General features: G+C 70.3%; 52 protein-coding genes and 2 riboswitches (1 of these 54 only partly in view). Of the genes, 29 read left to right on the forward strand and 23 right to left on the reverse strand.

What is annotated here, in order from left to right:
* A partial coding sequence (locus tag HNV26_RS15800; RefSeq protein ID WP_301340299.1) for an FIST N-terminal domain-containing protein occupies window positions 1–474 on the reverse strand: 474 nt, incomplete at its 3' end.
* A 168-nt stretch (window positions 475–642) separates the two neighbouring features.
* Between HNV26_RS15800 and HNV26_RS15805 the strand changes: the two genes are divergently transcribed.
* From HNV26_RS15805 to HNV26_RS15875, 15 genes are all read left to right on the forward strand, one after another.
* Entirely contained in the window at window positions 643–1,953 is a 1,311-nt protein-coding gene (locus HNV26_RS15805; RefSeq protein WP_171442448.1) for a Vgb family protein, read from the forward strand.
* A gap of 116 nt (window positions 1,954–2,069) precedes the next feature.
* On the forward strand, window positions 2,070–2,726 hold the full coding sequence (locus tag HNV26_RS15810; RefSeq protein WP_216612359.1) for a hypothetical protein: 657 nt from the start codon (window positions 2,070–2,072) through the stop codon (window positions 2,724–2,726).
* 14 nt (window positions 2,727–2,740) lie between these two features.
* Window positions 2,741–3,022 (forward strand): hypothetical protein, encoded by a 282-nt coding sequence (locus HNV26_RS15815; protein WP_171442450.1) that lies wholly within the window; start codon window positions 2,741–2,743, stop codon window positions 3,020–3,022.
* A 273-nt stretch (window positions 3,023–3,295) separates the two neighbouring features.
* A complete protein-coding gene (locus tag HNV26_RS38415; protein ID WP_228565316.1) occupies window positions 3,296–3,652 on the forward strand; it encodes an FHA domain-containing protein in 357 nt (118 codons plus the stop codon).
* A 6-nt stretch (window positions 3,653–3,658) separates the two neighbouring features.
* Window positions 3,659–3,905: riboswitch (cobalamin riboswitch) on the forward strand.
* A gap of 59 nt (window positions 3,906–3,964) precedes the next feature.
* A complete protein-coding gene (locus tag HNV26_RS15825; RefSeq protein ID WP_171442452.1) occupies window positions 3,965–5,980 on the forward strand; it encodes a TonB-dependent receptor plug domain-containing protein in 2,016 nt (671 codons plus the stop codon).
* The gene (locus HNV26_RS15830; RefSeq protein ID WP_171442453.1) at window positions 5,952–7,568 is read left to right on the forward strand and encodes an MXAN_6577-like cysteine-rich protein; all 1,617 of its coding nucleotides are present in this window, start codon (window positions 5,952–5,954) and stop codon (window positions 7,566–7,568) included. The genes HNV26_RS15825 and HNV26_RS15830 overlap by 29 nt, the downstream gene beginning before the upstream one ends.
* 19 nt (window positions 7,569–7,587) lie before the next feature.
* The gene (locus HNV26_RS15835; protein ID WP_253816634.1) at window positions 7,588–8,481 is read left to right on the forward strand and encodes an ABC transporter substrate-binding protein; all 894 of its coding nucleotides are present in this window, start codon (window positions 7,588–7,590) and stop codon (window positions 8,479–8,481) included.
* Window positions 8,478–9,563 carry a FecCD family ABC transporter permease gene (locus HNV26_RS15840; protein WP_171442455.1) on the forward strand — a complete coding sequence of 362 codons (1,086 nt, stop codon included), beginning with the start codon at window positions 8,478–8,480 and terminating at the stop codon, window positions 9,561–9,563. Before HNV26_RS15835 ends, HNV26_RS15840 begins: the two co-directional genes overlap by 4 nt.
* Window positions 9,564–9,583: 20 nt before the next feature.
* A riboswitch (cobalamin riboswitch) is annotated at window positions 9,584–9,795 on the forward strand.
* Window positions 9,796–9,938: 143 nt separating this feature from the next.
* On the forward strand, window positions 9,939–11,300 hold the full coding sequence (locus HNV26_RS15845; protein ID WP_171442456.1) for an ICP22 family protein: 1,362 nt from the start codon (window positions 9,939–9,941) through the stop codon (window positions 11,298–11,300).
* Window positions 11,297–12,061 (forward strand): cell surface protein, encoded by a 765-nt coding sequence (locus HNV26_RS15850; protein ID WP_171442457.1) that lies wholly within the window; start codon window positions 11,297–11,299, stop codon window positions 12,059–12,061. The genes HNV26_RS15845 and HNV26_RS15850 overlap by 4 nt, the downstream gene beginning before the upstream one ends.
* Before the next feature lie 32 nt (window positions 12,062–12,093).
* Window positions 12,094–12,597, forward strand: a complete 504-nt coding sequence (locus tag HNV26_RS15855; protein ID WP_090488236.1) for a QcrA and Rieske domain-containing protein — start codon at window positions 12,094–12,096, stop codon at window positions 12,595–12,597.
* Window positions 12,598–12,739: 142 nt separating this feature from the next.
* The gene (locus HNV26_RS15860) at window positions 12,740–14,425 is read left to right on the forward strand and encodes an adenylate/guanylate cyclase domain-containing protein (RefSeq protein ID WP_171442458.1); all 1,686 of its coding nucleotides are present in this window, start codon (window positions 12,740–12,742) and stop codon (window positions 14,423–14,425) included.
* 85 nt (window positions 14,426–14,510) lie between these two features.
* Entirely contained in the window at window positions 14,511–18,173 is a 3,663-nt protein-coding gene (locus HNV26_RS15865; protein WP_171442459.1) for a serine/threonine-protein kinase, read from the forward strand.
* 4 nt (window positions 18,174–18,177) lie between these two features.
* Window positions 18,178–18,960: an ABC transporter ATP-binding protein gene (locus HNV26_RS15870; protein WP_171442460.1), complete on the forward strand. Its 783-nt coding sequence runs from the start codon at window positions 18,178–18,180 to the stop codon at window positions 18,958–18,960.
* A 69-nt stretch (window positions 18,961–19,029) separates the two neighbouring features.
* The gene (locus tag HNV26_RS15875; RefSeq protein ID WP_171442461.1) at window positions 19,030–21,267 is read left to right on the forward strand and encodes a fused MFS/spermidine synthase; all 2,238 of its coding nucleotides are present in this window, start codon (window positions 19,030–19,032) and stop codon (window positions 21,265–21,267) included.
* Window position 21,268: 1 nt separating this feature from the next.
* Here HNV26_RS15875 and HNV26_RS15880 read toward each other — a convergent pair whose 3' ends face one another.
* Complete coding sequence (locus HNV26_RS15880) at window positions 21,269–22,039, reverse strand: YoaK family protein (RefSeq protein WP_216612361.1); 771 nt, start codon at window positions 22,037–22,039, stop codon at window positions 21,269–21,271.
* 46 nt (window positions 22,040–22,085) lie between these two features.
* The gene (locus tag HNV26_RS15885) at window positions 22,086–22,436 is read right to left on the reverse strand and encodes a histidine triad nucleotide-binding protein (protein WP_171442463.1); all 351 of its coding nucleotides are present in this window, start codon (window positions 22,434–22,436) and stop codon (window positions 22,086–22,088) included.
* A gap of 192 nt (window positions 22,437–22,628) precedes the next feature.
* Here HNV26_RS15885 and hprK point away from each other — a divergent pair, with 192 nt between their 5' ends.
* Genes hprK through HNV26_RS15900 form a run of 3 tightly spaced genes read left to right on the forward strand, consistent with a single transcriptional unit; the run spans window position 22,629 to window position 25,178 of the window.
* On the forward strand, window positions 22,629–23,594 hold the full coding sequence (gene hprK, locus HNV26_RS15890) for an HPr(Ser) kinase/phosphatase (RefSeq protein ID WP_171442464.1): 966 nt from the start codon (window positions 22,629–22,631) through the stop codon (window positions 23,592–23,594).
* Window positions 23,591–24,454 (forward strand): RNase adapter RapZ, encoded by an 864-nt coding sequence (gene rapZ / locus HNV26_RS15895; protein WP_171442465.1) that lies wholly within the window; start codon window positions 23,591–23,593, stop codon window positions 24,452–24,454. The genes hprK and rapZ overlap by 4 nt, the downstream gene beginning before the upstream one ends.
* Window positions 24,455–24,500: 46 nt before the next feature.
* The gene (locus tag HNV26_RS15900; protein WP_171442466.1) at window positions 24,501–25,178 is read left to right on the forward strand and encodes a hypothetical protein; all 678 of its coding nucleotides are present in this window, start codon (window positions 24,501–24,503) and stop codon (window positions 25,176–25,178) included.
* Window positions 25,179–25,199: 21 nt separating this feature from the next.
* On the opposite strand, the gene HNV26_RS15905 is transcribed toward HNV26_RS15900, so the two are convergent.
* Window positions 25,200–26,201, reverse strand: coding sequence for a hypothetical protein (locus HNV26_RS15905; protein WP_171442467.1), 1,002 nt, complete (start codon window positions 26,199–26,201; stop codon window positions 25,200–25,202).
* Between the two features lie 116 nt (window positions 26,202–26,317).
* Here HNV26_RS15905 and HNV26_RS15910 point away from each other — a divergent pair, with 116 nt between their 5' ends.
* Complete coding sequence (locus HNV26_RS15910) at window positions 26,318–29,092, forward strand: serine/threonine-protein kinase (protein ID WP_253816638.1); 2,775 nt, start codon at window positions 26,318–26,320, stop codon at window positions 29,090–29,092.
* A gap of 19 nt (window positions 29,093–29,111) precedes the next feature.
* Here HNV26_RS15910 and HNV26_RS15915 read toward each other — a convergent pair whose 3' ends face one another.
* The 8 genes from HNV26_RS15915 to HNV26_RS15945 form a co-directional block, all read right to left on the reverse strand.
* On the reverse strand, window positions 29,112–30,542 hold the full coding sequence (locus HNV26_RS15915; protein ID WP_171442468.1) for a fibronectin type III domain-containing protein: 1,431 nt from the start codon (window positions 30,540–30,542) through the stop codon (window positions 29,112–29,114).
* A 790-nt stretch (window positions 30,543–31,332) separates the two neighbouring features.
* On the reverse strand, window positions 31,333–32,355 hold the full coding sequence (locus HNV26_RS15920; protein WP_366816882.1) for an ROK family protein: 1,023 nt from the start codon (window positions 32,353–32,355) through the stop codon (window positions 31,333–31,335).
* The gene (locus tag HNV26_RS38420) at window positions 32,309–32,563 is read right to left on the reverse strand and encodes a winged helix-turn-helix domain-containing protein (RefSeq protein WP_253816640.1); all 255 of its coding nucleotides are present in this window, start codon (window positions 32,561–32,563) and stop codon (window positions 32,309–32,311) included. Before HNV26_RS38420 ends, HNV26_RS15920 begins: the two co-directional genes overlap by 47 nt.
* A gap of 204 nt (window positions 32,564–32,767) precedes the next feature.
* Complete coding sequence (locus HNV26_RS15925; protein WP_171442469.1) at window positions 32,768–34,777, reverse strand: TonB-dependent receptor plug domain-containing protein; 2,010 nt, start codon at window positions 34,775–34,777, stop codon at window positions 32,768–32,770.
* Between the two features lie 53 nt (window positions 34,778–34,830).
* Window positions 34,831–35,895 (reverse strand): PEGA domain-containing protein, encoded by a 1,065-nt coding sequence (locus tag HNV26_RS15930; protein WP_171442470.1) that lies wholly within the window; start codon window positions 35,893–35,895, stop codon window positions 34,831–34,833.
* Window positions 35,896–35,937: 42 nt separating this feature from the next.
* Entirely contained in the window at window positions 35,938–37,116 is a 1,179-nt protein-coding gene (locus tag HNV26_RS15935) for a serine/threonine-protein kinase (protein ID WP_171442471.1), read from the reverse strand.
* A 115-nt stretch (window positions 37,117–37,231) separates the two neighbouring features.
* The gene (locus tag HNV26_RS15940; RefSeq protein WP_171442472.1) at window positions 37,232–37,954 is read right to left on the reverse strand and encodes an imm11 family protein; all 723 of its coding nucleotides are present in this window, start codon (window positions 37,952–37,954) and stop codon (window positions 37,232–37,234) included.
* A gap of 184 nt (window positions 37,955–38,138) precedes the next feature.
* Window positions 38,139–38,846, reverse strand: a complete 708-nt coding sequence (locus HNV26_RS15945; protein WP_140795467.1) for a metallophosphoesterase family protein — start codon at window positions 38,844–38,846, stop codon at window positions 38,139–38,141.
* Window positions 38,847–39,190: 344 nt separating this feature from the next.
* Here HNV26_RS15945 and HNV26_RS15950 point away from each other — a divergent pair, with 344 nt between their 5' ends.
* Complete coding sequence (locus HNV26_RS15950; RefSeq protein ID WP_171442473.1) at window positions 39,191–40,156, forward strand: SPFH domain-containing protein; 966 nt, start codon at window positions 39,191–39,193, stop codon at window positions 40,154–40,156.
* Between the two features lie 16 nt (window positions 40,157–40,172).
* On the forward strand, window positions 40,173–41,093 hold the full coding sequence (locus HNV26_RS15955) for a diacylglycerol kinase catalytic domain-containing protein (RefSeq protein WP_171442474.1): 921 nt from the start codon (window positions 40,173–40,175) through the stop codon (window positions 41,091–41,093).
* Window positions 41,094–41,147: 54 nt separating this feature from the next.
* On the opposite strand, the gene HNV26_RS15960 is transcribed toward HNV26_RS15955, so the two are convergent.
* Window positions 41,148–41,588 carry a protease gene (locus HNV26_RS15960; RefSeq protein WP_253816642.1) on the reverse strand — a complete coding sequence of 147 codons (441 nt, stop codon included), beginning with the start codon at window positions 41,586–41,588 and terminating at the stop codon, window positions 41,148–41,150.
* A 610-nt stretch (window positions 41,589–42,198) separates the two neighbouring features.
* Between HNV26_RS15960 and HNV26_RS15965 the strand changes: the two genes are divergently transcribed.
* A complete protein-coding gene (locus HNV26_RS15965; RefSeq protein ID WP_253816644.1) occupies window positions 42,199–42,600 on the forward strand; it encodes a TPR end-of-group domain-containing protein in 402 nt (133 codons plus the stop codon).
* A gap of 58 nt (window positions 42,601–42,658) precedes the next feature.
* On the opposite strand, the gene HNV26_RS15970 is transcribed toward HNV26_RS15965, so the two are convergent.
* Window positions 42,659–43,162 (reverse strand): peroxiredoxin, encoded by a 504-nt coding sequence (locus HNV26_RS15970; protein WP_171442475.1) that lies wholly within the window; start codon window positions 43,160–43,162, stop codon window positions 42,659–42,661.
* A 428-nt stretch (window positions 43,163–43,590) separates the two neighbouring features.
* On the opposite strand from HNV26_RS15970, the gene HNV26_RS15975 reads away from it, so the two are divergent.
* The 7 genes from HNV26_RS15975 (at window position 43,591) to HNV26_RS16005 (ending at window position 48,790) form a co-directional block, all read left to right on the forward strand.
* Window positions 43,591–44,010: a PTS sugar transporter subunit IIA gene (locus HNV26_RS15975; RefSeq protein WP_011556465.1), complete on the forward strand. Its 420-nt coding sequence runs from the start codon at window positions 43,591–43,593 to the stop codon at window positions 44,008–44,010.
* A 33-nt stretch (window positions 44,011–44,043) separates the two neighbouring features.
* Window positions 44,044–44,529, forward strand: a complete 486-nt coding sequence (locus HNV26_RS15980; protein ID WP_171442476.1) for a PTS sugar transporter subunit IIB — start codon at window positions 44,044–44,046, stop codon at window positions 44,527–44,529.
* Between the two features lie 4 nt (window positions 44,530–44,533).
* A complete protein-coding gene (locus tag HNV26_RS15985; RefSeq protein ID WP_171442477.1) occupies window positions 44,534–45,250 on the forward strand; it encodes a PTS sugar transporter subunit IIC in 717 nt (238 codons plus the stop codon).
* Window positions 45,247–46,014: a PTS system mannose/fructose/sorbose family transporter subunit IID gene (locus HNV26_RS15990; protein WP_090488299.1), complete on the forward strand. Its 768-nt coding sequence runs from the start codon at window positions 45,247–45,249 to the stop codon at window positions 46,012–46,014. The genes HNV26_RS15985 and HNV26_RS15990 overlap by 4 nt, the downstream gene beginning before the upstream one ends.
* Before the next feature lie 17 nt (window positions 46,015–46,031).
* Window positions 46,032–46,310 carry an HPr family phosphocarrier protein gene (locus HNV26_RS15995; RefSeq protein WP_002633201.1) on the forward strand — a complete coding sequence of 93 codons (279 nt, stop codon included), beginning with the start codon at window positions 46,032–46,034 and terminating at the stop codon, window positions 46,308–46,310.
* Between the two features lie 46 nt (window positions 46,311–46,356).
* A complete protein-coding gene (gene ptsP, locus HNV26_RS16000) occupies window positions 46,357–48,210 on the forward strand; it encodes a phosphoenolpyruvate--protein phosphotransferase (protein WP_171442478.1) in 1,854 nt (617 codons plus the stop codon).
* A 133-nt stretch (window positions 48,211–48,343) separates the two neighbouring features.
* Window positions 48,344–48,790, forward strand: a complete 447-nt coding sequence (locus HNV26_RS16005; RefSeq protein ID WP_171452826.1) for a hypothetical protein — start codon at window positions 48,344–48,346, stop codon at window positions 48,788–48,790.
* 21 nt (window positions 48,791–48,811) lie between these two features.
* Here the strand turns inward: HNV26_RS16005 and rpsN are convergent, their stop codons facing one another.
* The 9 genes from rpsN to HNV26_RS16050 form a co-directional block, all read right to left on the reverse strand.
* Window positions 48,812–49,117, reverse strand: a complete 306-nt coding sequence (gene rpsN, locus HNV26_RS16010) for a 30S ribosomal protein S14 (protein WP_140867934.1) — start codon at window positions 49,115–49,117, stop codon at window positions 48,812–48,814.
* Window positions 49,118–49,310: 193 nt separating this feature from the next.
* Window positions 49,311–49,547 (reverse strand): 50S ribosomal protein L28, encoded by a 237-nt coding sequence (rpmB, locus tag HNV26_RS16015; protein WP_171445367.1) that lies wholly within the window; start codon window positions 49,545–49,547, stop codon window positions 49,311–49,313.
* 11 nt (window positions 49,548–49,558) lie between these two features.
* A complete protein-coding gene (locus HNV26_RS16020) occupies window positions 49,559–49,939 on the reverse strand; it encodes a DUF1826 domain-containing protein (protein WP_171445366.1) in 381 nt (126 codons plus the stop codon).
* Window positions 49,939–51,186 carry a zinc metallochaperone GTPase ZigA gene (gene zigA, locus HNV26_RS16025; protein ID WP_171445365.1) on the reverse strand — a complete coding sequence of 416 codons (1,248 nt, stop codon included), beginning with the start codon at window positions 51,184–51,186 and terminating at the stop codon, window positions 49,939–49,941. The genes HNV26_RS16020 and zigA overlap by 1 nt, the downstream gene beginning before the upstream one ends.
* On the reverse strand, window positions 51,183–51,347 hold the full coding sequence (gene rpmG, locus HNV26_RS16030; protein ID WP_171445364.1) for a 50S ribosomal protein L33: 165 nt from the start codon (window positions 51,345–51,347) through the stop codon (window positions 51,183–51,185). Before rpmG ends, zigA begins: the two co-directional genes overlap by 4 nt.
* A gap of 162 nt (window positions 51,348–51,509) precedes the next feature.
* Entirely contained in the window at window positions 51,510–52,004 is a 495-nt protein-coding gene (locus HNV26_RS16035) for an MgtC/SapB family protein (protein WP_171445363.1), read from the reverse strand.
* 11 nt (window positions 52,005–52,015) lie between these two features.
* Window positions 52,016–52,612: an MXAN_6521/LA_1396 family lipoprotein gene (locus HNV26_RS16040; protein WP_011556452.1), complete on the reverse strand. Its 597-nt coding sequence runs from the start codon at window positions 52,610–52,612 to the stop codon at window positions 52,016–52,018.
* Window positions 52,613–52,681: 69 nt separating this feature from the next.
* A complete protein-coding gene (locus HNV26_RS16045) occupies window positions 52,682–55,366 on the reverse strand; it encodes an efflux RND transporter permease subunit (protein WP_171445362.1) in 2,685 nt (894 codons plus the stop codon).
* Between the two features lie 112 nt (window positions 55,367–55,478).
* On the reverse strand, window positions 55,479–56,442 hold part of the coding region annotated (locus tag HNV26_RS16050) for a site-specific recombinase (protein WP_253816646.1) (this coding region is incomplete at its 5' end). Its footprint extends 1,162 nt past the window's final position; 964 of 2,126 annotated nt are visible.

Consider the following 56,442-nt stretch of genomic DNA (forward strand, 5'->3'; position numbering starts at 1 on the left):
CGCCCACACGACACCCGCCCCCGCCTCCTGCTGCGCCCCGCGCACGACTTCCGTCGGATTCCCGCTCAGCGCGTCCGGGAAGACGAGCAGCGCACGGCGGCGTCCCGGCGGCATGGGAGGCAGGCTCTGGATGGCCCGCGCCACCGCGTCACGTCCGGCCGCTCGGGGGTCCTTGCTCACGGGTCCCCCCATCCCCGTCCCGACATGCAAGTCCATCCCGCGGAACAGCGCGACCACCAGCCCCTGGTGCAGCAGCTCGGCTCCCGCGAAAACACCCGCCGCGCAGCATCCGGCCCAGGGAAGGCCCCGGAGCTCCCGCCGGAGCGCCGACGCCAGGTCATCCGCGTCATATTGGTCCGTGCAGAGGACCAGGGCGAAGGTGGGCGCGTCCGCGCCTCGCAGCGCCTCCGCGCCTGCCTCCCGGGCGGCGACTTCGCAGTCGGGCGAGCAGCTCTTTCCAATCTGCATCCGCATCCCACTGGAATCGATATTCACGCGCGTACTGGCGTGCAGGTGGAGCTGGCTTCGTTTGGCCGAAGCAGGCGGCTTTCGGGCTTGCCTCGGTTGACACCTCCCTCGTGCGCTCGGTTGTATCTCCGTGCTCATCGAGTGAGCGCAGCGTGCGCTCGAAAGGGGGACCTTGTGAGACGCGGAACCATTCTCTTCGTCCTGGCCGTCGTGACTTCCGTCGGGTGTGGTGATGCAGCGGACCCGGACCCGGGCGGGTGTCCCGAGACAGGCACGGGGACGTTGGAGTTGGCCATCGAGGGATTGCCTGCCTCCGCCAACCCTCACGTCATCATCCGCCGGGGCAGTGAGTCCCGGGAGGTGCGCGCGGGCGGCCGGCTGGCGGGGCTCGCGGCGGGCATGTGGACGCTCTCCCCCGAGCCGGTGGCGGGGAGCGGCGGCCGGGTTCGCGCCGCCTATGATGCGCCGGCTCGTCAGGTCTGTGTCTTGGATGGCGAAGCGGCTGCGGCGGCCATCCAATACTCGCTCATCCCCAGCAGCCAGCGGCTGTGGCTGTCCACCAGCAACGGGGCGGCCGAGGTGGAGGCCTTCGCCGCCGAGGAGCTGGAGGTCACGGGCGCGCCGCCGGCCACCGTCCGGCTCGGTTCGAGCCCGGGCATTCCCCGGGCTTCAGGGCTCGCGTTCGACAGGCGTGGCAACCTCTGGGTGGCGCTGGGGTCGGGGGAGCTGCGGCGCTACCCCGCAGGCGACCTGGGCGCCTCTGGCGTCAAGAGCCCCGACGTCATCATGAGCGGCGGCGTGTTGAGCGCCGGGAGCCCGGGGCCCATCGCCATCGCGTTCGATGCCGCTGGCGACCTGTGGACCTCCATCGGGTTCAGCAACACCGTCATCCGGTTTGGCGCGGCCCAGCTTGTCTCCGGCACTGCTCCGGCGCCGCGGGTCGTGCTGAGCGGGCTGGGGGACCCCTCCACGCTCGCGTTCGACGCCCTGGGCAACCTCTGGGTGGGAGACGCGACGGCTGGGGCCTCTCGCGTCCACAAGGTGGCTGCATCGAGCCTCCAGGCATCCGGCGCGGTGACGCCCGTCACGAGCATCGAGGTGCTGGAAGCCGCTTCGGGCAGGCGCTTCGCGGGCCCCGCGGGGCTCGCCTTCGATGGGGAGCGAAACCTGTGGGTTTCGTATGGCGCGAGCGGCGCTGTCGTGCGGCTCACGCCCGAAGACCAGGGCGGCTCGGGCGCGGTGAGCGTCGTCCCGGGTATCCAGATTGATGCGGGCGGTCCCAAGGAACTCGCCTTCGACGAAGGCGGGGGGCTCTGGATGGCCTACAACTCCGGGAGCATCTCCCGGCTGAGCCCGAGCCAGCTCAGCGTCTCTGGCGCGCCCACGCCCGACGTCGTCATCTCCAGTCCCGACCTCGGGGCCACGCACGGCGTCGCGGTGTATCCCGCCCCCGCGAACCTGCCGCTGTTCCACCGGCTGCCGTGACACGGGTCGGTTGGAGCGGGGCGCTGGCCGTTCGACACTTCCAGCGCGCAACGAACCGTTGAGTGGCCGGGCGGGGGACTTCCGTCCCCCGTTGCCAGGACGGTAGCGTTGCTCGCATGGCATCGGGCACCGTCTTGCTGCGACTCGGCGTGTTGGGAGGGCTGCTCGCGGGTTCCGCCTCGCTGGCGGCGGACACGGCGGATGCGCCCCGGGCGGAAGCCGCTCCGGTGGTCCCGGAGTCCTCGTCCGTGCAGTGGCAGCTCCTGGCGGGCGGCCTCGCCTCGCTCGATGGCTACGCCTCAACGGGTTACCAGGGATGGTTGCTCGGGGCCGGCTGGGAGTTCCCCCGGCTGCGCTTCCGCTTCCAGTTCCTGGCGGGCCTCCCGTCGAGCATGGTGGAGACCCGCACCGAGGTGAAGCTGGAGCAGTACGTCTTCGGCTTCTGGCTGGACACGCCCGTGCTCCGCTCGGGCGCGTGGCGTTGGAGCGTGGGCGCGGGGGCGGGCTTCCTCCTCTTCGGCCGGACCGCTTTTGCCCGCGTGGGCGGACTGGACACCGCGGGCCCCCGCTTCGTCCCCGCGCTCCTCACGGGGCCGGATACCTCCCTGCGCTGGCGTTTCTCGAAGTACTTCGCCGTGGAGGGCTCGCTGGCGATGGACGTCGTCTTCGGCCGCCCCCTCATCGGCTTCCAGGGCGCGCAGGGGTTCGAACCGCTCTATGAGGGCTGGGCCGTCCGGCCGCGCCTGAGCGTCGCGATGATGGTCTTCCCTTGAAAGGTGGCCGCCCGATGAACCGCACTGTCTTCACATCGCACGCGCCTCGCGGGATGTTCCGGAACCTGCTCGTCCTGGCACTGCTGGCCTGGAGCGGAGGCTGCGCCGTGGAGGACCCCGTCGCGCGGCTGCGTGTCGCGGACGGTGGGACGGGCACCTTCTCCACCGATGACGACGAGGCCCTGCTCCTCGGTGAGGAGGGCCTCGAGCTGGCGCTTCCGGATTGCGCGGAGGTCGAGCCGGATGCCGGTTCGCGCATGGCTTGCGAGGACGCGGGGACTCAGGACGTTCCGTAGTCGCCTGGTGGCGGGTGTGGGTGGACATCCCGCGCGGTGGGACTCGGCGGCGAATCGCACGTCCTGAGGCTCCAGGAACTGGCGCCGCCGGAGTCTCGTGTCCATGTTGCGCGCGTCCATCCGGTGAACAGGAAGGTGCGCGTGTTCCAGCCAGCTCCTCGCGATGCGCGAGCCCATGATGGGAGCTGGCCCGTGTTGCTGTGGGAGCCTGCTGCCACACGGCCGAGCGGTGGAGCGCCCCGGTCATCGGAGAGGGCATCGACGCCCTGCGCCATGGCGCCCGTGGTGCTGGAGGTGCGCCCGCGGTTCCGCACGGCGGACGCCGAGGTGACAGTGGGCAGCGGCGCCGAGTGCGACATCGTCCTCGCCGAGCCCACGGTGTCCCGCCTGCATGCGCGCCTTCGTCGTGAGCCGCACACCGGGCTGTGGTGCGTGACGGACCTGGAGAGCGAGCGGGGGACGTACCAGGATGGGGTGCTCATCCTGCCGGGCCGGCCCGCGCCGCTGCTGTGCCGCTCCCGGCTCACGCTGGGGAACGTGGAGCTCCTGTTCCTCCAGACGTATGCCTTCGAGCAGTCCGTGCGCGTGTCCTCGCTGACGCCCCCGGTGAGCTTGACCCGCCGGAGGTGACCTCCTACAAAGGGCGCGCCCTTGGGTGCCCATGTCGGGCTTTCAAGAGGGAAGCCGGTGAGAGTCCGGCGCGGTCCCGCCACTGTGAACGGGCAGCCCTGAGGTCAGGGCCGGGGGCTTCGGTTTGTCGCCACTCCATCCGCGGCCGAGCGCCGCTCAGGGGGAAGGCGGAAGTCCTCTTCTGGCATGACGCAGCGTGCGCCAGTCGCCAGAGCCCGTCAGCCAGGAGACCTGCCCAGGGGTTCGGCCGAGCCTTTCGCGGGCCCGGGCGGTTGGCCTTCTCTCTTCGTCGGAGGGAGCGGAAGGCGGAGCATGCGGTGGACCTTCCTCGCTGGGCCTGTCGTGTGCCTGGTGTTCAGCCTTCCATGTCCCAGCAGGGCGCAGCCTTCCGAGGCCGAGCCCGCCCCCGCCCCCGCGCGCACCACGGTGGTTCGCGGCAGGACACCCCCGCCGCCTGAGTCTCCGGAGCGGAGGGACCCGACCGGCGCCATCACCGTCATTGATGCGCGAGAGCGAGCGGGCGAGGCGCGCGACACGGCGGAGCTGCTCGTGGGCTCGGTGGGGCTCGCGGTGCAGGACTCCGGCGGCTACGGACAGAGCAAGAGCCTGGTGGTGCGGGGCGCGTCGTCCAACGGCGTGCTCGTGTTCCTGGATGGCATTCCGCTCAACGGCGCGGGCGGCCTGTCGGACCTGTCGCTCATTCCCTCCGCGCTGGTCGAGCGCTTCGAGGTGCTGCGAGGTGGCGCGGGCGCGCGCTATGGCTCCGGCGGTCTGGGCGGCGCCATCAACATCATCACCCGCGCGCCGGGGCCGAACCTGCGCACGAGCGGTGAGGTGACCTACGGGAGCTGGAACACGGCGCTGGGCCACGTCGCCGCCACGGGGCCGCTGCTGGGGGGGCAGGCGCTGCTGCTGGTGCACGCGGGCCGCTCGGACGGTGACTTCGCCTTCGACGTGGACGAACTCCCGGCCGTGGACGGCAATCCCCAGGTCTCCGAACGGCGTGCCCGCAACAACGCGCAGGGCGGTGGCGCGCTCCTGCGCTACCGGCGGCGGCTCGGAGGGGGCTCGCGGCTGGATGCGCTCGCGGAGCTGTCCCTGGAGGACCGCGCCATTCCGGGCACCGTGCAGAATCCCCAGTCCGCTGGAGACCAGGAGCTGGGCCGGCTGGCGCTGGGCCTTCGCTGGTCGGGCGTGCTCGACGGGCTGGGGCAGGGGAGCGCGCGAGGCTTCTTCCGGCGTGATGGCCTGGAGGTGACGGGGCGCATTCCCGGCGCGGGCGGCGCGCAGCGGCACTCGGTGGGCGGCGTGGAGTTGGAGGGCCGCAGGCCGCTGGGAGCGCACCAGTCGCTGACTGTCACGGTGGCGACCTCGGGTGAGACGGTGACGCAGGAGGAGGGCGCACAGGCCTCCTCGTGGTGGCGCGCCAGCGTCATGGCCATGGACGAAGTGAGGCTCTTCGGAGGCACGCTGGACGTGGTGCCTTCGATGCGGCTGGAGCGGGTGGGGCCGTACTGGTTGCTGTCGCCGAAGTTGGGGGCATCCGTTGAACTGGGGCGCGGCTTCGGGCTGCGCGCGAACGCCGGGCAGTCCCACCGCGCGCCGTCCTTCCTGGAGCTGTACATCCGACAGGGGACGCTGTTGCCCAACCCCGGACTCAAGCCCGAGCGAGCCCTGTACGCGGACGCGGCGGTGATGTGGCGCTCCGGTCCGGAAGACTTCCAGGACGCGGCGCCGCGCTGGGGCCTCACGCTGGGCGGCTTCGCGGCGCTGTACGAGAACCTCATCGCCTATGAGCTGTACCCGCCGCTGATGGCGCGCCCGTACAACTTCGACACCGCGCGCGTGTGGGGCGTGGAGCTGGAGGGCGAGGCGCGGCCCTTCTCCTGGCTCCTGGCCAGCACGGGCTACACGTACCTGCGCACGGAGAACCGCTATGGGGACCCGCGCTTCTTCGGCAAGGACCTGCCGTACCGTCCCAGGCACAAGTGGGTGGGGCGGGTGCGCGCGGGGCCGGATTGGCTCAACGCCCGCGCGGAAGTGCTCTACCAGTCCGCGCAGCTCATCAACCGCACCGGCTCGCTCGATTTGCCCTCACGCACGTTGGTGAGCGCGGGCGCGTCCAGCACCTTCCTTCAGGGGCCGGACCTCACCCTGTCCGTCGAGCTGAAGAACCTCCTCGACGTCCGGACCTTCGACTTCACGGGCTTCCCGCTGCCGGGACGCGCCGTCTACGTGACGCTCGCGGTGGCGCTCGAGCCAGGCGCGTCACCGTCATCCTCATCCACTCGGGAGCCCCATGACTCGCCCGCGTCCCCTGTTCCCTGAGCCGTTCCTTCCGACCTTGTTGCTGACGGCCGTGGCGGCGCTGCTGCTCACCGGGTGCCCCGAGGAGGGCGCGGTGTGCACCTCCGGCCTGTCCGTCTGCGGTGACGCCTGCGTGGACCTGAGCGGCGACGTCGCGAACTGCGGCGCCTGTGGCAACGCGTGCGCCGCCGGGCAGGCGTGTCAGGCCGGCGTCTGTGACTGTCGCCCGGGGACGGAGTCCTGCGGTGGCGCGTGCGTGGCCACGGCGAGCGATGTCGCGAACTGCGGCGCCTGTGGCAATGCGTGCGCCGCCGGGCTCGTGTGTGAATCCGGCGTGTGCCGCGAAGGCTGCTCCGAAGGCAGCTTGCGGTGCGGAGACTCGTGCGTGGACGTTCGCGCGGACGTGCTCAACTGCGGCGCCTGCGGCAACGTGTGTCCGGACGTGCAGACGTGCCACGAGGGACGCTGCGGCTACGACGTGGTGGCGGCCTGCTACACCCACGGGCAGCTCGTGGGCATCCAGGCGGGGACGGACCAGCTCGGGCCGCGGCGTCAGTTCGGCTCGGGTGTGCAGACGCTCGCGTCCTGGGACGGTCATGTGCTGGCCGCGGACGCCACGGCTTCGAAGCTGCTCCAGGCGGCGGGCGGCGCGCTGGGGACGGTGGTGGAGGAGGACTCGCTCGGCGGGGTGGCGGGCTCGCCCAACGACATCCTGGTGGACCCGCCTTATGTCTACGTCGTGGACTCGGTGAACAACACCTTGCAGGTGCTCAAGCGGGAGGGCCCTTCCCAGGGGGCGGGGTTGGGCCTGCGCACCGTGACGCAGGTGAACCTGGGGGCCAACACCAGCCCGCAGGCGCTGGCGAAGTGGGGCACCACGCTGTACGTCCCCTTGTTCGGCACGGGCGGCTCCATGTTCCAGTTCGGCAATGCCGTCGCGCGCGTGGACATCTCCAACCCCGAGCAGCCGCGCAAGGTGGACACGATTTCGCTCACCGGGCTGGACCTGAAGCCCTTCGACGGTGGCACGGTGTTGCCGCTGCCCTACTCCGTCGCGGCGACGGAGTCGGGGGTGTACGTGAGCCTCACCAACCTGAATCCCTACAACGGCTACAAACCCAATGGCCCGGGCATGCTCGCGAAGATCGACCCCGCGACCGGCAACGTGAGCGCCATCGACCTGGGCGCGGCGGACTGCCTCAACGCGGGCTACGTGGAGGCCGTGGGTGACCAGCTCGTGGTGGCCTGCCTGGGCGAGGCCGAGTACGACGAGGCCAACGGGCACAGCGCCAGCGCCGTGCGCGCCTCCGGGTTGGTGCTGGTGAAGAACGACGCGCCCGTGGCGGCGTACGCGCTCAAGGCGGGGTGTGAGCCCGGAACGCCGGGCTGCAACCTCTCCGTGGCCAGCCGCTTCGCGGTGGCGGAGGGCGCGGTGTACCTGGCGGATACGAACGCGGGCCGCGTCTTCGTGGTGGCGGTGGAGGACGGGCGGTTGGTGGAGCGCCGCGGCTTCTCTTCACCCCAGGCGCTGGGGCCCGCGCTGGAGGCGTGTCCCACGGACCCGCGCCGGCCCGTGTCCAATGCCATTGACGTCACCGCCCTGCACTGAGGAAGCGCACGCCATGCTGATGAACACGACTTCCACTTCGCGTCTCTGCTCGGGCATGTCCGTCCTGCTCGCCACGGTGCTGTGCCTGCTCGCCGGTCCGGTGAGCGCGGCGGAGACGTCGAGCCTGAGGACGCTGGGACCGCCAGCGCCTTCCAAGGTGCGGCGCGTGGTGACGCTGGCGCCCTCGCTGTCGGAGATGGTGCTGTCCCTGGGCGCGGGGAGCACGCTGGTGGGGGTGTCCCGCTTCGACGAGGCGAAGGAGGTGGCGAAGCTGCCGCGCGTGGGCGGCTTCACTGACCCTTCCGTGGAGGCGGTGATTGCGCTCAAGCCGGACCTGCTCCTGGTGCAGCCCGGGCCGGGCAACCAGCGTCCGGTGGAGAAGATGGCGGAGCTGGGCGTGCCCGTGCTGCTGCTGCCGCTGCACTCCGTGGCGGACGTGCTCGCGGCCATGCGCGCGGTGGGGAAGGCGCTCGGACGGGAGAAGGAGGCGGAGGCGGTGGTGGTGGGCATCGAGGCCACGCGCACGCGCATCCGGGAGGCGGCGAAGAAGCTGCCCGCGCCGCGGGTGCTGTTCGTCTATGGCTTCGAACCGCTCGTGGTGGCGGGGCCGGGCTCCTTCGCGGACGAGCTGCTCCGGGACGCGGGTGGCGTCAACGTGGCGGCGGACGCGAGCTCCGCGTACCCGGTGTATTCGGTGGAGCGCGTGGTGCGTGCCCGGGCCACCGTGGTGGTGGATGCCGCGGACGTGGACGTGGGCAAGGACAAGTTGCGGGCACTGCCCGGCCTGTCCAGCGCGCGCTGGGTGGACCTGCCCTCCATGTCGCTGTTGCAGCCGGGACCTTCGCTGGGGCGGGGACTGGAAGAGCTCTTCCGTTTGCTGCATCCGAAGGGAACAGGTAAGGCCACGCCGTGAGCGAGCCGGCGACATCCCCGCGTGCACATGGCGGAGCGGGAGGCTTTCGCGCCTCGCGCGCGGTGATGTTGTTCGGGGGCTTCCTCGTGTTGGCGGTGGGCTGCCTGGCCGTGGCGGTGCGCTTCGGTGAGCAGTCCATCTCCCTCACCGCCGCGCTGACGGAGCCCACGTCCACGGACGCCGTCATCTTCTGGTCGCTGCGGCTGCCGCGCGCGCTGCTGGGGGCCATCGTGGGCGCGGGGCTGGCGGCCTCGGGCGCCACGCTCCAGGGGCTCTTGCGCAATCCGCTGGCGGACCCGTTCGTGCTCGGCGTGTCCGGCGGGGCGGCGATGGGGGCGACGCTGGCGCTCGCGGTGGGGCTCGCCACCGTGGGCGAAGTGACACCGGGCCTGGGCGGCGCCATGGCGCGTCTGTCCGCGCCCGCGCTCTTCTCCTTCCTGGGCGCGGGGGCCGCCATCCTCTTCGTCCTCTCCGCCAGCCGGGGCTCCGCGTCGCGCGCGCCCTACGCCGCGCTGCTCACCGGCGTGGTGTTCAACGCGTTCGCCTCCGCGGCCATCACCCTGGTGAAGACGCTGTCCGCCCCCGACCGGCTGGGGGAAATCCTCTACTGGCTCGCCGGAGCGCTGGGGTACGAGCGCGGCGGCACGCTGCTGCTCTCCGCGCTGCTTCAGGCCGGCGCGATTGGCGTCATGTGGGTGCTCTCCGCTCGGTTGAACCTGTTGTCGCTGGGGGACGATGACGCGGCGTCCTTGGGGGTTCCGGTGGCGGCGACGCGCCGCTGGTTGTTGCTGGCCGCCAGCGCGAGCGTCGCGGGCGCGGTGGCGCTCACGGGGTTGATTGGCTTCGTGGGCCTCATCGTGCCGCACCTGCTGCGGCTGGCCTTCGGGCCGGACCAGCGGCTGCTGGTGCCACTGTCGGCGCTGGGCGGCGCGGCCTTCCTGGTCCTGTCGGATTTGCTGGCGCGGCTGGCCTTCCCCTTGTTCGGGGCCGAGCCTCCCGTGGGTGTCGTCACCGCGCTGCTGGGAGGCCCGCTGTTCCTCGCGCTGCTGCGGCGGAGGGTGCGTCTGGGGACCAGTCATTGACAATGGCTTGCACCCGCCATATCCCCGCCCGCGTCCTCGGTGTCGCCGTGGAGCCACGGTGACTCAAGGGAACCCGGTGTGAATCCGGGACTGCCCCGCAGCGGTGAGCAGGAACGAACGCCGTCACGTGAAGCACTGGCCCGAAGCGGGCTGGGAAGCGACGGCAAGTAGGTGGGTGCTCCGTGCACCCGCGCCTGCGAGTCCGAAAACCTGCCGAAGACCCGTGCCCCTGGCACGGACATCACCGAGGCCTCCGAGGGGAGGCGGCGGGGGCGGTGCTGTCCGGCGCGAAAGGTCCGCCGGGGCTCTGCCTTCGGCCGTGTCCTCCTGGAAGCCCATTCGCCCGTGGGGGCGGAAGAGGGAGCGAGGACGCCGATGAAGTACGCCGATGTGAAGCGCGCAGGAGCCCGCACGAAGTCCCTGATGTTCGCCACGGCCAGTCTGGTGCTGGCGGTTGCCACCACGGGCTGTGGCTCCGAATGCGTGGATGTCTACGACTGCCGCAACGAGAACGGCCCTGCCCCCGCGGGCCAGGAGTGGACGTGCGCCTCGGAGAAGTGTGAGACGCGGCCCATTCAGCAGCTCCCCGGGGAAGACGCGGGCACGGAGCCGGACGCGGGCACGGAGCCGGACGCGGGCACGGAGCCGGACGCGGGCACGGAGCCGGACGCGGGCACGGAGCCCGACGCGGGGACGGAGCCGGATGCGGGCACGGAGCCGGACGCGGGCACGGAGTACACGTGTGAGACGGCGCCGTACGACCCGGTGCTCGGCACGCTTCAGCTCCAGGCGGGCTTCGAGACCGCGGGCTCCGCGCCCATGCCGGATGACGTGCTGGCGGTGGCCGTCACGCCGGGCCCCACGTACGCGGTCTATGCCGTGCAAGGGGGGACGAGCGCGGACGTCTATTCGCTGGGCGTCTGGCCGGACCTGACGCCTTCCGCGTCGCCGCTGTTCAACGTCCTGGCGCCCGAGGACCGTGGGGCCACGTCGGGCATCTTCCCCAACCACTTCCTCGTGCATGGCGCCGAGCGGCTGCTGGCCGGCTACACGAAGTCGGGTGGCGCGGGCACGGTCTCGCTCTACGACATCGTCACCCCTGACAACTCGAGCTACGTCAACTCGCCGGGCAACATGAGCGTCGCCGCGTTCACGTCGGGCACGACGTCCGCCTTCCTCATCAACAGCATGGGGCTGTCCGCCATCAACGGCTTCGGCATCTATGCGCTGGTGACCTCCGCGGAGCCCATGGCCTCCGTGAAGGTGGCTGACTTCCCGGAGACCGCCGGCGGAAATGGCTTCAGTGCCGTGGCGAACAACGGCGTCGCCGTGCTCGGTTTCGTCGTTCCGCCGGACTACGCCAACGTGGTCTACGCGGTGGCGCCCTCCGTCGTGAGCGCGGCGCTCTCCTCCAACACGCCGTTCGCATTGGATGCGCAGCCCCAGATTGACGTGGGCAGCGACTTCAACGCGGCCTCCGCCTTCGGTGACGGCGTCGTCGTCAAGCGGGGCGCCTACGATGGCACCTGGCAGTTCATCACCACCGACGTGTCCCGCTACGCCCTCTCCGCGGACGCGACCCCGGGTGAGGTCGTCATTGGCGAGCGCACGCCGGTGCTGACGCTCGTGGACCAGTGCACCTCCGTGACGCAGCTGACCCACCTGGGCTCGGACCTGCTGGTGGGTGTCGAGGACGTGAACGGCGAGCGGCTGGTCCGCATCCGGGCCGTGCCATGAGCCATCACCGCCTCCACCGCTTTGTCTGGGGCACGGCGCTCGCCGTGCTCCTGGGCACCGCCGCATGCGGTGACGATTCTTCCAGCGTCGGCGAAGACGCGGGAACGGACCCGGTGCGGGACGACGCAGGACAGCCGGATGGCTCCACACCGCTGGAGCCCGATGCCGGACTTCCGCCCGAGAATCCATACGCGGACGAGGTCGTCCTCTTCGAGCCCGGCGACTTCGCGGGCTTCGGGCAGGACCGCTTCCCGGATGTCGTGCTGGGGCCCCCGTCGGGGCTGGGGCCGGACAACGGCTCGCTGGACGTGCTCTCGCTGGGCCGGGGCGGCAGAATCGAGCTGCGTTTCACCGACATCGCCGTGGTGGATGGGCCGGGCGTGGACCTGCTCGTGTTCGAGAACGCCTTCCTCGTCGCGGGCGGAGCGGCCACGCACTCCGAGCGGGGCATCGTCTCCGTCAGCGACGACGGCGTCACCTGGCACGAATTCCCCTGTGCCACCACGGACGCCGCGGGCGGCTACCCGGGGTGCGCGGGCGTCGCCACCGTCCAGGCCAATCCGGCCAACGGCGTCAGCGCCACGGACCCCGCGGTTGCGGGCGGTGACGGGTTCGACCTGGCGACGGTGGGCCTGAGCCGCGCGCGGTATGTGCGCATCGTCGACGCAGGCAACAACCGCTACGGCGGCACCTCCGGGGGCTTCGACCTGGACGCCGTCGCGGTGGTGAACGGTGTGTCGCTTCGGAGCGGCACCCCGTGACGCGGCTCCCGCCACGGCCATGTCCCCTGTCCATGACGGGGGAGGTGGACCGCCGCGCCGCGCTCGGCACGCTGCTCAAGGGCACCTGTGCCCTGGCGGCGTTCGGGGCGGGGTGTGGTGACGGGTGGCGGGAAGCCGTGGTGCTCGACCCTCCCGATGCGGGAGGGCCGGGCCCGTCTTGTGCGCCGCCGGTGCCGTCGGGCCCGCCCGGCGAGGGCTGGGTGGAGGTCTCCCTGGTGGATTACCCCGCGCTGGAGGTCCCCGGCGGCGCCGCGGAGGTCCGCATTCCCCAGGCGCTGCTGGACGTGGTGGTGGTCCACACCTCACCTGGTTGCTACGCGGCGCTCTGGCGCATCTGCACGCACGGTGATTGCGCCGTGGACTGGGTGCCGGCCGACGGCGTCATGGAGTGCCCCTGTCATGGCTCCCGCTTCACCCAGGAGGGGCAGGTGCTCAATGGCCCGGCGACTCGACCGCTCGCGGCCTTCCCCGTGGTGAGACAGGGCGCGTCCCTGTTCATCCACCGGCCCCGCTGAGCAATCGTTCGGACATTCGCACCGCAGGTGAAATGACGCGGTGCGGAGAGACGTGTCGTGGCGCTGGGTTGCGGGATACCCGCACTGAGTCCGTGTCTCCTTCTCTCAACAGGCGGGAGAGTCGTGTAATGTCGGGCATTCGATGTGGCAGATCATCATCAACGGGCCCGGCTACTTCGACACGTCGTACGATCTGCCTGAGGGCGTGACGAGCCTCGGCCGCGCGGACGAGAACGATATCGTCCTGGGCGGCGATCTCGTCTCACGCCGGCATGCGCGGCTGTTCGTCGACGGTGACGTGCTGCGAATCGAAGATCTGGGCAGTCGCAACGGCAGCCGCATCAACGGCACGCCCTTGCAGGGCTCTCGGCAACTCGTCGCCGGAGACTCGGTGGCGCTGGGCGAGAACGTCCTCACCGTGCGCCAGCCCAACACCGTGGAGAACGCGGCCACGGAGATGGTGGACCTGGGCGCGGGCGGCGTCGTGCGCTTCGGCCACGGCCAGGACGTGGGCCCCTCCGTCCTGCTGGCGAAGAACGTTCGCGACGCGGAGGTGCTGCGGCTCCTGGACAACGTGGGCCCGGTCTCCTTCGACGACAGCTTCTCCGCGTCCGCGCCGCTGCCCGCCGCGAGCCCGCGCGTGGGGCAGGAGACGCTGGTGTTGTTGTTCCGCACCGCGGAGGCGCTCTCGTCGGCCGACACGCTGTCGTCGTTCCTGGACGCCACCATGGACCGGCTGCTGGAGGTCACGGACGCGACCACGGCGGTGGTGCTGCTCAAGCACGCCACGGGCGCCCTGGTGCCCGCCGCCGTGCGCCACCGCGGCCGGCTGGCCAAGGGCGAGGTGCCCGTCTCGGATGCCATCGTCGAGGAGGCCCTGCGCCAGGGCCGCGCGCTCGCCGTGGGCGACGTGCGCGATGATCGCCGCTTCGCGGGCCGGGAGAGCGTCATCCTCTACGGCGTGGACCGGGTGCTGTGCATCCCCATCGGCACCGAGCCGCCCTACGCGGGGGTGCTCTACGTCAACCTGTCGGCCAAGGGCGACGCCAGCGTGGAGTCGATGCTGGATACCTGCACCGCGGTGGCGCATCTGGTGGCCACGGGCGTGCAGAAGTTCTCCCCGCGCGAGGGCAGTCCCGCGGCGGACAGGCTGCGGCGCGACCTGGAGCGCTTCCACCCGCCGGAAGTGGCCGAGCGCCGCGCCGCCGAGGCCCAGAAGCAGGGCGGCAAGCTGCCCGGCCTGGAGGAGCGCAACCTCACCATCCTGCACGCGGAGCTCGTGGGCTTCTCCGTGTTGTGCATGCGCATCGGCGCCGCGCGCGCCACGCAGATGCTCAACGACTTTCACGCGCGGATGAGCGGCATCGTCTTCAGCTTCGAGGCCACCGTGGAGGGCTTCCGGGGCGAATCCCTGCGCGCCCTCTTCGGCGTTCCCTACGCGAAGGGCGAGGACTCGATCCGAGCCGTCCGGGCCGCCTTGGCGCTGCGCTCCGAGTGGGAGCGGTCCATGGCGCGCCGGCCCCTGGACGAGCGCTGCGAGCTGCGAATCGCCCTGCACAGCACCCGCGCCCTGGTGGGGATGATCGGCACCGAGGTGCGCCCGGACTACACCGTGGTGGGGGACGGCGTCGGGATTGCGGGGTGGCTTGCCGGTACCGCCAGCCCGGGCCAGGTGCTCATTACCGGCAAGGTCCTGGCCACCGTGGGGGCACGCTTCGACGTGCAGCCGCTGGGCGAGCGCCTCATCCGCCCCCCGAAGGACAAGGTAGCGGCCTTCGAGGTGCTGGAAGAGGATGTAGGCCAGTTGACCAATCCCGGCTTCCGCTGAGGGGGGCGCGTCCGGTTGACGGGTTGCTGGGACGTACCGGGAAAGGGTTCAATACGGACCCCGTCGTGGTGAACCCCCGCACCGCATGAACTCGTCAACCCAACCCGCCCGGTTGAGACCCTTCCGGCCCCAGCCCTTTGGCCGGTACACGCTCCTGTCCCAACTGGCGACGGGGGGCATGGGAGAGATCTACCTCGCGCGGTTGGAGGGGGCGCAGGGGTTCGAGAAGCTCTGCGTCATCAAGAAAATCCTCCCGCAGCTGGCCGCGGACACGGACTTCGTCGAGCGCTTCGTGGGCGAGGCCCGCACCCTGGTCCGCCTGAGCCACGGCTCCATTGCCCAGGTGCTGGACATGGGCCTCCACGAGGACGAGGCCTACATGGCGCTCGAGCACGTGGACGGCAAGGACCTGCGCAAGGTGGCCGCGCGCGTGCGGGACCGGCAGATGCCGCTGCCGGTCACGTTCATCCTCTACACCATGGGCCGGGTGCTGGACGCGCTGGCCTATGCGCACCGCAAGAAGGACGACGACGGGGAGGACCTGAAGCTCGTCCACCGGGACATCTCGCCGCAGAACATCCTCATCTCCTACGAAGGGGAGGTGAAGGTCATCGACTTCGGGCTCGCCAAGAGCCGGCTGTCCGCCGCGAAGACGAACCCCAGCATCATCCTGGGCAAGTTCCTCTACATGTCGCCGGAGCAGGCGCGGCACCAGCCGGTGGACCGCCGCAGCGACCTGTACGCGGTGGGGCTCTGCCTCTACGAGCTCATCTGCGGGAAGAACCCGTTCGACGGGGTCCACCCGGGCGAGCTCATGTCCCTGGTGGCGAACCCGCGAATCGCGCCGCTGGACCAGGTGGAGCCGCTCACGCCGCCCGCGGTGACGGCGCTGGTGGCCAAGGCGCTGGCGGTGGACCCGTCGCAGCGCTTCCAGACGGCGGAGGAGTTCCGCGGGCGGCTCCAGGCCTGCCTGATGGAGATTGACGCGAGCGCGGGCCCGGAGAGCGTCAGCCGCTTCATGCGCGAGCTGTTCTCGGCGGACTTCCAGTCCGAGCGGCGCCTCCTGGCGAGCCTCAAGGAGGTGCCGCGCCTGTCCACGGCGGAGGTCCGTGCGCTGGCCTCGATGCCGGATGATCCGCTGGCGCCGAAGACGGCGCACGCGATGCTGCCGGCGAAGACCATCCGCCTGGATGGCCCGGTGGAGCCGCTGTCGTTCTTCCCCACGCCCCGCAGCCGCGAGGGCGGTGGGCCCGTGACGGACGGTGAGACGCGCCCGGGTGTCCCGATGGACGAGTCCACCCGGCCCGGGTTCCCCATCGAGGCGCTGGAGGAAGAGGCTCGGGCGCGGGGCGTGCGCCAGGACACGGCGCCCTCGGTGGAGGTGGGGCCCGAGGCCTTCGTTCGCGGCGGCGGGGTGAGTCCTTCGTCTGCGCCGATTCCTCGCGCGCCCGCGCTGACGCGCGAGGTCCAGATGACGGCGATGCCGCCCGAGGCGGTGCCGCCGGGGGTGGCCGCCGCGCGTGCGCTGCTCCCGTCGCACATGCGGCCGACCGAGCTGGCGATGCCGAGCCTGGGTGGGCCGTCTTCTCCCGGGGACGCGTCCGTTCAGGTGGAGTCGACGGCCGCGAAGGCCGAGTCGCTTCGGGGCAGGGCGTTCGAGGCGAGCCCGAGCGTGATTGCCTCGGTGGGCGCGCCCACGCCCGCGGTGCCGCCGCGTGGGGTGCAGGGCTCGGTGAACTCGCGACCTCCTCCGCCAGGGGCCGAGCCGCGCGCGCCCGGAGCGGTGCTGCCGCGCAGCGGCGTGGTGGTGATGCCCGCGGTCAACGTGCCTGCTCCCGCGCCGTTGCCTCGCACGTCGGCGCTGGAGTCGATGCCGGCCGTTGAGGTCTCGGAGGGAGCTGCCGGAGACGAGTCCTCCGCCTCGGAGCGTGAGGGCGCGTTTGGGAGTGCGCCGCCGGACGCGGCGGCATTCAGTGAGCCGCATTCTTCTGGCCCCATGCCTCGAACGGCTTCGATGGTGATGGAGGCCGTCCAGCCGCCTCCGCCGGGCCCGACGCCGTCTCGCGCGACGTCCGCGGTGGGCTCGCCGGATGAGGTCGCGGCTTCACGCTCCACGTCGTCGGCGGGCATGCCCGCTGTGGGCGCGCAGGTGGGGGGGGCGACTCGCGCCATCTCCTCCGTGGAAGTCGCTGCGTTGGATGCGCGGGACGAGGCCTCTTCGGAGCCGGTGCCTTCCGTGGACACGTCCTCGGAGGGCGGGACGCCACCGCGCAGGGTGTCCTCGGCGGGGATGGCCGCGGTGTCGCCAGCCCAGGCTGACATGACGCCCTCGCGGGGCATGTCTTCGCTGGGGGCACCTCCACCTCCGAAGGGGGCAACGCCCTCGCGAGCCATCCCCAGCGCACCTGCATCGGGAGCGACGGCTTCCCGCTCCGCGCCCGTGGTGGACGCCACACCCGCCGATGGCGGGCAGGCCCTCTCTCCGGAGGACGAAGCCGAGGCCGCGCACGCGTCCGAGGCGGGCGTGTCCGAGGACGAAGCCGGCCTTTCTTCGACTGACGCGCAGTCACATGAAGGCGCCTCGCCGGAGCTGCCCGTGCTCTCCACCGAGGATGTGGGGCACGAGGAATCCGCGCCGAGCATCGCCGACGTCGACACGCATCCGCGCATCCACCGCCCGTCGCGAACCGAGCGCCACGACGACACCCAGCCCCGCGTCGCACATCACGCGGACACGGACCCTCGCGTCCCCCGTCCTGACGACACGCATCCGCGCGTGGTGCTGGACGCGGGCCTCTTCAAGGATGTGGATGGCTCCGAGGACGAGGAGCGGTCCGGCGTCTCCCGGCCCAGGCCTCGGCGGACCCGGCCATCTTCGCCGGGGATGGCACCGGCCAGCACCGCGCGCAGGACGGGTTCCGTCTCCGCCGTGCGTCCCACCGCGCCGGCCCCCGTCGTGACCGACGAAGAGGAGGACGAGAGCGACGATGATGTCCGCGTCTCCCTCACGCCCAACGAGGAGACGCGGCGCACGACGATGCCCGTCCGCCCGGAGACGCGCTCGGCCGAGCGAATCGCGAAGGAGGACACCCGCCGCACGACGATGCCCGAGCGCCCCGAGCGTCGCCGCAAGGGCCCGCTGGTGCTCGTGCTGGTGTTGCTGTTCGTCATCCTGACCGTGGTCGGAGCCTTCTTCCTGGGCCCCCCGGCGCTCCGCGCCCAGGTGCTGAGCCAGTTCATGCCGGAGGGCCCCGAAGGGCCGCCGCCCGCGCAGCCCCTGCGTCCCTCCGCTCCCGCCGAAGCGCAGGCGGGCAAGGTCGCCAACGAAAACGGCCCGCCTCCCGAGGGGAACGCGGCGCAGGCTCCGGGAACCCCCGCGCCCGACGTCGCGCCGCCCACCGGCGCCACGGAGCGCCGAGGCTCGCTCGACGACTCCTTCCTCGCGCCGCTGGACGCGCAGCAGAAGAGCACCGAGGTTTCCGAGACGCGCGCGGCGCCGGTCCGTAAGATTCGCGCCGCGCGCTCCCGTCAGCTCACCGTGCTGGAGAGGGAGTGGCGCGAGACGAACGCGCTCTTCAACCAGCTCAACGCGGAGCACTCGTGCGTGGTGCTCGGCCTCTGGTGCACGCGGTACGCCGAGGTGAAGAGCGAGGTGGAGGCCGCGGGCAGCGGCGACAACCCGGAAACGCTGCGCAAGGTCCGGGCGATGAAGCGCTACCTGCTGCAGAAGCAGAAGGAGCTGTACTAGTCCCGTGGAGCCTCTGCTCGTCACCCGGGCGCTGGTCGCGGGCTACGGTCCTCGCCCCATCTTGCATGGTGTGGCGTGCGAGGTCCGGCCCGGTGAGCTGTGGGCGGTGCTCGGCCCCAACGGGACGGGCAAGAGCACGCTGCTGCGCGCGGTGCTGGGCCTGGGGCCCTGGACGCGCGGAGAGGTCCGCCTGCTGGGCCGCGAGCGCGCCGCCTGGGAGCCCCGGGCGCTCGCCCGCAAGGTGGCGTGGGTGCCGCAGACCATCGAATCCACGGAGGGCTTCAGCGGCCTGGAGCTGGTGTTGATGGGCCGCAGTCCGCACCTGGGCCTCTGGGGCCTGCCGTCCGAGCAAGACGTGGCGCTCGCGCGGGAGGTGATGACGGAGCTCGGCATCGCGCACCTGGCCGAGCGGCCCGCGGAGGCTCTCTCTGGAGGCGAGCGCCGGATGTTGATGCTGGCGCGAGGACTGGTGCAGCAGCCCGAGTTGTTGCTGCTGGATGAGCCCACCGCCTTCCTGGACGTGGCCCATCAAGTGGGCTCGCTCGACCGCGTGCGCGCGCGCGTGGACGCGGGGCTGGGCGCGGTGGCGGTGCTGCATGACGTGAACCTCGCCGCCGCCTTCGCCACCCATGTGCTGCTCCTCCGGGACGGCCAGGTGCTCGCGCAGGGGCCGGCGGACGAGGTGCTGGAGCGTGGCTCCCTGGAAACGCTCTACGGGCTGCCCATGGAAACCGCGCTGGCGCCGTCCGGCGCCCGGCTCTTCGCGCCCCGAGCACCCTCGCGCTGAACCTTCTTCACCGCTCGGACGCCGGACAGTTGACCGGACGTGCCGGGCGGGAAAGCCTGCACCGCCAACATGTCCCGCTACGCCATCGCCATCTTCGCCAGCGCGTTCCTCCTGTTCGGCGTGCAACCCCTGGTGGGGCGCTATTCGCTGCCGTGGTACGGCGGAACGCCCGGCGTGTGGACGGCGTGCATGTTGTTCTTCCAGGTGGTGCTGCTGGGGGGCTACGCGTACGCGCACGGACTCGCCTCGCGGCGGGCGCCTCGCACGCAAGCCCGCGTCCACCTGGGACTGCTGGCGGTGGCGGTGCTGCTGCTGGGCGCTCGCGCGTTGCTGGCGGGCTCGCCGGTGGCGCCCGGGCCTGAATGGCGTCCGGAGGGCACCGCGCTGGCCGTGCCCCGGCTGTTGGCGATGCTGGCGGTCACCATCGGCCTGCCTTTCTTCGTGCTGAGCACCACCGGTCCGCTGCTCCAGTCGTGGTTCGCTCGCGCGCGGCCGGGCCGCTCGCCCTATCCGCTGTATGCGCTGTCCAACGCGGGCTCGCTGCTGGCGCTGCTCGGCTATCCCTTCCTGGTGGAGCCGTGGGTGGGGCGCGGCGCCCAGGCGTGGGGCTGGGGCGTGGGCTTCGTCTTCTTCGCCGCGGCCTGCGCGGTGTGCGCGCTGGACGTGATGAAGCAGCCGGACACGGCGCCCGCCGCCACGGCCGCGCCCGTGACAGCCACGCCGCTGACGGAGGGCGCCCGCGGGGAGGCCGGCGCCGAGGTGGCTCGCCCCACCGTGCGCGCCACGATGACGTGGCTGGGGCTGAGCACCTGCGCGTCGGTGCTGCTGCTGGCGACGACGAACCAGCTCTCCCAGGACGTGGCGGCCGGCCCCTTCCTCTGGGTGCTGCCCCTGGCCGTCTACCTGCTGACCTTCATCCTCGCCTTCTCCCGCGAGTCCTTCTACTCGCGGACCGTCTACGCGGTGCTGCTCATCGCCGCGGGCGCGGGCGTGGCGCACGCGCAGACGCAGGGGCCGCAGTCGTCGCTCGCGCTCCAACTGGCCGCGTACTCAGTGGCCCTCTTCGCGGGTAGCATGGTGTGTCACGGCGAGCTGTACCGGCTGCGCCCACCGCCGCGTCACCTCAGCGCCTTCTACCTGTGGGTGTCCGCGGGCGGCGTGCTGGGCGGGCTGCTCATCAGCGTGCTGGCCCCGGCCGTCTTCAGCGCCTACTGGGAGTACCCCCTGTCGCTGGGCGCGTGCTGCGTCATCGCGCTGGTGGGCATGGCGAAACAGGCGGGCGAAGCGACGCGGACGCAGCGGATGCAGCGCGTCCTGCGCGGCGCCATGCTGCTCCTGGTGGCCGGACACCTGACGTACACCATGGCCCGCGAGCAGGGCCGCGCGCGCTTCGCCTCGCGCAACTTCTTCGGCGTGGTGCGGGTGATGGAGCAGGGCGTGGGCTCGCCGGAGGACCACCGCTTCACTCTGCTGCACGGCGCCATCACCCACGGGCTCCAGTACGTGACGCCCGAGCGCAGGGGCGTGCCCACGACGTATTACACGCCGGAGGCGGGCCTGGGACTGGCCATCGCCGAGCAGCGCCGGCTGCGCGAAGCCGTGGGGCTGCCCGCGGGGCTGCGCGTGGGCGTGCTGGGGCTGGGCGTGGGCACCAGCGCCGCGTTGCTCGAGGCGGAGGACACCGGGCGCTTCTACGAAATCGACCCCGCGGTCATCGCGCTGGCGCAGGGCGAGGGCGGCTACTTCTCCTTCCTGGGAGACACGCCGGCGAAGGTGGAGCTGGTGGAGGGGGACGCGCGCATCTCCCTGGAGCGGGAGCTGGAGGCGGGCGGCGCGCAGGGCTTCGACGTGCTCGCGCTGGACACCTTCTCCTCGGACGCGGTGCCGGTGCACCTGCTCACCCAGGAGGCGGTGGCGCTCTACCGCGCGCACCTGGCGCCCCATGGCGTGCTGGCGCTGCACATCAGCAACGTCCACCTGGACCTGGTGCCGTTGACGCTGGCGCACGCGCGGGCCCTGGGGCTGCACGCGGCGCTGGTGGTCAACGAGACGCAAGGGGACGCGCTGCGCAGCAACTGGATGGTGCTGAGCCCGGACCGCGAGTTCTCCTGGGGACCCACCTTCACCCGGGCCTCCGCGCGCGTGCGCCGGCTGGGCCTGCGGGAGGACCCCGACTTCACGTGGACGGACGAGAAGAGCAGCGTGCTGCACGTGCTCCGCCGCGGCAGGCCCTCGGCGAGCGTCAAGGACGTGGAGGCGTCCTCCGGCCCGCCCGGCCCCGCGTCCGCCCAGCCCGGGACGGAGTGACTCAGGCGCGCGGCATCGCCTGGGGGCCGGAGGCGGCGACGGCGCTCAGGTCGAGCGCGACCAGCATCACCAGCACGCCGCAGGGAATCGCCAGGGTGGCCGCGCCGAGCCGGGCGAAGAGCAGCGGCCCCAGCGTGCAGCCGCCCAGGAAGGCGGAGCCGAGCCCCAGGTGCAGCCGGGTCCGCTCGAATTCAACAGCGGTGGGCAGCGCCCAGAGACGGCGTCGCAGGCCCGGCAAGCCCTGGCCCCGCGCTCCCTCGCGCAGCCAGGAGCCCAGCCGCACCACCTGGATGCCAATGTCGGTGAGGATGCCGGTGATGTGCGTGGTCCGGACCACGGCGCCGGAGACGCGGGTGACGAGCGCGTTCTGGAGCCCCATGGCATAGGCCAGGCCCCACATGAGCGTCGGCTCGTGTGTACTGGGGTGGTACGACAGCCAGGCGCCGATGCCGCCCAGCGTGAGCGCCTCCAGCAGCAGCGCGGCGGAGTGGCGGCCCCGGGGGCGCTGTTGTGAGAGCTCCAGCAGCACCGACGCGGACACGGCGCCCACCACGAAGGCCAGCAGGAGCTGCGCGGCCAGCCAGGCCAGGGCCACGTTGCCCGAGGCCAGGGACTCTCCCAGCGTGGCCATGGTTCCGGACATGTGCGACGTGTGCAGGCCCAGCGCCACGAAGCCCGTGGTATTCACCAGGCCCGCCACGCCCGCGAGCAGCAGTGACAGCAGTGTGTAGGCTCGCCGGTTCCCGGGAGACGATTCCGATGAAAAGGGCATCGCAGTGCCCAAGGCTAACACCGGCCTCGGGCAGGGGCGCGCGGAACTAGCCCGGCGGCCAGCCCAGCGGGCGCCCGGCCAGCAGGTGCAGGTGGATGTGGAAGACCGTCTGGCCGGCGTGCGCATGGGTGTTCATCACCACCCGGTAGCCGACGTTCGGGTCCGCGTGCCCGCGCTCCTGGGCCACCTTGGCGGCCGCGGTGAAGAGGTGGCCCACCAGCTCGCGGTCCTCCGTCGTGATGTCGTTCACGGTGGGGATGTGCTTGCGGGGGATGAAGAGCACGTGGGTGGGGGCCTGGGGATTGATGTCCTCGAAGGCCACGCACACGTCGTCGCGGTAGACCACCTTGGCGGGGATGAGCCCGTCGCGAATCTTGCAGAAGAGACAGTCGGACATGTTTTCCGGCTTACCAGCGGCGGGAGCCCCACGGAATGGCTTCCGTGGCCTTCCGTTGCCTGCCGGAACCCGCATTTGGCCTCCCGGTGGGGCGGACGGGCCCCGGGTCTTCTACCCGGGCCCCTCTCGTTGAGGGCCCAAGGAAGGCTGTCCCCCTCAAAGGGCCTCACCGGTGATATCCACGCCCTGACGATGAAATCCATCCGCATCTCCCAGCTCCTCGAGGACCGCGACTACGACATGCGGCTCAGTCTCGTCGCCGGCGGCGGCGGGCTGTCGCGCATCGTGGTGTCCTCGCGCATCCAGAAGCCGGGGCTGGCGCTTGCGGGCTTCACCGAGCACATGCATCCGCACCGCGTCCAGGTGTTCGGCAACACGGAGATTTCGTACCTGGCCACGCTGCCAGAAGAGCGGCAGCGCGCGTCGCTGGCGCAGCTCTTCGGCGAGGAGGAGCTGGCGTGCGTGGTGGTGACCAAGGACCTGGACATTCCCCAGGCCCTCGTCTCCGCGTGTGAAGGCGCGGGGCTGGCGCTGATGAAGACGCCGCTGCTCTCCAGTGAGTTCATCATGCGGGTGCAGACCTTCCTGGAAGAGGCCCTCACCGAGTCCAGCAGCCTGCACGGCGTGTTGATGGACGTGTTCGGCGTGGGCATCCTGCTGCTGGGCAAGAGCGGCATCGGAAAGAGCGAGATTGCCCTGGACCTGGTGATGCGGGCCCACCGCCTGGTGGCGGACGACATCGTGGACGTCACCCGCCGCAAGGGGGCCGTCTACGGCGCTGGCAACCCGGTCATCAAGCACCACATGGAGATTCGCGGCCTGGGCATCATCAACATCAAGGACCTGTTCGGCGTGGCCGCCATCCGCGAACAGAAGAAAATCGAGCTGGTCATCGAGCTCCAGGAGTGGGACCCCCACCAGGAGTATGATCGGCTGGGCGTGGAGGACAGGCACCTGCAGATTGTGGGGGTGGACATCCCCCTGTCGGTGGTGCCTGTTCGTCCGGGCCGCAACATGGCGACCATCATCGAGGTCGCCGCGCGTAATCAGTTGCTAAAGCTACAGGGCCACCACTCGGCGAGAGAGTTCGCCGAGCGACTCAACCGGGCCATCGCCGAAGGGGCGATGCGCCGCACCCTGGGAGAAGAGGTCGAGTGACCGCCCCCGCGAAACAAATCGTCATCATCACCGGCATGTCCGGGTCCGGTAAGTCCACCGCCATCCGCGCGTTGGAGGATTCGGGCTTCTTCTGTATCGACAACCTGCCGGTGTTGCTCTTGCCCAAGCTCACGGAGCTGGCGGGCGGCGGCCACTTCGAGCGCATGGCGCTGGTGGTGGACGTCCGCGAAGGCGTCTTCCTCAAGGACGCGCCCCGCATCCTCGCGGAGGTCCGCCGCGCCGGGCACCAGGTGGAAGTGCTCTTCCTGGACGCCAGCGACGACAGCCTCATCCGCCGCTTCAGCGAGACACGCCGCCGCCACCCGCTGGCGCCCAACGGCACCGTCGCGGAGGGCATCAAGGCGGAGCGCCAGGCGCTGCGTGACTTGCGCGAGCTGGCCGACCAGGTCATCGACTCGTCCACGCTGAACGTGCATGACCTGAAGCGCATGGTGCAGGCGCGCTTCAGCCCGGAGCCCGCCGCGGGCCCCAGCCTGTCCATCATGTCGTTCGGCTACCGCTACGGCGTGCCGCCTCAGGCGGACCTCGTCCTGGACGTGCGCTTCCTGCCCAATCCGTACTTCGTCCCGGAGCTGAAGGGGCTCACGGGCAAGGTGCCGAAGGTGGCGGCCTACGTGCTGGAGCGTGAGGAGACGCAGCAGTTCCTCGAGAAGGTCGTGGACCTCTGCCGCTTCCTCTTCCCTCGCTACCAGAAGGAGGGGAAGGCGTACCTCACCGTGGCCCTGGGCTGCACCGGTGGCAAGCACCGCTCCGTCGCCATCGCCGCCGAGCTCACCCGGCGCCTGACGGACGAAGACACCCGCGTCCAGCTCTGGGACCGGGACATCGAGAAGGAATAACGCCGCCAAATTGCAATGTAACTGTGTTGCAGTTTGCTCCAGTTGAATGCGGGACAAGGACTCTGTCAGCTTTTGGAGAGGTGGGGATGCGTCCCCATCCTCTCCGTCCTGGAGTCCCGACATGCGAGTCTTCAATTCCGCCGTCTGGTGTTGTGCCGCCGTGTCCCTGTCCGCGTGTGGCGCCCCCGAAGAGGCTCCCGCGCAGGAGGCGCTGGCGCAGCAGGAGGCCGCGCTGGTGAGCGGCACCACGCAGGGCTGCACGTACACCATCTCCTCCGTGCCGGTGCCTGGCTCCATGCCTCCGAGCCTGGACATCGTCGTGACGCGCGCGGCGTCCGGCACGTGCGCCCATGGCGCGGGCAGCGTGACGCTGGGACGCTCCTACAACACCCCGTACCTCGCGCTCCTGGCCAACAGCTACGGCGTGGCCACGGCCTTCTCGTACAAGCCCACGCCCAGTGGCAGCTCGATGAATCGCTGTCAGGTGAACCACATCGATCCGGCGACGCTCGACATGGTCCGCTCGCATGACATCGTCGTCATGTATGGGACGAACCATGTGAGCTCCTGCGCGCTGGACCAGACGGACGGCGGCGCGACGCTGGTCGTCTACGGGAAGAAGGGGGGCCCGCTGCCGGGTGAGGTGGGCAACCACCCCAACTACGTGGCCACGTATTACGACTTCTTCACCAGCACCACGCCGCCTGTCTATTACACCTACTGAGACAGGTTCCGGGCGCGCGCCTCAGCTCGACTCGCCCAGGCTGAGGCGCTTGCTGCCCACGCCGTTCTTGTCCGCGACGGACGCGGTGCGCTCGCGGTTGAGGTGGGCCAGGGCGTCACGTTCCCGCGGTCCGCCCACGTCCGTGCGGTGCTCCAGCGCGAAGATGCCGCCGCTGCCGTGGTGCTCCTTGCCGGCCTGGATGGCGTTCTTCATGTCACGCGCGGACACCCAGTACTCACCATTGACGGGGTCCTTCACTCGGAACAAGTCGTCCGACGTGTCGGCCGTCCCGTTGCTGTTGACGCCGTCGATGGTGACCCAGTGGAGTTGGCCCGGCCCGTTGCGCCGCTGCTCGGGCGCGAGCGCGCCGTTGAGGATGGCATTGGAGTCCACGAGCGCCAGGCCGAACTGACCGGCCTTCATCACCTTGCTCGTCGCCGCCGCGTCGAAGTCGGCGAAGCCATCCGTGACTTCGATGCCCAGGCCCCCCAGCGCGGTCGCCATCTCCGTGGGCGTGGCGCCATCATCCAGGTTGATGTCCACCGGGGCGTGGACGGACCGGGCGCCGCTGACCTGCGACGCGCGCTCTCGGACCGTCTCTCGCTCCTGCTTCTCGCACTGGCTGCCCTTCGTCACGCTGCGGCTCGCCCGGCTCAGGAAGGCCAGCGTCGCCTCGCCGCAGCCCGTGTCCGAGTCCTGCGCGATGACCGACGCGGTGGGCGCCCAGCCCTTGTCGGCCTGCGCCTGCGCCGCTTCATTCTCCGGGGCCAGGTCTCGCAGGAAGGGAAGCTCGCTGGTCCCCGTGGCGTCCGGCACCGACAGCCGGGGCACGCCCTTGGCCGCGGGCTTCGTGTCCTGGAAGGTGTCCCGCTCCGGACGAGGCGTCGCCAGGGCGGGGCCGCTCACCGGCCTGGCGAGCGAAGTCTCCGTGGGCGTCCTGGCGTCCTTCAACACGGCCGGCTGGATGGGCTTGGACAGGGCCAGAGGCGCTGAGTTGAACACGGTGGTGACAATCCTGGTCACGGCGGACCCTCCCGGACTTCCTTCGCCTGTTCGCATTATCGGCGGCGTGTGTGTGTTGTTGCGTGTGAATCCTTCATGGGCGCAGGGAGTCGCTCGCTTCCCGCTACACTTGCGCCATGGCCAACACCGATGACCGGGGCTCGGGTGCTGATGATTCGCCAGAGCTGTCCACGCAGGTCGTGTCAGCGGATGTGCGGGGGACGCCGCACGCGGCGGAGCCTTCCTCCGCGCGCGACGCGCTTGGGGATTGGCGTTCGCGGAGCCCGCTGGGCCAGCGGGTGGGGCGCTTCATCCCGTTGAAGCTGCTGGGGCAGGGCGGCATGGGCGCGGTGTTCGCGGCCTATGACCCGGACCTGGACCGCAAGGTGGCGCTCAAGTTGTTGAGCGTGGAGGCCCGCTCCGCAGACGAGGAGGGCGGACGTGCCCGGCTGCTCCGCGAGGCGCAGGCCATGGCGCGTGTCTCCCATCCCAATGTCATTCCCATCTACGAGGTGGGCACCTGGGACACGCAGGTCTTCTTCACCATGGAGTGGGTGGCGGGTGGCACGCTGGCGGATTGGCGGCGCGAGAAGCCCCGTTCTTGGCGCGAGGTGCTGGAGAAGTACCTGCAAGCGGGGCGCGGGTTGGAGGCCGCGCACGCGGCGGGGCTGGTGCACCGCGATTTCAAGCCCGCCAACGTGCTGGTGGGGCGTGACGGGCGCGTCTATGTCACCGACTTCGGCCTGGCGCGTCCCGTGGACAACCTGCCTCTGGACGAGCAGCCCACGCTGGCGCGCGTGCGCGACGCCTCGGAGACGTCGCGCACGCTGCATGACCCGCTCACCCAAACGGGCGTCGTCCTGGGCACGCCGCCGTTCATGTCCCCTGAACAGTTCCGCGGCGAGTCCCTGGACGCGCGCTCGGACCAGTTCAGCTTCTGCGCGGCGCTGTACCGGGCGCTCTACAACCAGCGTCCCTTCGACCCCGACGAGCTCTCTCGGGCCGCGAAGGCGCTGCGGTCCGCATCCGCGAAGGTGACGGCGCCGCTGGAGCGAGCCGGGCGGGAGTCCTCGCCCATCCACGACCCGCCGAGCGACGCCCGCGTCCCCGCCTGGGTGCGGCGCGCCGTGATGCGGGGGTTGTCGCTGGAGCCGGAGGCGCGTTTCGCCTCCATGGGGGCGCTGCTGGAGGCGCTGTCGCAAGAGCAGCAGCGCGCACGGGCCCGCAAGGCGGGAGGCATGGCCGCGGCCGCGGTGGCGCTGGTGGGCGTGGTGGGAGGCGGGCTGTGGTTTCAGTCCAGCGTCTGCGCGGGCGCGGAGGGGCTGCTGGCGGACAGCTGGGGGGCCGAGGCGAAGCAGCGATTGACTTCGGCCTTCGCGGCCACGGGCAGCCCCCTGGCGGGAGACATGGCGGGCCGGGTGGGGCAGGTGTTGGATGCCTATGCCAGCAGTTGGGCGCGGCAGCGCACCGACGCGTGCGAGGCCACGCGCCTGCACGAGGTGCAGCCGGAGGCGCTGTTCACCCAGCGCGTGGTGTGTCTGGAGCGGCGGCACAAGGATTTGCGCGCGCTGGTGGGCGCCCTGTCCCAGGTGGACAAGGCGGGCGTGGAGAAGGCGCTGGACGCGGCGTACGCACTGCCTTCGCCCGAGGATTGCGCGGACGTGGAGGTCCTGGCGAGCCAGCAGCCCCGGCCCGCCGACCCGGCCATGCGCGCGGAGCTGGAGTCATTGGAGGGCGCGCTGTCGGAGGTGAAGGCGCTGGTGGACACCAGCCGCTATCCCCAGGCGCTGGCGGCGGCGAACGCGATGGAGTCGCGGGTGCTGGCCACGCGGTACGCGCCGCTGACGGCGGAGCTGCGCTTCCACCAGGGATGGCTCCAGGCCGTGCTGGGAGAGAAGGAGAAGGGCGCGGGGCTGCTGGAGCAGGCCGTCTATGACGCCACGTCGGGCCGGGCGGACCGGTTGCAGGTCTCCATTCTCAACAAGTTGCTCTACGTGGAAGGGGAGCGCGAGCGCTTCGAGCACGCCTCTCAATGGGCACGCCTGGGCAAGGCGACCCTCCAGCGGCTGGGCGGAGACGCGGTGCTGCGGGGCGACCTGCTGGTGAACGAGGCCAACCTCGCGTTGATGCGCGGTCAGGCGGAAGACGCCCGGGCGTTGCTGGAGGACGCCAACACCGTGCTGGCGGACGCCCTGGTGCCGGGCCATCCGAAGCGCGCGCGGGCGATGTTCTCACTGGGGCGGGTGCTGCTGGAGGTGGGGGCCTTCCCGGAGGCCGTGCGGGTGATGGAGGAGGCGCTGCGCCAGACGGAGGCGGCGGTGGGGCCTCGGCACCTGGACGTGGCTCGGCGCCACCAGGGCCTGTCCATGGCGCTGCGCGAGCAGCGGGAGTTCACGCGGGCCTTGGCGCATGCCACGGCCTCCGTGGCGCTGCACCGCGAACTGCTGGGCGACAGTCACCTGAAGCTGGCGGAGGCGCTCGACGAGGAGGGCATGAGCCTGCTCGCGCTGGGGCGCCACGAAGAGGCGCTGAAAGTCTATGAGGCGGCGCTGGCGGTGAAGCGCGCCCAACTGGGGCCCGACGACGAGGACCTCCAGTACTCCTATGACGGCGTGGGGCAGGCCCTGCTGGGACTGGGGCGCACGCGCGAGGCGCTGGCGCCGCTGCGCAAGGCGGTGGCCTTCACGGGCGCGCAGGAGGACTCGCTGGGGGAGTCGGGCTTCGCGCTCGCGCGGGCGCTGTGGAAGGAAGGGCAGGGTGTGGAGGCGCGGACCGAGGCGGCGAAGGCGCGTGAGCGCTTCACGGCCTCGGGCCGGGCGCTCCAGGCCGAGGCGGTGCGGGCGTGGTTGGACGCGCTGCCTTCGGAGACGAAGGCGAAGCCCGCCCGTCCCCAGCAGCGGAGGCGCCGCTAGGGACGGGAGGTGTCGTGGCTCACGGTGTGGTGAAGAAGGAGCTGATGGTGTCCGCCGTGTGGAGGGGCAGCTTCTCGAAGATGGTGAAGGGCTCTCGCGTCACCTCCTGATGCGGGCTGTCCAGGGCCGTGACCCTCATCGAATAGATGGCGTTGGGCGCCAGCGTTCCCACGGGCAGCCGCACCTCGGTGGCCGTACCCGGCAGGAGGAGGGTCGTCTGGGACGCCGGGCTGATGTTGTCGTAGCGAGTCAGGCTCACCCGATAGGCGGTAGGTGCGCCGTTCGCGGGTGGCTTCCAGGTGATGATGGGGCTGGTGTTGCCCACCACGCGCTGGGACGTCGCCGGAATGCCGTCGATGGACAGCGCGCGCGGAGGCGTCAGCGCGGGCGTGATGGGGCTCGCCACCAGGTTCTCCACATAGTCCGACGTCCTGAGCGAGCCCGTCAGACTTCGCGTGCTGGAGGTGTTGCCCGGCAGGGGCTCCAGGATGCGGTACTGATAGGTGGCGGTGCCCACGGGGCGCCACGACGAAGGGTAGGGGTTTCCATACGGAAACCGGTCCGCGAGCGTGTGTGAGGTGCCAGGCGGGAGCTGGAGGCTGAAGAGCTCCCCCGAGTAGCCGACCCAGCCCTCCTGGGGGCCGTGGGCCGAGGGCTCGATGGAGAAGTACGGCGTGCGCGCCGTCGCTGCGGGGTGGATTTCGGTGGCGACGGAGGCGTAGTTGCCCAGACGCCACTCAAAGGAAACGTCCGTCATGGGGACGTCCTGCATGGCGCCGATGATGACGAGCGGCGTCACCCCATCCGAGGTGAAGTTGAAGGCAGGCAGTTGCGCGCTGCGGACGAGGGCCGAGGCGACCAGGGGTTCACCGTTCGGAAGCGGTTTTCCGAAGACGTTCGTGAGTTGATTCACGTACAGCCGGTCCCCCTTCGCCGCCTCGAAGACGGGGAAGTTGCCCGACAGGCCGTAGGCCTGCGCGTCCTGCGCGTCCAGTTGCGTCTGGCCCGCGGCGACGTAGTCGTTGGTGTACACCTCCGCCGAGAGGTCGACCTGCCCGGAGACAATCTGCAGCCGGCTGCCACCGCTGTACCCGGCGGGATCCTGCCAGGGGGCGAGGTTCGTGAGGTTCAGGTACGCGGGCGTCATGTAGTGAGACGTCGCGACGGCGTCCTGACGTCCCAGATAATGACGGCCAATCTCCACACGCCGCTCGTCGGTGACGACATAGGCGCTCCCCGTCTTCAGGTAGTACTCCCCCTGGGGCACGCTGGGAAAGCGGTAGCCCTCCGACGAGGGCGCGCCGGTGTAGCGCGTGAAACCGGTTCGGGTGCGGAAGAGCAGTTCGGGAGGATTGGAGGACAGGTCCTTGCTCCGGACCGCGACGCCCACGGAGGTGTAGAAGCGCTCGGTGTGGGTGATGATGACGTCGCCCGAGTCGACATCATCCATTTCGCCGGGAGCAGGGTCTTCGCCAGTCGGCTGACCCGTCCAGGTTCCGTCCTCCCCTGGGATTCCGTTGGGTGACGCTGGTGGTAGATTGTCTTTGGGTTCGTTGGTGACATCCGGTCCATTGTCGGCACAGCCCGACAAGACAAGGCACATCGAGACACACGCCAATCCTAGGCGATACATGCGCATGAGTTCCCACGCTGAGAGGTGATGAGGGACAACTGGCGCGGGAGTCTCGGGGAAGTCACGCGATGTCTGCAACTCGACGCAAGGAAGGTCCATCTTTCCACCGGGGCTTTAATTCGAAGCCCTGGCGGAAAGTGAAGGTGCTCCTCATGATGAGTCGTAGCCGTGGTTGCCCTTGAAGATGAGCACCTTGCCGCTGTCTGGATAGAACAGCGCCGTCCAGGCATCGTTGTCGTGGCAGTTCTGGCAGGGCACTTTTTACGTTGAAATTCAGGCCTGCACTCCGCCGCCGCCGGCAAAGGCAGCCACCGCGGCCAGCAGTGGGTCTTCGTTCCGCCAGGGATTGAAGAACAGCACCTGCGACAAGCCGCTTCGGTGTTGAACTCCTGCCGCTCGTTCCCCCAGCCGTGTCCCCCCACGTCGTGAACTCACCGCTCGGGTGAGGGCGGCGTCCTCTCCGGTCCATCGAACGCGTCCTGCCACACCAGCTCCCAGTCCGTGCTGGGCTGCGGATGGGCGAGGGCCGCGGGGTGCCAGGGCGGTTCATCCGGTTGGCGGCCGGGTCACAGACGCGGTAAGGCCACGGGGAGGAGGCGCTGGAGCGTCACGCAGGTTTGCCGATGTATTGGAGGGGGAAGAGGGTTCGGTCACGCAGCGCTGCCTGGAGCACCAGGGTGGCCGCGCCCACGGCGATGGCGCGGTCTCCCAGCGCTGAGGTGACGATGCGCGTCTCCGCCATGGAGGTGGACAGCGCCCGCTTGCGCACCGACGCGCGGAGCGGGTCCAGCAGCAGGTCTCCCACCGACGAGATTTCGCCGCCGAGTACGACGATGGCGGGGTTGAGCAGGTTCAGCAGACCGGACACGGCGATGCCCAGGTAGTGTCCGAGCCCGTCGATGACCTGCCGCGCGGCCGGCTCACCCGCCCGCGCGTCTTCCACCAGCTCGCGCACCGTGAGGGCGCGCTTGTTCTTGCGGCCCATGAGCTCCCGCGCCCGTTCCAGCAGGGCCGCGGACCCGATGAGCGTGACGAGGCAGCCGCGCAGGCCATACACGCACTGCGGCCCGGAGGCGTCCACCGCCATGTGGCTGATGTCGCCCGCGGTGCCGCCCGCGCCACGGTAGACGTCGCCGTGGATGATGTGGCCGGAGCCGATGCCCGTGGCCAGCTTGATGTACGCCAGGTCCTCGCCGTTGATGCCCGCGCCCCAGTAGCACTCCGACAGCGCGCCCAGGTTCGCGTCGTTATCCACGAACACCGGCAGGCCGAACGCGCTCCGCAGGGACTCCTGCATGTCGTAGTCGCGCCAGGCCGGCACCAGCAGCGGGGACCGCTTTCCGGGCGCGGACGGGTGGACGGGGCTGGGCACGGCGACGCCCATGCCCGCCACGGAGCGGCGCGGTACGCGTTCGGCGTCCAGGACCTCCTGGACCAACTCGCGCACCTTCTGGAGCGTGCCCTTGGGGGCCTCGCGGACTGCGTGGTTGGGGGGCCGGTACGCGCGCACCCGTCCTCGGAGGTCGGTGAGCGCTGCTGTCACGTGGGTGGCGCGCATCTCCACGCCGATGAGGCTGAATGCGTCATCGCAGAAGCCAATGAGGGTGGGGCGACGGCCGCCCTGGGACACCCCGGCGGGCAATGCTGCGCACCAGGCCGGAGCGCTCCAGGTCCGCCACGATGGCGGAGACGGTCGACGGACTGAGCTCCGTCCGCCGGGCGAGCTCCGCCCGGGAAAGCTGACGCTCGCGCCAGATCATGTTGAGCAGCAGGCTGCTGTTCTGCGCGCGCATGCCCGCCGCATCGACCGTCGTCACCGTCGTTCCCACTCGCATCATCCTCTTGCTCCGTTCCGCCGCGAGGATGGGGTGGGCGTCAGTGCCAGTGAAGGTCGTCGATGAAGAAGACGAGCGGAGCCGTCCTTCCATCGGCGGTCCATCCGAAGCCACCCACCACCTGTCCATGCCGGATGCTGCAAAGGCAGACGGCCCACGCTCTCAAGGAAAGGTGGGTCGTGGTGGACGTCAGGCTTGGACGTGCTGCTATTCGTCGCTGACAGGGTCCAGCAGGTAGCTGATGCGCACCATGAACTCGCGGGAGAAGACAGGCATGGGCGCGTGGCCGCCGTTGTAGGGCTGGGCGATGCGGAAGTTCGTGCCGGTCAGGTTGTAGACGCCCGCGCCAACCTCCAGCCCGCGCGTGCCCACGTCCTGCGCGCGCACGAAGAAGTTGAGCAGCAACTGCGTGGGGAGCTCCTCCACCGCAGCGTTGCCCTCGTCATCCGGAACGTCCACGGCGTAGCGCTTGCCCACCAGGATGGCGGTGGGGCTGACGGTGAGCCAGGGCAGCACCTTGATGCTGCCGGTGAGCGCGGCCTTGTGAGTGGGCATGCCCGTGAAGGCGTTGGGCTGTCCGGGGATCTGGTAGTCCTCCACGTCATTGCGGCCTGACGGCGTGTAGAACGAATAGTTGAGGGCGGCGCGGCCCCAGCTTCCGCGCACGTGGTAGTCCAGCTCGACGCCGCGGCTGCCCAGGCGTCCGAGGTTCCGGTAGGCCTCCGTGTTCGTCACCGCGTCATATGAATAGATGATGGGGTCCGCCACGCCCATGTCGAAGGCGTTGGCGCTCAGCGCGTGGCCTTCTCCTATGCGCAGCGTGCCCTCCAGTTCGAGCACGGTGGTGCGCTCGGGCCGGACGTCGGCGCCCAGGCTGATGTTCTCGATGCTCGGCGCGCGGAAGGCGCGGCTGAACAAGGCCTTGCCGCTGAACGGCCCGAAGCTGCGCAGCAGCACCAGCCGCGGCACGAAGGACTCACCGAAGGCGCTGTGGTTCTCCACGCGCGCGCCAGCCACCACGTTGACGAACGGATTGACGGAGAAGGCCTCCACGAAGCCCGCCAGATTCACGTAGGAGACGCTGTCGGCCTCCTCGGGGCCGAAGCCTGTCTGGAGTCCCACGCCCACCGGGCCGTTGACCCACCCCTGGTCGGACGTCACCTCCACGCCGCCGGTGAGCTGGAGCCAGTCCAGCGCCGCCCAGCGCGCCAGCGTCCGCCCTCGCAGGCGCAGCACCTCCTTGTCGTAGAAGAAGGGCGAACCCTGGTCCGAGTCGCTGAAGGGCTTGGAGAAGGTGAGGTTGAGGCGGGGGATGATTTCCACCCGCTCGTCCGGGCGGAACCTGTCGCTCAGCTCCGCGTGGAGGGACTCGAAGTCGGTGGGCGCGGGCGCTTCCAACACCTCGTCGAAGGCGACGATGGCGGAGGTGCCATAGCGCTGGTACAGCACGCTGAGCTGCAGGTCCTTGTAGCCCACGCCCGCCTGCACCATCGTCGGGTCCAGCCGCGAGTTGCCACCCAGTTGCGCGGTGTTGCCGAAGAAGTCCTGGAAGACGCCGCTGCTGCGCTGGGCCTGCGACAGTCCGGCGGACGCGAAGAGGCTCAGGCCCGGCGCGGACTCGAAGACCTTGCGGCCGGAGACGGTGAGCCCCCGCCGGCCGTTCACGCTGCCCATCTGTCCGTACATGCCGGACACCATCAGGTCCGTGCTGCCCTGGACGCCGCGCGTGACGACGTTGATGACGGCGAGCTCCGCGTTGCCGCCGTAGATGACGGAGCCGGGGCCGCGCACCACCTCGATGCGTTCGATGAGCTCGATGGGGAACTCGTTGCCCAACTGCATCGTGGAGTAGAGCTGCTCGTTCATCTCCTTGCCGTCCACGACGAGCAGCACCTTGCCCTCGTAGCCCCAAAGGCCGCGGAAGCCGGGGCCGACCGCGCCCTGGGTGTCCACGCCGAAGAAGAAGCCCGGAATCTGCAGCAGCAGGTCCATCAGGTCGCGGGCGCCGGAGTTGCGAATCTCCTCCGCGTTCATCGCCGTGACGACGGCGGGGGACTCCTGGAGCCGGGTGACGGCGAAGGAGGCCACCTGGCTGTGAACCTCCGGCTCCTCGTCACCCAGGTTCCCCGCGTCGGTGTCCTGGGCGAGCGCGGGACTGGCGCACAGGAGGAGCAGGGCTCCGATTGACGGTTCGGACCACCTACGACAGCGGCGCATATCGACCTCGATGCGGAATGGGAGCGCGGCTCGCCGCGCGAACGACCTTCAGGTCAGCGGATGCGGACGGCGGTGCTCTGGTCCGCCACGACGTCGACGGTCAGCTTCCGCTTCACCACGCCATTGACGCGGACCTCCAGTCGCGCGGGCCCCGCGGGAAGTCCCTGGGCGACGAGCGGCGGGAAGCCATACGGCCGGTTGTTGATCCACACCTCGCCGTAGAGGCCGGGAGACGTCACGTCCAGGCGGCCCTTGCCCGTCGCCGTGGGAGCGGCGGTGGCCACGGACGGCTCGGCGGTGGGAGGCGAATCGGCGCGCGCCGCGGTGGCCGCGGGGCTGGTGGCCGCGGGCGCGGCGGCGGGAGGCGGCGCCTCCACGGAGGCCGGTGCGTTCGCCGTGGGCCTTGGCGCGGGAGCGAGCTCGGCGGTGAGGTCGCGGTTGAGGGAGCGCACGTCGTCCTCGCCCAACGCCACCGTCTCCTCGGCCAGCGTGCGCTCACCCTGCGCGAGCGCCACGCGGTACGTCCCCGCGCGCAGCGGCAGCCGCGCCGGCGTGAGGTCCATGGGCTTGCCGTCCACCCGCACCATCAGCCCGGGGGGCGTGGACGTCACCAGCAGCAACCCGCCGCGTGCCTCGTCCGCGGAAGTGGACTCCTGGCGAGGCTGAGCCCGGGCTGTACCGCGCGCCGGCCGCGTGCGCTGGACGGAGCGTGCGGGAGCCGGCGTGGGCTCGCGTTGGGCGCGGGCCTGCTCGCCTTGCTGACGCGCCTGCTCTCGCGTTCGCAATTCGGCCGCGATGCGCAGCAGCTCCACGAGGTCGCCCTGGTCGTCCTTGCGCAGCCGCAGCGCCTCCGTGAAGTCGGAGACGGCCGCGTCGTAGTCGCGGTCCTCCAGCGCGGCCAGTCCCGCGGCGCGGCGGGCCCGGGCGAGGCCTTCGTTCGGGTCCTCTTTCGGAGGTTCCTCGGGCACGGTGGGCGGCGGGGTGGGCGGCGTATGGGTGATGGCGCCCGGCGTGGCTTCGGGGGCGCTGTCACGTCGGCTTCGCACCACGCGGTAGGCCACCGCGTTGGCGGCGAGCGTGCCCAGGATGATGATGGCAATCCACGTCTTCTGTTTCATCAGGGTCTCGTTGCCGCGCCGTCAGCGCCGGGCGGCAGCCGCTCAGGGGGCCAGTAACCAGAACAGCGCCGTGCCCAGGACCGCGCAGCCAGCGGCCAGGGCGATTCCCCACGGAAATCCCTGGGCGCTCGTGTCGAGCGGCACCTCCACCGCGCCATGCGCCCGCGTCGCGGCGGAGGTGCTGCTCAGCTCTCGCTTGGGCTCGGCGCTGGGGGCGGGTGTCCGGCCCGTGGCGGAGTTGCTGCCATGGGAGGTGCTGGAGGCGGGCAGCGCGGTGGGCGGCTGGCCCGTGGTGCCGGGGGGAAACAGCTCGGCGACGAGCGCCGCCATCTCATGCGTCCCCGACGCCCACTGCTGGGCGGCGCGGAAGCGCTCCAGGTCGTCGCGCAGCTCCCGAGCGCTCTGGTATCGCGCGGAGGGGGCCTTCTGCAGCAGCCGGAGGATGATGCGCTCCAGCTCCTCGGGGAAGTCGGGCGTCCCCTCCGATGGCGGCGGCACGTTCGCCTGGGACGCGGCCATGATGGTGGCCTCCAGCGTGTCGCGCTTGAACAGGCGGCGGCCGGTGGCGGCCTCGTAGAGGACGATGCCCAGCGAATACAGGTCGGAGCGGTGGTCCAGCTCCTGGCTGGTGATCTGCTCCGGGGACATGTACGGGTACTTGCCCTTCACCACCCCGGCGACGGTGCGCTCCGCGTTGACGGCGCTCTTCACGATGCCGAAGTCCGCCAGCTTGATGATGCCGTCGCGCGACACCAGCACGTTGCCCGGCGTGACGTCGCGGTGCACCAGCATCAGGGGCGTTCCATCCGGCAGCGTCTTCGCGTGCGCGTACGCGAGCGCGTCCGCCACCGCGAGCCCCACGTCCACCGCCACGCGAGTCCCCACCACCCGCCCGCTGCGGAGGGCCTGCCGCAGCAGCCGGTCCAACGAGTGGCCCTGAATCCACTCCATGGCCAGGTAGTACTGGCCGTCCACCCGCCCGAAGTCGAAGACCTGCACGATGTTCGGGTGCGTCAGCAGCGCGGCGACCTTCGCCTCGTCCGCGAACATGCGGCTGAACGACTCCAGGCTGGCGTACTCCGGCAGGACGCGCTTGATGACGCAGGACTTGGTGAACCCGTCGGGGCCGTCGATGGAGGCCAGATAGAGCTGGGCCATCCCGCCGGTCGCCAACTGCTGGACAAGCCGGTACTTGCCGAAAGAGCTGTCCTCGTTGTCCAACGTCGTCCCCAGGTATTTGCTGGAAAACGAGGAAGATATTGTTGGTGCCCCTACCCCACAAGTTTCCAGTCAGGTGGCAACTCTGTCGCTCCCGCGGGACTGGAGGGGCGTGGGCTCAGCGGCGCTTGGTCCGGGACTTCTTGGAGGCTGTCTTCTTCCGGCGGGGCTTGCGCGGGGGCTTCGTCACCTCGGCGAAGCGCGCGCCGACGATGCCGGCATGCTCCAGGGCCTCCTTGATGCCCTCGGACACGATGAGGCTCACCGGCCAGCCCCAGGTGCGGAACACCCGGGCGCCGTTCGTCTTCGTGGGGTCGACCCGGAGTCCGCGGACGTTGCGGTAGTGCCCCACGCGCTCGGGGGGGCCGTCCTCGGCGGTGTAGTGGATGACCTCCTCGCAGGCCCGGTCGTCGATGCAGCGCACCAGCCGGGTGGCGACGAGGATGAAGTGGGGCTCGTCGCGGTCCTCCACCTCCACGGGCAGCAGCTGCACGTCATCGGGGGCCAGCTCCCGGAAGACAGAGGCCACCCGCGCGGAGACGACGGGGGTGAGCCCCGCGCCCGCGAGCGAGAAGTCCAGCGGCAGTCCGGGCGGCGTCACCGCCAGGCGCAGCTTGCCCACGTTCCGCACCCGGGCGCCGGAGGTGAAGAGCCAGACGGAGTCCAGCTTCCGGCGGACATCCACCGCCACCGGGTCGCTCAGCTCGGGCCGGCCGGGGATGTGGAAGTCGTCGTGGAGGTCGAAGTAGCGCGCCAGCCGGGTGGTGCGTGGCGATGAGCGGCGCGCGGCAGGCTTCTTCGTCCGGGGCCGCCCGTCAGCGGCCACGTCTGAGAGGAGCATCTGCCGAGGGGCACCCGGCGTGGGGCCGGGGCTTCTTGTCGGGGAGCGTCGCGTCAGGACGCGGAGCGCCTCGGTGAGCCGCCTGAACATTCGCCAATGTTACTTCCCCTGCCAGCGGTATGGGGGAGGAAGAAGCGGTGGACCGGGCTCCCTGCCGCCTTCCTGCCCGCCCGCGGTCCTACGGCTACCAGGTGGTGTGCAGCGAGTAGCTCGCGGCCCGGGTGTCCAGGCTGAGGAAGGAGAACTGCCCCTCCGAGCACGTGCCGCTGTTGAGGAACAGCTTGCTGCCGTGCTCCACCCGCAGGCCCAGGTGGGTGTGGCCGGTGACGACGACGTCCGCGTGATGCGCGTTGGCCCGCGCCATGGCCCAGCGCTGGAAGGTGCACCGCGCCGGGTCCGGCAGCGCGTTGGTGATTTTCAAGTCCAGCGCCTGGAACCAGCGGAACATCGCCCGCATCCGCATCCGCCGCAGCCACGCCCCGGCCCACACCGCCGCCTCCGACAGCAGGCGCGCCTTGCGAATCATCCAGTCGTGGTGGTGTCCGTGGGTGAACAGCATCCGCACGCCGTCCGCCTCCAGAATCATCTGGTCGGGCGCCCCCAGCACGGTGCCCGCCACCAGGTCGTGGTTGCCGTGGATGTAGTGGTAGCGCGGCAGCTCGAAGCGCCGGACGATTTCCGGGTGCGCCGCGCGGGCCGCCAGCAGCTCGGCCACCTTCCGCCCCGGCGTGCGCGGGGTGAGCGTTTCGAAGATGTCCCCGAGCAGCACGATGTGCTCGAAGTTGCCTTCCAAGAAACGGAGGAACCGCAGGAACCCGGAGTCGTCGTGCCCGAAGTGGTCGGCGGCATCACGCCGCCCGAGATGTAGGTCCGAAATCACCGCGATCCGCATGCGCTCTCCCAAAGTGCCCTGGAAAGGTAGGGACTGCATGCGGCGGCGGAATGGTCGGCGCGCGAAAATCTCGCTGCAACCGGATGCCATTCGTGTGTCGCCACGATGCACCTTTCCTCTTGGCCCGGCATCACCGGCGCCAGCTCCGGGGCTCCCGCCACCCTGCGCATGACCGGCGCATTCGTCCATGAGACCTGTGTGCTTTGTGTCGCGACGCGGATGAATCGTGTTTCGGCACCGGACATCCGTGGGACCGCACCTCGCGCTTCCGCACATTGACTTGAAATCGTGTCTATTTGACACTAACTATGTGTCTTGAGGACACGAAGAGGGGCGGAGGGCCCATGGTCATCGGCTACATGAAGGCGGCACCGACGACGTACGTGATGCAGTTCGAGAGGGGGAAGGTCGTCCGGGAAGGGGCGGGGCTCTCGTTCTTCTACTGGAAGCCGTCGGCGACGCTGGTGTCGGTGCCGCTGTCCAGCGCGGACGTGCCCTTCGTGTTCAACGAGGTGACGCGGGACTTCCAGGCGGTGACGCTGCAAGGGCAGCTCACGTGGCGCGTCACCGACCCGCGCCGGCTTGCATCGTTGCTGGACTACTCCTTGGGCCCCACGGGGCGTTACCACTCGGACGACCCGGAGAAGCTCGAGGAGCGGCTGGTGCAGGTGGCGCAGGTGCGGGCGCGCTCGGTGGTGCAGGGGCTGACGCTGCGCGAGGTGCTGGTGCGCTCGGACGCCATCGAGCAGCAGGTGCTCGCGGCCCTGGCCGTGGCGGAGCCGGTGAAGGCGCTGGGCGTGGAGGTCATGGCCTTCTCGCTGCTGTCGGTGAAGCCGGCGCCGGAGATGGCGCGGGCGCTGGAGGCCGAGGCGCGCGAGGCGCTGCAGCGCAACGCGGATGAAGCCATCTACGCGCGCCGCAACGCCGCGGTGGAGCAGGAGCGGCGCATCAAGGAGAGCGAGCTGGCCACGGAGCTGGCGGTGGAGGCGCGGCAGCGGCAGATTCGCGAGGCGAAGATGGCCGCGGACATCGCCGTGGAGGAGCAGCGCGCCGCGCTGATGACGCGCTGGAGCGACAACGAGCGGCAGGCCGCGGATGCCCGCGCGTACGCGCTGGAGAAGACGCTGGCCCCCGTGCGCGGGGTGGATTGGAAGACGCTGATGGCCACGTCGGCCAGTGGTGGGGACCCGGCGCTCAACATCGCCCTGGCCTTCCGGGAGATGGCGGAGAACGCGCAGCGCATCGGCGAGCTGAACGTGTCGCCGGACCTCCTGCACTCGCTGGTGGGCGCGGCGGGCCGCGAGCGCTGAAGCGAAGGAGGGGGCCATGTACGAGAAAATCGTGCTCGTCACCCGCCGCACGCGGATGGCGGGCCTGGTGGAGCGCTTCAACACCAGGAAGCAGGCGAAGTTCTACGTGGAGCACGCGGGGCAGGACTTCGACGAGTTCACCCGCGAGGACGAAACCTACCGGTGCAACGTGGACTCGCTGCGGGAGTCGCTGTCCTTCGGGCTGCCGGTGCAGCAGGTGGACCGGAGCCTGGTGCCCACCTTCCTCTTCACCGGCAAGGAGGTGGTGGTCGTCGCGGGGCAGGACGGGCTGGTGGCGAACGTGGCGAAGTACGTGGGGGAGCAGCCGCTGGTGGGCGTGAATCCGGACCCGGAGCGCTTCGACGGCGTGCTGTTGCCCCATCCGGTTTCGGGGGCGCGCGGGGCGGTGCGGCGCGTGCTGGAGGGCAAGGCGGCCTTCAAGCGCGTGACGTTGGCGGAGGCGCGGCTGGATGACGGTCAGCGGCTGCTGGCCTTCAACGACTTGTTCATCGGGGCGCGCTCCCACGTGTCCGCGCGCTACCGGCTGCGCACCGGGGACCAGGAGGAGTCCCAGTCCTCCAGCGGCGTGGTGGTGTCCACGGGCGCGGGCGCCACCGGGTGGCTGTCCTCCATCTTCAACCTGGCGCGAGGCGTGACGGCCCACGCGGGTGGCGTGCCGTGCGCGCCGGTGCGCCTGGGCTGGGAGGACCCGCAGCTGATTTTCGTGGTGCGCGAACCCTTCGCCAGCCGTCACTCGGGCGCCAGTCTGGTGATGGGCGACGTGACGGAGGCGCGCGAGCTGGTGCTGGAGTCGCGAATGGCGTCGGAGGGCGTCATCTTCAGCGACGGCGTGGAGGAGGACTTCCTCCGCTTCGGCGCGGGTGCCACCGCTCGCATCCGCCCCGCGCGGCAGCGCGCCATGTTGGTGGCGGGCTGACGGCGCGTCACCTCGCGCGGAAGCGCCGTCCGCGCGAGGCGCGTGTCCTGGCCGTCAGGGCGTGACGGTGACCTCCACCACGGGGCATGGCACTTCCGCCGGACGGAATCCGCCATTCGGAGCGGGCACCGGTTCGCCTTCCCGGGCGACGTCCATCAGCGGGCCTCGGAACGCGATGCGGTACGTTCCCGGTGCCTGCAAGTCATAGAAGCGAGCGATGTCCACCTTGCCTGCCACCGACGTCCCGGGGGAGAGGGTGACGTAGCTGTCGGCCGTGGGCGGCGCGCGCTTCGCCATGGGCCCCCGGTATTCGAGCGAGCCCCCGTCTCGGGACACGTCGAAGATGTTGTTGAGTACGCCCTCCAGCGGCGTGTGCCAGCCGAGCACGCGCAGGGATTGCGCCGTGGAGTTGCTGAGCTCGAACACCAACTCCACGGGTTCGCCCGCGCGCACCCGCGCCGGGCCGCTCAGCGTGCACGTCAAGGTCGTTGCCATGGCCGGGGTCTCCTGCGTCGCTTCAGCGGATGGCACGACGTCCTGCCGCGCCGCGCACGCGCTGCCTAGCATTCCCAGGGACAGCGCCGCGACGCCCCACCGCCTACCGGAAGAGTTGAACATGGGCCCACGATAACGCGCCCGCACCGCGCGCAGCCCGGTGTTCTGCGTGACGAGGCCGTGGCCGTCCTCCGCGGCGCAATCCCTGCGCACGGAAGCGGTGTGCCACCACGTCACGACGGGTGGGCATAGGTGACGAGCAGCATCACCACGCCCGCCACCTTCAGGGCCATCAACAGGCCCATGTTGAGCACCACGTCGTCGAACCAGTTCTCATCGGGGAACATCATGACGGAGCTCCTTCTGCCTCGCGTGCATCGCGAGACAGAGAGGCTTTGAGCAAGGTCTGGGCCAACGCGCGTCCTCGCAACGCGGAGACGCGCTGGCTGCGTCCAGCTCTCAGGGAACGTCGGTGCTTTCGCCCAAGTGACATGACGTGGTGAGACACGCGGTCAGCCGCGTCCGTCCGCGCATGGGATTCGCGCGTGCGGTGCTGGCACCCGTACGAAGCGTATCGGGGCGCCGCGCGGGCCTTCATAGGACGCGGGCCATGCGAACGCTCATCTCCTCCCTTGTCTGCTTGCTGATGTCGGCGTGTGCCCATGCGCCGGCCTCCACTCCCCAATCCTCGCCGCCCACCGAGGCCCCCGTGACCTCCACGCCCGGCGCGGGGCTGCCCCACATGGAGCCGCCCGCCGCGCCGATGCCCGGCTGGATGCAGGTGCGCAAGGCGGACGCGTTGTCTCGAGAAGAGAAGCTCGCGGAGGCGCTGGCGCTCTATGAAGAGGCCCTGGACGCGGGGAATCGGGACCCGAACGCCGCGTACTCCGCGGCGTGTTCGGCGGCCCGGCTCGGCCGGAAGGACGTCGCGCTGCGCAGGTTGTCCCAGGCTGTGGAGCTGGGCTTCCGGGACGCGGGGTGGTTGATGCAGGACTCCGTCTTGCGGCGCTAGCCGCGGCGGTGCTCCGGGGCGCTGGGGCCCGGAGTCACCTGGCGTGCCCCTCCGCTCGTTACTTCGCGGAGGAGGCCGGTGCGCCACCTTCCTGCGCGAGCGCGCGCACCAGCTCGAGCGCGCGCCGTACGTGCTCGCTGACGCGAATCTGCGACTCGAAGCTGTCGCGGACGATGCCCGACCGGTCCACCACGAAGGTCACCCGCCCGGGCAAGAGGCCCAGGAACGACGATGACACGCCGAAGGCCTCACGCGCCTCGCCGCGCGCGTCGCTGAGCAGCTTGAAGGGCAGCCGGTGCTTCGCCGCGAAGCCCTCATGCGAGCCCACCGAATCACCGCTGATGCCCACCACCTCCGCGCCCGCGGCGACGAAGTCCTCGTACTGGTCCCTCAGTCCACAGGCCTGGGCCGTGCAACCGGGCGAGTCGTCCTTCGGATAGAAGTAGGCGACCAATACCTTCTGACCCACCAGGTCACGCAGCCGCACCGACTGCCCACCCGCGCCGGTGAGGGTGATGTCCGGTACCGCATCGCCTTGCTTCAGCAGCTTCGTCTTGGCCATGACGTCCTCGCGTCGCCCCGGAGTCTGGCCGGTGCGTTCAACGCCGGGCGCATCCCATCTGGCCCGCCGCATCCCCACAAGTAATCCGCCGTGCCGAAAACGGGCGCCAAAGACGACCTCTGGATGCCTGCTTGCCTTTCGGGCGGTTGATACGGCGCCTAATGATGGGCGACCTTCTCGACGCACCCTGGAAGTCTCCAGCGCATCTCATAGAGTGTGGGGAAGCGGTGTCGCTCCCCCGTCCGGCAGGCGACAGCCCTGTGCGCGGCCGGACCCGTAATTTCGGGCACCATCGCTGTGGTCGTCTTAGCTTTCGAGGCGGGAAGAGGCAGCTTAGGTCAGAGGTCAGGGCGGAAACTTTCGCCGGAGTTGCGCGCCGTAGCGTTCAGGCGTAGGACGCAGCTTCGGGGGGTTGGTCAGGAGCGGACATGGTCGGCCTCGTCGTCGCAGCGCACGGACGTCTGGCGGAGGAGCTGGTCTCCACCGCGGAGCAGATCGTGGGAGAGCTTCCCGCGGTGGCAGCCTGTAACATCGAGCCTGGAACTCCTGTCGAGGACATCCGGGCGAAGATGAAGCAGGCGATCGCCCGAGTGGATGAGGGCGCGGGTGTCATCATCCTGGCCGACCTCTTCGGAGGTACGCCCTGTAAGGAGTCGCTGATGATGTGTCAGCGAATGAATGTGGAGGTCCTTGCTGGCGTCAACCTGCCCATGCTGCTGAAGGCGAACTCGCTCCGTTCGGAGCAGTTGTCGCTACCGGAGATGGCCAACCAGCTGGCTTCCCATGGCCAGCGCAACATCACCTGCGCATCCGCCCTGCTTCGCGAGGCACAGCAGCCGCGAACTTGACGGACCCGCGCGGGTCGGCGATTCGAGACTGCCGTGATCACCCTGGTCCGCGTCGACAACCGCCTCATCCATGGTCAGGTCGTCGAGGCCTGGCTCCCGTTCCTCAAAGTCTCCCGGGTGGTCGTGGCGGATGACGAGGCGGCCTCCAGTCCTCTCATCCGCGCCGCCATGGCCCTGGCCGTCCAGAGCGCCATCGAGGTGCAGATTCTGCCCCTGTCCCAGGTGGACTTCGCCGCCCTGTCCAAGGACGGTGTGCGCACCCTGGTGTTGCTGAGGGATGTCGCCTCGGTGCCCTTCGCGCATGCGCACGGGCTGGCCATGGATGAGCTGAATCTGGGCAACGTGCACTTCGGCACCGGCCGCAGGCAGGTCTCCCCGTCCGTCTTCCTGGCGGAGGCCGAGCTGACGACGCTCCAGCAACTGGCAGACCAGGGCATCCGGGTGGCGGCCCGCGCGGTGCCCGCCGAGAAGCCCGTGGACCTGCCGGACCTCCGCGAGCGGTGGGCGAAGGCCGGGTGAGCGCGTGAGCGTCGTCTGGACCCAGGTGGCGCTTGCGGGACTGTGGGGCGGACTGGTGGCATTGGAACGCAAGGCGTTCCTCCAGGCCATGATGTCCCGGCCCCTGGTCGCGGCCACGGTCATGGGCGCACTGCTCGATGACGTGGCATCGGGTCTGGCCATCGGCATGCTCCTGGAGCTGTTCTTCCTGGGCACCGCCAACCTGGGCGCCGCGCTGCCGGAGAACGACACCCTGGCGGCCACCGGCACCAGCGCCGCCGCGGCCACGTTGTCCGCGGCCACGGGCGCGGGCTCCACGCCGGCCATCTGGTCGATCGCCGTGCTGCTCTTCATCGGCCTGGGACGCGTGGGCCGCAAGGGGGACCGGCTGCTGGAGGGCTACACGGCGCGGCTGGCCCGGGTGGCGCTGGCCTCCGCGGAGGCGGGGAACATCACCCGCGCCATGCGGCAGAACCTGTGGGGGATGTGGCCCCACTTCGCCGTGTACGGCACGCTCACCGCGCTCTGCGCGCTGCTGGGCTTCTTCATCGAACCGTTGCTCCAGGCGTTGCCCCCCGTGGTGGTGCGCGGGCTGGCGTGGGCCTGGCCGGCCATGGCGTCCGTGGCGGCGGCCATCGCGGCGCAGGGCAGCCACGCGCGGCGCGCGCCGCTCTTCGCGGGGCTGGGCGCGGCGGTGGTGACGGCGTCCGTCGTGTGCGTCCTCCTCCTGGAGGACCGATGAGCGCGCCCCCGGCCGCGCTGCCCTTCGGCGTGCTGCTGCGCGTCTTCCTGCGCTCGCTCTTCCTCCAGGCGTCGTGGAACCCCAAGGGCATGCAGAACCTGGGGCTGGCCTACGCCGTCTATCCCGCGCTGGCGGCGCTGTACCCGCAGGGGCCCGCGCGCGAGGAGGCGGTGCGCCGGCATCTCGTCTTCTTCAACACGCACCCCTACGTCGCGGCGGCGATTGTCGGCGGCGTCATCAACCACGAGGAGCGCATTGCCCGGGGGGAGGAGACGCCGGACAAGGTGGTGGCCTTCAAGGCCGCGCTCATGGGGCCCTTGGCCGCGCTGGGGGACGGCTTCTTCTGGCTGTCCCTCAAGCCCGCGACGGGGGCGGTGAGCGCCGCGCTGGTGCCGCTGCTGGGCGTGTGGGCGGTGCCGCTGTTCCTGGTGCTCTACAATCTGGTGCACCTGCTGCTGCGGGTGCGCCTGTACTGGCTGGGCCTGACGCTGGGCGACAGGCTGGTGGAAGCAGTGGCTCGCGCCAACCTCCCCGCGCGGGGGGCCCGGCTGCGGGCGGTGGCGGCGGCGAGCGCGGGCGGTGTGGCCGCCTGGCTCGCGGTGTCATTCGGGGCCAACGCGGGTGGGCTGTATGCGCCCCTGCTGGCGGCCGGATGCCTGGCCCTGGGGGTGGCGTCCTACGTGCTGGTCAGCCGTCGGGTGCCGAACTACGTGGTGCTCTATGTCGCGGCGGGCCTGGCCTGCGTGGCGGGAGCATTCCTCTAAGGAGAGTGGGAGTCGCGATGGCAAGCGTGGTCGAAGGGACATACGAGATCATCAACGCGCTGGGGCTGCACGCCCGGGCCGCGGCGCAGATGGTCAAGGTGGCCAACAGGTTCAAGAGCGAGGTCACCATCGAAGCCCAGGGACAGCGGGCCAATGCCAAATCCATCATGGGCGTGCTGATGCTCGCCGCCGCCCAGGGCACCCAGGTGAAGCTCACCTGCAAGGGCGACGACGCGGATGCCTGTCTCCAGGAGCTGGCGAAGCTCATTGGTGACCGTTTCGGCGAGGCGCAGTGAAGGGTTGGTCGGAAAACGCGGTAGACGGACAGGATTGGAAGGAACCGTGAGCAGCCAGGCCACCCCCACTCTGAGGTTGTTGGGCATTGGCGCCTCTCCTGGCGTGGCGGTGGGGCACGCCTTCATCCTGGACCGCAAACGCATCCGCACGCCCAAGCTGCGGCTGGCGGAGGCGGAGGTCGAGCCCGAGCGGATGCGGATGAAGACAGCCATTGACCTGTCCGACCGCCAGCTCGCCGAGCTGAAGGAACAGATTACGCGCACCGAGGGCAGCGACCACGCCCTCATCCTCGAGGCGCACCGGTTGATGCTCCACGACCCCATGCTCGTGGACGAGGTGAACCGGCTCATCATCGAGGACCGCATCAACGCCGAGTGGGCCGTCCGGCGCGTGGCGCGCAAAATCAAGCACCTGTTCGACAACATCCCCGACGAGTACTTCCGCGAGCGCCGCTCGGACGTGGACTACGTCGCCGACCGAATCATCCGCAACCTGATGGGGCAGGTGGTGGATGAGGAAGTGGAAGTCCCCGCGGAGGCCATCGTCGTCGCGCACGACTTGTCTCCGGCGGACGCGGCGCTGATGGCGCGCAGCGGCCGGGTGGGGGGCTTCGTGACGGACCTGGGCGGCCAGACGAGCCACACCGCCATCGTCGCCCGCGCGCGGGAGACGCCCGCGGTGGTGGGCGCCGGCCGGGCCAGCGAACAGATTTCGCCGGGCGACCTGGTGGCCATGGATGGCATCCGGGGCGTGGTGCTGGTGAACCCCTCGGACGAGCAGCTCGCCGTCTTCCGCCAGGAGCAGCGCCGCTACCAGGAGAGCGAGCGGCTGGCCCTGGCGACCAAGGACCTGCCCGCCGTCAGCACCGACGGCTTCCAGATCCGCCTCAACGGCAACATCGAATTCCTGGAGGAAATCCCCTCGCTGCTGGCGCACGGCGCGGAGGGCATTGGCCTGTACCGCACCGAGTTCATGTTCCTGGACCGGAAGACGGCGCCCACCGAGGAGGAGCACTATCGCGCCTACCGCCAGGTGTTGGAGGCCATGGGCGGGCGCCCCGTCACCATCCGCACGTTGGATTTGGGCGGCGATAAGGTGCCGGGCAAGACGAAGCATGAGAAGGAACCCAATCCGGCCATGGGCCTGCGGGCCATCCGGTACTGCCTGTCCAACCGGGAGCTGTTCCGCACCCAGCTGCGCGCCCTGCTGCGCGCCAGCGTGCACGGCAACCTGCGGCTGATGTTCCCCCTCATCTGCGGGGTGAGCGAGCTGCGTGAGGCCCGCAGCGAGCTGGAGGCCTGCCGCACGGAGCTGGGCCGCGCGGGTGTCCCCGTGGGCAAGCGCTTCCCCGTGGGCATCATGGTGGAGACGCCCAGCGCGGCCACCATCGCCGACCGGCTGGCCCAGGAGGCGGACTTCTTCTCGGTGGGGACCAACGACCTCATCCAGTACTCGCTGGCCATCGACCGCCAGAATCGCGAGGTCGCCTACCTCTACCGGCCCCTCCACCTGTCCGTGCTCCGGCAGCTGCGCGGCATCATCGACGCGGGCCGGGCGGCCAACATCCCCGTGTCCATGTGTGGGGAAATGGCGGGAGATCCGCTCTACACCCTGGTGCTGCTGGCGCTGGGCTTCGACGAGCTGTCCATGACGTCGGGGCAGATTCCGGTGGTGAAGCGCTTCCTGCGCCGGGTGAGCCGCGTGGACGCCATGGACCTGCTCCAGAACGCCATGGAGCTGACCACGGCGGAGGAAATCGAGCGCTACGTGCGCACGGAGATGGACCGCCGCTTCAGTGAGACGATGGAGCCGGGCGCGCCGGGCGTCGGGAACGCGGAGCCCGCGGACCACGAGCCCTCCGAGCATGGGGCTTCGCCCTCGGGACGGAACACGGCCTGACCCCGCGCCCGTGAGGGCGGGGCGGACGGCGGTGGCTTGCCAACATGGCTACCGGACCTGAAGGGGATTCCGGATGCGAGCCGTCGTGTGCAACTTGCCGGGACGAGCACACGGGCTCGCCCCAGGAGCAAGCATGTTCAATCCCGCCAACATCCAGATGGGTATGACCGCGAGAGACCGGGACGGTGAGGAGGTGGGCACCATCATCGCCGCGGACGCGGCGGGTTTCTTCATCGGCAGAGGGCGCCTCTTCACGCGCGATTGCCGGCTGTCCTTCTCGGATGTGGCGGACATCGACGGGGAGGACGTCTACCTGCGTGAGGAGTTGTCGCACCTGCCGGACCTCAAGCCGGAGGCCCTGGCCCCCGCGCGGCGGACCTCCACCACGGCGGGCCTGCCGCTCCAGCACGATTTGACGGGCGGGCTGGGCTGGGCGGACGACGACACCGACGAAGAGTCCCAGGAAGCGTCTCCGGCGCGGGAGCCCTCCGGCATGCAGCAGTGGGCCGGCGGGGAGGGCGAAGCGGCGCCTCGTCGCGAGGCGCCTTCCGGGGATGCGCGGCGGTACACGCGCCACTGAGCGCCCCCGCCGCGGCGTTGCTCACCAGCTCGACTTGATGACGCCGGGAATCTCTCCCCGGAGCGCCTTCTCACGGAACGCGATGCGAGACAGGCCGAAGCGCCTCAGGTTGCCCCGAGGCCTTCCCGTCAGCGCGCAGCGGTTCGTCACGCGGTTGGGGTTCGAGTCGCGGGGCAGTGACGCCAGCGCGTCCTGCGCCGCGCGCCTTTCTTCATAGGGCAGGGTGAGGTCGCGGATGCGCGCCTTCAGCGCCGCGCGGCGCTTCGCGTACTTCGCGACCAGGGCCTTGCGCTGCGCGTTGCGCGCGACCTTGCTCTTCTTCGCCATGGCTGTGTCTTTCTCGCTCAGGGGGGCGGGGGAGGGACGACGTTCAGGTGGGACGGCGGCGCCGGGGATTCGTCCGCGTCGTCCGCCCCGACGTCGACGAGCAGCGGGGGCGCGAACTCACGGCCATGAAGCCGGTGCCGCGCGGCGGCCCGGAGGCGGGGTGGCCGGGTGGGGCGTCCATCGCGCCGGCGCATCAGAGCTGCACTCCCTCCGCGAGCAGCTCCCGCACCACGCGGTCGATGCCGCGCTGGTTGATGATGCGGATGCCGTGCGTGCTCACCCGCAGCTTCACGAAGCGGTTCATGCTGGGCACCCAGAAGCGGTGCCACTGGAGGTTCGGCAGCGAGCGCCGCTTGTGCCGGTTGTTGGCGTGGGAGACGGTGTTGCCGACGAGCGGCCGCTTCCCGGTGACCTGACAGACCTTCGACATGGTGGGGTCCTCTAGAGTGCTTCGATGGAGAGAATGAGCCGCCGCCGGCCACTGCTGGCGATGGCGGGGGAGCGGTGCACGGCGCCGTTGCCCTGATTGCCGGGCCAGGACTCGCCCTTGAGGAGCGCCACGTCGAATCGCTCCAGCGCGTGGACGGGCGCGGGCAGCCCATCCAACCGGCGCCACAAATCCGGCGCGTCGCCCCGTACGCGGGCGATGACGTCCAACTCGCGAGTGGCCGCCACGTCGCTGAGCCAGTGCGCCAGCGGCGTGTCCAGGCCCCGGCGGCACACGCAGAGGTTGAGGTCCTCGCGGTAGACGCCCGCGAGCTCCTCGGGCGTCCACACGAAGGCATGGGCGGGCGGAGCGAGGAGGCGGAGGGCAGGCTGCATCAGGCGGGCTCCTCGTCCTCGTCGGGCGCGTCCGTCCGCTGCACCTGCCATTCGGGGAACGGGTCTTCCAGCCGCGCCCAGTGTTGGGGTCCGCGCGCCAGCTCCTCCGGCGTGAGCAGACAGGCCTCCAGCAGCCGGGCCATCTCCTCGTGGTCCGCGTCCTGGGTGATGAAGACGATTTCCTGCCGCCGGTCGCCGTGTGGGGCCACGCACTCGCGCTCGATGTCGGCGCGCGCCTGCGCATCCTCCGGCCACTCGGCGCGGGGCATCGCGTCCCACCACACGCCGCCAGGCTCGAAGCTGCAGGCGCCGCCCGCCTGTGCCCAGACACCGGCGATGTCCATCCGCGTGGCGAGCCAGAAGAAGCCCTTGGAGCGCAGCACGCCCTTCCAGCTCTCGTGGATGAAGTCCCACAGTCGCACGGGGTGAAAGGGAACGCGGCCGCGGAAGACGAAGCTGCGGATGCCGTAGGTCTCCGTCTCCGGCGTGTGTTCGCCCCGCAGCTCCTTGAGCCAGCCCGGGGCGCGCCGCGCGCGTTCGAAGTCGAAGCGGCCGGTGTTGAGCACGGCGGAGGGTGGCACGCGGCCCCGCTCGGAGGTGACGAGGTGCGCGTCCGGGTTGAGCTTGCGCAGGATGTCCTTCAGCCGGGCCAGCTCCTCCGCCGGGACGAGGTCCGTCTTGTTGAGGACGAGCACGTCCGCGAACTCCACCTGCTCCACCAGCAGGTCCACCACGGTGCGCTCGTCCTCGTCCGCCGCTGCCAGTCCGCGCGCGGCGAGGTCATCCGCGGCGCTCCAGTCCCGCAGGAAGTTGAGGGCGTCCACCACCGTGACGAGCGTGTCCAGCCGCGCGACGTCCGACAGGCCCTGGCCCTGCTCGTCCGTGAAGGTGAACGTCTCCGCGACGGGCAGCGGTTCGGAGATGCCGGTGGATTCGATGAGCAGGTAGTCGAAGCGGCCCTCCCGGGCGAGCCGGGAGACCTCCTGCAGCAGGTCCTCGCGCAGCGTGCAGCAGATGCAGCCGTTGGACAGCTCCACCAGCTTCTCGTCCACGCGGCTCAGCGCGCCGCCGCCCGTCTTCACCAGCCGGCCATCGATGTTCACCTCGCTCATGTCGTTGACGATGACCGCCACCCGCAGGCCCTCCCGGTTCTGGAGGACGTGGTTGAGCAGCGTCGTCTTGCCCGCGCCCAGGAAGCCGGAGAGCACCGTCACCGGCAGCCGGGCCGTGGCCGCGGGCGCCGTCATGGCTTGCCCTCCACGAACAGCACATGCTTGCGCACGCGCGGGTCGTACTTCTTGAGCTGGAGCTTCTCCTGCGACTTCCGCTTGTTCTTCGTCGTTGTGTAGACGTAGCCAGTCCCCGCCGACGACACGAGATGGATGATGGTGCGGTTTCCCTTGGGCATGGTGGGCTCCAGCCGCGCGGACATGACAGGGCATGCCGCGACGATGCGCTGTCGCGGAGTCACGTCGGGATGGCGGTGTTGATGTACTGGGTGTTGTTGTATCTGAGTTGCGTTTATGGCGCAAGCAACTGCGCGGGCCCGACGTCCGGGGAGCGCGCGCCGCTAGGCGTCGGCGTCTTCGTCCACGTCCGGGGTGCGAGTCGCGCCTTGCCGCTTCCGGTAGCGCCTGATGGCGCGCTCCAGGGGGCGCAGGCCCGCCAGGCACAGCAGGGCGATGGTCATGGTGGTGACGGCGGCGAAGTAGAAGCCCAGGCCGGCGGCCAGGCCCACGGACGCGGTGAGCCAGAGGTTGGCCGCCGTCGTCAGGCCCTTCACCTGTCCGTTGTGGCGCAGGATGACGCCCGCGCCGAGGAAGCCGATGCCCACCACCACCTGGCTGGCGATGCGGCTGATGTCGCCCCGGGTCCCTTCGGGGGTGTCAGGGCCCAAGGCCACTTCGATGAAGACGCTGGCCAGCGTGAAGCAGCACGCGCCCAGGGAGACGAGGATGTGGGTGCGCAGCCCGGCCGCCTGGCCGCGCACCTCACGCTCCAGGCCCAGCACGCCCCCCAGCAGGGCGGCCAGGGCCAGTCTCAGCGCGACAATCTGCTCATCCACGAGCGGGGAGCCTACTCACCCAGCTCGATTTTCTCGTCCTTGTCCGCTTCGCTCAGTTCGGGATTGGGCAAGGTGGCCAGCGTGGCCGTCAGCAGCTTGCTGGACGGCACCACGTAGGGCGCCACTTCTTCACCCAGCTCCTGGACGTACTGGCCCACGCGCTGCTCGTAGTCCTCGTCCTTGGAGTTCCAGCTCCCGGCGGCGTCGGCGGACCAGACCTCTTCGCCGTCGCGGCAGCGCACCAGCTTCGCGCTCACCGCGGCCTCCGCGCCGCTGCCCCGGAGCTGAATCTGGGGGGACAGCCACAGCACGCCCTCCAGCCCCTCCACGCACAGCGTCTTGAACGTGGCGTCCGTGGGCACGTCGGGCAGCGCCGCGCTCTCCTTCACCAGGAAGTCGCGGTTCTGGTTCACCCACTGGCGGGCGATGAGGCTCCACAGCTCGCCCACGGCGACCTTGCCGTCGGGCAGCGGCTGCGTCACCACCACCAAGCGCTTCACCTGGTGCTTGTCCACCGTGTCGTAGTCACTGCGCAGCCGCTGATTCTTCACCGCGGAGCATCCGGACAGCAGGCCCAGCCCGAGCACGGGCAACAGTCGCTTCATCATGATGTCCCTCTCCCGGCCCCCTTCCGCGGGAAGGGGGCCTCCTTCAGGTGCACGCCCGGGCCAGACGGCTCAGGCCGCCTTCGGCTCGGTGTCCTTGCCACCGCCCGTCGAGCCGCCCTCACCGGAGGACGCGCCCGACTCGCGCTGACGCCGGTCGTACATGAGCTGCATCACCGCGGCCAGCACGGTGAAGGACACCACCAGCGTGGTGATGAGGCCAATGCACGCTACCAGACCCATGGAGCGCAGGCCGTTGTGGGCCGCGGCCAGCAGCGCCGCGAAGGCCACCACCGCCGTGAGCGTGGAGGACGCGACGGCCGCGCCCACGCTGCGCAAGGCCACCAGGGGTGAGGTGCCCTCCAGGAAGCGGTGGAGCAGGTAGAGGCCGTGACTCACCCCGAAGCCTAGGAGGATGGGCAGGATGATGATGTTCATGAAGTTCAGGCGCAGCCCCGTCAGCGCCATGATGCCCAGCATCATCGCCACGCCCACGCCGAGCGGAATCACGGACGCCAGCGCCAGCTTCACGTTGCGGAAGTCCAGGAAGTGCATGGCCAGGATCCAGAGCGCGGTGAGCACCACGGTGACCTTGCCGTCCCACAGGACGATGCGCGCCAGCCGCGCATAGAGCTGCGTGGCGCCCGCGGCGCGGAACTCCTTCTCCACCGTGGGGGGCTTGGGGTCCCACGCGTCCTGGTCGAACTTGCCCGGCGCGTACGCGGCCTTGATGACCCTCGTCTCGTCGGAGAACTTCAGCATCTTCTGGCCGTCCATCAGGTCGACGCTCGCGTAGATGTACGTGAGGTAGCCGTGGTTCTCCGGCTTCGCGGAGGGCAGGTTGCGGAACTGCGCGGTGTAGTTGGCCGGGACGCCGTGGACGTCGAAGGGCTTGGCGTCCAGCACCTTCTTGAAGAAGTCCGCGTTGGCCTGCATCTCCGGCGGCAGCGCGGCGACGGAGAAGCCCTCGTCCTCCAACTGCTGCATCTCCGCCTTCCACTCCTCCAGCACCTTGGCGTTGGCCGCGGCCGTCTCCGCCGGGGGCACGAAGGTGAAGATGCTCACCACCTGGTCGATGGAGGGGTACTTGTGCGCGTTCTGCGTCAGCTCCCGGTACACACCTTCGGCCTCGTCCAGGTCCTTGGTGTAGATGGCCATCGGGTCGCTGGAGATGTTGAAGCGCTCGTTGATTTCGTCCTGGAGCAGCACGGACGACATGCCGTCGGGGATGAGCGCGCGGGTGTTGTAGTTGAAGCTCACGCCGTACTTGAGGCGCTCGAAGAAGCCCAGCTCCACGCCCTTGGGCGGCTCCTCCGAACCGGCCCAGGGCACCGCGGCGGCGCAGATGAGCGCGACGATGGCCGTGCTGATGCCCAGCACCATCTTCGGCTTGGGGATGCGCAGCTCCTTGCCGGTGGTGGCGGAGTTGGTGGGCGGCGGCTTCATCACGCCGATGAGCTTCTGGGGCAGCTCCGGGTTGATGCGGCCGGCCAGCGCCAGGACGGCCGCGCTCCAGCAGAACAGCGTCAGGCCCAGGATGAGCGTGCCCATGCCGGCCAGGAAGCCGAACTGGCTGAAGCCGCGGAACTCGCTGACCATCAGCACGAAGAAGGAGCCCGCCGTCACCACCGCGGCCACCGCGGCCGGACGGCCCGCGTTCATCACCGCGTCCCGGATGGCCACGTCGTACGGCTTGCCCGCGCCCAGCTCCAGCCGCGTGCGGAAGACGAAGTGGATGCCGTAGTCGATGCCGAAGCCGAGCAGGATGCCGCCCAGGATGGACGTAATCATGTTCAGCTCGCCCACCGTCGCGTAGGTGAGGCCGAGCGTATAGATGGTGCCCACCACCGTGCCGATGACGACCAGGAAGGTCGGCGCCAGCTTGCGGAAGAAGATGATGGTGATGAGGAAGATGGAGCCCAGGGCGATGAGCGTCACCGGCTCCATCGACTCTTCAATCGCGTAGGAGTCATCCACCGTCGTCTTGTAGGAACCGGTGAAGCCGTAGGCGATGGTCTTTCCATCCCCCATCAGCTGGTAGTCCTCCACCAGCTTCACCTTGCCCGGCTGCGCGGAGTACGCGTCAATCTGGCCCTTGAGCCGCTCGAGGTAGGCCTTCGTCTTGCCGATTTCGGTGTTGTCCCACATCGGCTTGACGAGCAGCATCAACATCTTCTTGTCGTTGGAGATGTTGTAGTCGTCGCGGATGCTCTTCTTGCCAATGGAGGAGTACTTGTCGACCAGGTCCTGCATGTCGAGCTCGACGGGCTTGGAGCCGCCCAGGTCGATGAAGAACGGGTTGCTGCGCTTCAGCTTGTCGCGCAGGAACGCCATGATGCGGCGCTTGCCCTCGACCAGGTCCTCCGTCTTCACGAAGAGGACCATGTTCTGCTGGATGAACTCGACGGGCAGCTTGTAGGAGACGTTTCGGACGTTCTCCTTGTCCTCCTGCATGATTTTCGCGAGGTCGTCGGCGGTGCGCTTGAGCGCGGCCTCGTCCTCCGAGCGCAGGGCGACCATGAGGAAGCCGCTGCCGCCCACCATGTCGATGACCTGCTTGACGTCCTTCACCTCTTCCAGGTCCTGGGAGATGAGGTCGAGCTGGTTGGAGTTGATGTGCAGCTTCGACGTCCCCCACAGCGACACGGCCAGCAGGGCCAGCATCACCAGGAGGACCGCCCCGGGCCTGTGGACCAGCAGTCCGGCGAAGGCTTGGGCGAAACGGGAGTGGGAGTTCGGGTTTCTATCGCCGCTCATGCGGCGGCGACCCTACCGGCAAACGCCCTGGCCCGAAAGGCAAAGCCCGGCCGCCCGGCCGCTACCCTGCCACGGACGTCCGCGTCATGGCGGCGCGCGCCAGGGCCCTCCCTCAAGGGGTGGGCGGCGCGGAGACCCGCAGCACGTCGTTTTCCGGCTCCTTGGGAGGCAAGAGGAACGAGCGCGGGTGCTTCACCAGGTGCCCGAGCACGGCGCGAACGAAGGGCAGGGCCTCCCGGGTCGGGACGTCGCGGGCGCGGACAGCCACCCCCAGCGCCAGCGAGAAGGACACCCCGAAGTTGATGAGGCCGGTGAGGGCCATGCCCGCCAGCGCGGCCAGGAACTCCGGCTGGAGCACCGCGCCGGGTCCCATCGCCGTGCCCGCCAGGGAGAGTGAGCCGAGCACGAAGGTGACGTGGCGCACGTCCAGCGTCAGGCCGAAGAAGCCGCCCACCAACGGCCCCAGGGCCAGCAGGAAGCCCAGCGTCACGTTGGCCCCCAGGCCGGAGGCCGCGTGCTGGAAGGTGTCCGCCAGCCGCCGGGCGCGCGCATCCCCCAGGAGCCGCCGCAGCACGCGGTGGTGGGCCAGCGCCTCGGGCAGCCGCCGGTACACCACGAAGTTCTCCAGCCAACCGCCCGCCACGCTGCTCATCCACAGCATGACGCCCGTCATGGCGGCGAATATCAGCGTGCCGCTCTTCCACGGATGCAGCGAGGCCACCGTGGCCTGGGCCTTGGCCGGGCTCATGAAGGTGTGGCCGGTGATGAGCTGGTACCCCAGCGCGAACAGGACGGCCGCCGGGGCCACGACGCCCAGGTTGCCCATGAAGGCCGCCAACTGGGAGCGGGTGATTCGCGGGATGAGCTCCACCAGGCTGGCCAGCCGCTCCCCCCGGGCGCCTTCCCCCACCGCGCCCGCCAGCGTGGCCGCCGTCACGGACGGCTGCTTGGTGGCCAGGGTGAAGCCCAGCGCTTGGATGAGGAGGAAGGCCAGGGCGTAGTTGAGGCCCACGGCCAGGAAGGAGAAGAAGGGCGCCAGCATCAGGCCCGACAGGAACATCTTGTTGGCCACCGCC

This window comes from Myxococcus xanthus, assembly GCF_013116825.1.
Lineage (GTDB): Bacteria > Myxococcota > Myxococcia > Myxococcales > Myxococcaceae > Myxococcus > Myxococcus xanthus_B.

Excerpts from the sequence above, each read along its gene's own strand:
- HNV26_RS15810 (WP_216612359.1), top strand. The coding sequence starts at position 2,070 with ATGGCATCGGGCACCGTCTTGCTGCGACTCGGCGTGTTGGGAGGGCTG.
- HNV26_RS15815 (WP_171442450.1), top strand. The coding sequence starts at position 2,741 with ATGAACCGCACTGTCTTCACATCGCACGCGCCTCGCGGGATGTTCCGG.
- HNV26_RS38415 (WP_228565316.1), top strand. The coding sequence starts at position 3,296 with ATGGCGCCCGTGGTGCTGGAGGTGCGCCCGCGGTTCCGCACGGCGGAC.
- HNV26_RS15825 (WP_171442452.1), top strand. The coding sequence starts at position 3,965 with ATGCGGTGGACCTTCCTCGCTGGGCCTGTCGTGTGCCTGGTGTTCAGC.
- HNV26_RS15830 (WP_171442453.1), top strand. The coding sequence starts at position 5,952 with ATGACTCGCCCGCGTCCCCTGTTCCCTGAGCCGTTCCTTCCGACCTTG.
- HNV26_RS15835 (WP_253816634.1), top strand. The coding sequence starts at position 7,588 with ATGAACACGACTTCCACTTCGCGTCTCTGCTCGGGCATGTCCGTCCTG.
- HNV26_RS15845 (WP_171442456.1), top strand. The coding sequence starts at position 9,939 with ATGAAGTACGCCGATGTGAAGCGCGCAGGAGCCCGCACGAAGTCCCTG.
- HNV26_RS15850 (WP_171442457.1), top strand. The coding sequence starts at position 11,297 with ATGAGCCATCACCGCCTCCACCGCTTTGTCTGGGGCACGGCGCTCGCC.
- HNV26_RS15855 (WP_090488236.1), top strand. The coding sequence starts at position 12,094 with ATGACGGGGGAGGTGGACCGCCGCGCCGCGCTCGGCACGCTGCTCAAG.
- HNV26_RS15860 (WP_171442458.1), top strand. The coding sequence starts at position 12,740 with ATGTGGCAGATCATCATCAACGGGCCCGGCTACTTCGACACGTCGTAC.
- HNV26_RS15865 (WP_171442459.1), top strand. The coding sequence starts at position 14,511 with ATGAACTCGTCAACCCAACCCGCCCGGTTGAGACCCTTCCGGCCCCAG.
- HNV26_RS15875 (WP_171442461.1), top strand. The coding sequence starts at position 19,030 with ATGTCCCGCTACGCCATCGCCATCTTCGCCAGCGCGTTCCTCCTGTTC.
- HNV26_RS15880 (WP_216612361.1), bottom strand. The coding sequence starts at position 22,039 with ATGCCCTTTTCATCGGAATCGTCTCCCGGGAACCGGCGAGCCTACACA.
- HNV26_RS15885 (WP_171442463.1), bottom strand. The coding sequence starts at position 22,436 with ATGTCCGACTGTCTCTTCTGCAAGATTCGCGACGGGCTCATCCCCGCC.
- hprK (WP_171442464.1), top strand. The coding sequence starts at position 22,629 with ATGAAATCCATCCGCATCTCCCAGCTCCTCGAGGACCGCGACTACGAC.
- HNV26_RS15900 (WP_171442466.1), top strand. The coding sequence starts at position 24,501 with ATGCGGGACAAGGACTCTGTCAGCTTTTGGAGAGGTGGGGATGCGTCC.
- HNV26_RS15910 (WP_253816638.1), top strand. The coding sequence starts at position 26,318 with ATGGCCAACACCGATGACCGGGGCTCGGGTGCTGATGATTCGCCAGAG.
- HNV26_RS15915 (WP_171442468.1), bottom strand. The coding sequence starts at position 30,542 with ATGGATGATGTCGACTCGGGCGACGTCATCATCACCCACACCGAGCGC.
- HNV26_RS38420 (WP_253816640.1), bottom strand. The coding sequence starts at position 32,563 with ATGATGCGAGTGGGAACGACGGTGACGACGGTCGATGCGGCGGGCATG.
- HNV26_RS15925 (WP_171442469.1), bottom strand. The coding sequence starts at position 34,777 with ATGCGCCGCTGTCGTAGGTGGTCCGAACCGTCAATCGGAGCCCTGCTC.
- HNV26_RS15930 (WP_171442470.1), bottom strand. The coding sequence starts at position 35,895 with ATGAAACAGAAGACGTGGATTGCCATCATCATCCTGGGCACGCTCGCC.
- HNV26_RS15940 (WP_171442472.1), bottom strand. The coding sequence starts at position 37,954 with ATGCTCCTCTCAGACGTGGCCGCTGACGGGCGGCCCCGGACGAAGAAG.
- HNV26_RS15945 (WP_140795467.1), bottom strand. The coding sequence starts at position 38,846 with ATGCGGATCGCGGTGATTTCGGACCTACATCTCGGGCGGCGTGATGCC.
- HNV26_RS15950 (WP_171442473.1), top strand. The coding sequence starts at position 39,191 with ATGGTCATCGGCTACATGAAGGCGGCACCGACGACGTACGTGATGCAG.
- HNV26_RS15955 (WP_171442474.1), top strand. The coding sequence starts at position 40,173 with ATGTACGAGAAAATCGTGCTCGTCACCCGCCGCACGCGGATGGCGGGC.
- HNV26_RS15960 (WP_253816642.1), bottom strand. The coding sequence starts at position 41,588 with ATGGCAACGACCTTGACGTGCACGCTGAGCGGCCCGGCGCGGGTGCGC.
- HNV26_RS15965 (WP_253816644.1), top strand. The coding sequence starts at position 42,199 with ATGCGAACGCTCATCTCCTCCCTTGTCTGCTTGCTGATGTCGGCGTGT.
- HNV26_RS15970 (WP_171442475.1), bottom strand. The coding sequence starts at position 43,162 with ATGGCCAAGACGAAGCTGCTGAAGCAAGGCGATGCGGTACCGGACATC.
- HNV26_RS15975 (WP_011556465.1), top strand. The coding sequence starts at position 43,591 with ATGGTCGGCCTCGTCGTCGCAGCGCACGGACGTCTGGCGGAGGAGCTG.
- HNV26_RS15990 (WP_090488299.1), top strand. The coding sequence starts at position 45,247 with ATGAGCGCGCCCCCGGCCGCGCTGCCCTTCGGCGTGCTGCTGCGCGTC.
- HNV26_RS15995 (WP_002633201.1), top strand. The coding sequence starts at position 46,032 with ATGGCAAGCGTGGTCGAAGGGACATACGAGATCATCAACGCGCTGGGG.
- HNV26_RS16005 (WP_171452826.1), top strand. The coding sequence starts at position 48,344 with ATGTTCAATCCCGCCAACATCCAGATGGGTATGACCGCGAGAGACCGG.
- rpsN (WP_140867934.1), bottom strand. The coding sequence starts at position 49,117 with ATGGCGAAGAAGAGCAAGGTCGCGCGCAACGCGCAGCGCAAGGCCCTG.
- rpmB (WP_171445367.1), bottom strand. The coding sequence starts at position 49,547 with ATGTCGAAGGTCTGTCAGGTCACCGGGAAGCGGCCGCTCGTCGGCAAC.
- HNV26_RS16020 (WP_171445366.1), bottom strand. The coding sequence starts at position 49,939 with ATGCAGCCTGCCCTCCGCCTCCTCGCTCCGCCCGCCCATGCCTTCGTG.
- zigA (WP_171445365.1), bottom strand. The coding sequence starts at position 51,186 with ATGACGGCGCCCGCGGCCACGGCCCGGCTGCCGGTGACGGTGCTCTCC.
- rpmG (WP_171445364.1), bottom strand. The coding sequence starts at position 51,347 with ATGCCCAAGGGAAACCGCACCATCATCCATCTCGTGTCGTCGGCGGGG.
- HNV26_RS16040 (WP_011556452.1), bottom strand. The coding sequence starts at position 52,612 with ATGATGAAGCGACTGTTGCCCGTGCTCGGGCTGGGCCTGCTGTCCGGA.
- HNV26_RS16045 (WP_171445362.1), bottom strand. The coding sequence starts at position 55,366 with ATGAGCGGCGATAGAAACCCGAACTCCCACTCCCGTTTCGCCCAAGCC.